Here is a 51,636-nt window from a genome sequence, read left to right on the forward strand (position 1 = left end):
CCACGCCGACGAGGTGATCTTCCTCGCGGACGGCCGGCTCGTCGACCGGATGACGGCCCCCACGGCCGACCGCGTCCTCGACCGCATGAAGGCGTTCGAGACGGCGACCGGAACCGGGGCCCGAACGGGTGACGGGCACCCGGCCGACACCCACGACCCGCGGTCGGCCGACGGTCACCCGACCGCCCTCACCCCCGGGGGCGTGTCCCCGTGAGAACTCCCTCCGCCCCCGCCTCGCTCCGCCTCGCCCGCTCCTCCCTCGGCGCCCACCGGCGCCGGTTCCTCGGCACCTTCGTCGCCGTCCTCCTCGGCGTCGCCTTCCTCACCGGCACCCTCGTCATGGGCGACACCCTGCGCGCGAGTTTCGACTCGATGTTCACCGGCGCGAGCCGTGGCACCGACGCCGTCGTCCGCAGCGCCGTCACGGTCATCGCCCCGGGCGACGCCCAGGGCACCCGCGGCCCCGTCGACGCGGACCTCGCCGAGCGCCTCGCGCGCGTGCCCGGGGTCGCCGCCGCCGCGCCCCGGATCGAGGGCGCCGGCCAGCTCCTCGCCGCCGACGGCACCCCCGTCGGCGGCAAGGGCCCGCCCACCCTCGCCGGGAACTGGATCGACGACCCGGCCCTCAACCCGTACAGGCTCGCGGAAGGCCGTGCGCCGAGCGCCCCCGGAGAGGCCGTCGTCAACCGGGGTGCCGCGAAGGCCGCGGGTCTCGCCCTGGGCGACACGACGGTCCTTCGCACCCCCGACCCGGTACGCGTCACCGTCGTCGGTCTCGCCACCTTCGGCGGCGCGGACGGCATGGGCCAGGTCACCTGGGCCGGTCTCACCCGCGCCGACGCCGAGCGGTATCTGACGGCACACCCCGGCGAGGCGACGAGCATCGCCGTACGGGCCGGGCCCGGCGTCTCCCAGGAGGAACTGGTCGCCGCCCTCGCCCCCGCCCTCCCGGACGACGTCGAGGCGATCACCGGGCAGCGCGCCGCCGAGGAGAACACCGAGATGGTCTCCGGCCGCTTCCTCAGCCTCTTCACGACCTTCCTGCTGGTCTTCAGCGGCGTCGCGGTGCTCGTCTCCGCCTTCAGCATCCACAACACGTTCGCCGTGCTCGTCGCCCAGCGGACCCGCGAGAACGCCCTGCTCCGCGCGATCGGCGCCGCCCGGCGACAGGTCGTCGTCGGCACCCTGGCCGAGGCGCTGACCGTCGGTCTGCTCGCCTCCCTCGCCGGACTGCTCGCCGGCATCGGCGTGGCGGCCGGCCTCCAGGCCCTCTTCCCCGCGATCGGCTTCCCCTTCCCCGAGGGCGACCTGGTCGTGACCGGCACCTCCCTGGTGCTGCCGCTCGCCGTGGGCCTCGCGGTCTGCGCGGGCTCGGCGCTCCTGCCCGCCGTACGGGCCGGGCGCACGGCCCCGCTCGCCGCGCTCCGCGAGACGCAGGTGGACGCCTCGGGCACGTCACGCGCGCGCGTGGTGACCGGCGGCGTCCTGCTCGCCGTCGCGGTCGGCACGGTCCTCGCCGGTGTGCTCGGCACCCCCTCGCTGTGGCTCGCCGCGACCGGCGCGGCGCTCGCCGTCGCCGCCTTCGTGGTCCTCGGCCCGGTGGCCGCGTCGGTCGCCGTACGGGTCCTCGGCCGGCCCCTGCGCGGCGCCAACCGCGGGCTCGCGCGCCGCAACGCCCTGCGCAGCCCGGGGCGTACGGCAGCGACCGCGACCGCCCTGATGATCGGCGTCGCGGTGGTCACCCTCTTCACGGTCTTCGGCGCCTCCCTCAAGGCGACCATGGACCGCACGGTAGACCGCTCCTTCGCGGGCGACGTGGCCATCAGCGGCGCCACGTTCGGCGCCGGCGGCGCGGGCCTCAGCCCGCGCCTCGCACCGGCCGTCGGCGCGCTGCCCGAGGTCGACACCGCCGTGGGCCTGGGGCGCGGGGTGGCGGAGGTGGACGGCGAGGGCCGCGCCCTGACCGTCACCGACCCGGCCGCGCTCTCCCGGACCCTCGACCTGGGCGAGGTACGGGGGTCCCTGACCGGCCTCGGCACGGACGGGCTCGCCGTCGCCGCCGACGAGGCGGCCTCCGCGGGCCTGGCCCCCGGGCGGACGACCGAGCTCACGTTCACGGACGGCACCCGGCACACCTTCACCGTCCGGGCGGTCTACGAACGCTCCGACCTGGCCGGCGACTACCTCGTCACCCGCGAGGCCTGGGCCCCGCACCGTACCCAGGACTCCGACACCCTGGTCGCCGTCTCCTTCGCGGACGGGGTCGGCACCGAGGAGGGCAGGACGGCCGTGACCGAGGTCGCGGAGCGCTACGGGCAGCCCGAGGTGCAGACCCGGGAGGAGTACGCGGAGTCCTCGGCGGGAGGCATCGACATGATGCTCACCCTCGTGTACGCGCTCCTCGCCCTCGCCGTCCTGATCGCGCTGCTCGGCATCACGAACACGCTGACCCTGTCCGTCCACGAACGGACGCGTGAGCTGGGCCTGTTGCGGGCCGTCGGTCAGACGCGGGCGCAGCTGCGGGCCATGGTCCGCTGGGAATCGGTCCTGGTGGCGGCGTTCGGCACGCTCGGCGGACTCGTCCTCGGCGGCTTCCTCGGCTGGGTGCTGGTCCGTGCCTCGGAGGGCTCGGGCGACAGCGCGTTCGCCTTCGCCGTACCGGGGGTGCAACTGGCGACGGTGGCCCTGGTGGGTCTGTTCGCCGGCGCTGTGGCGGCGCTGCGCCCGGCGCGCCGGGCGGCCCGTCTGGAGATCCTCCGGGCGATCGCCACGGAGTGAGGGAGGGCCGGGGCAGGCCCTCTCGGGCCGCCCCGTCAGCCCGTGCGGCCCGCCGGCACCCGGCGAGCCGCGGCCACGGGCACGGCGGGGGCCGGCGCGAGCACGGGTGCGAGGGCCGGGGCGGGGGCGGGGGCAGGCTCGGCCGGGGCGCTGAGCGGTACGCCGGGGAACGGCGCGTACTCGCGGAACGGGCCCTCGGCCGCCGTGCCCAGCACGGCGTAGGAACGCGTCTCGACCGGGACGGCGGGCGTCGGCGCGGCGAGCGTGAACCACACCACCTTCCCGTCGGCCCCGCACGGGCGGACGCCCCAACTCTCGCTGACCGCTCCGACGATGGCGAGGCCGCGACCGGACGTGGCCAGCTCGTCGCCCCCGTCGCCCCCGTCGAGCGGGTCCGGGCAGCCGACGGCCTCCGGTATGCGGGGGTCGTGGTCCCGGACGGAGACCGTGAGACGGTCGAGCAGCAGCTCGATCTCGACGGTGCACCGCTTGTCCGGCTGGGCATGCCGGTGGACGTTCGTCAGAAGCTCGGTGACACCGAGCACGGCATGGTCGATCAAAGCGTCGAGCTGCCAATGACGGAGATGCGCGGAAACAATCCTGCGGACCTGTCCGATCCGCGACGGCAGGGCGTGTAGCTCCACCGCGTAATACCTGCTCGGCTCGCTGATCACGGCTGCGACTCCCCGAAGTAGTCCGGAAGAAGACGAAGATTCGGATCTCACATGCGGTACAGCAGGGTGGCGACCTGAGCGCACTGTCACCACCGGTCAACCCTCGGTGAGGTGGTTCCAGGGTGAGCCAGTGGTGAGCGTCCCGCAACTCACGGCGACCCGCGACTCGCCGAGCCGTCGCTTCAGCGCCGTCCCGCCGCCCGCTTCAGCGCCGCCAGGAACCGCCCCGACTCCTCCGACGCCCCGCGGCCTTCGTCCCCGGTGGCGCCGCCCTTGTCGAGGGTCAGCCGGTAGCGCGTGCCGTTCACGGTGGCCACCGCCTCGTCGGGCTTCGCGAACCACGGGCGCCCCGCCCGGACCGCCGTCACGGGCGCGCTGTCGATCTCGCTGCCGTAACTCGTGAGGAGGGCGAGCCGCCCGTCCTCGATCCGCACCTCGCCGGCGCGTGTCAGTGAACGCGGCCAGCGGGCGATCCGTACGCCCCTGGCACTGAACTCGGGTTCCGACATGCCGATCCGCCCCTTTCATCCGGTTGCCCTCCCAGTGTGCCGGGCCGCCGCGGCCCGCACCAGGGGCCCTTCCGTACGGCGTCCGCAAGTCATCCCTATGGAGAGTCAAAGGAAACGTTTGCCCAGGTGAGAGGGGTATTGTCGGCGGCGGGGGAGTACCGGGGAAGTGATCGAGGAGAGGCGCGGATGAGCACCACCGAGAACAGTGTGGAGAGCGGTGCCACCGCCGCGGCGGTGACTGTCGACGTCGACCGCACCGATCCGGCGTACCGGTCCTGGCTCAAGGAGGCCGTCCGCAAGGTCCAGGCGGACTCCAACCGCTCGGCCGACACGCATCTGCTGCGCTTCCCGCTCCCCGAGAAGTGGGGCATCGACCTCTACCTCAAGGACGAGTCCACCCACCCCACCGGCAGCCTCAAGCACCGCCTCGCCCGCTCCCTCTTCCTGTACGGCCTCTGCAACGGCTGGATCCGGCCCGGCAAGCCCGTCATCGAGGCCTCCAGCGGCTCGACCGCCGTCTCCGAGGCGTACTTCGCGAAGCTCATCGGCGTCCCCTTCATCTCCGTGATGCCCCGCACGACCAGCCCCGAGAAGTGCCGCCTGATCGAATTCCACGGCGGGCAGTGCCACTTCGTCGACGACTCGCGCACGATGTACGAGGAAGCCGCCGCGCTCGCCGAGCGCACGGGCGGTCACTACATGGACCAGTTCACCTACGCGGAGCGGGCCACCGACTGGCGCGGCAACAACAACATCGCCGAATCGATGTACCAGCAGCTGAGGCTGGAGCGCTATCCGGAGCCCGCCTGGATCGTGGCCACCGCGGGGACCGGCGGCACATCGGCGACCATCGCCCGCTACGTCCACTACATGCAGCACGACACCCGCATCTGTGTCGCCGACCCCGAGAACTCCTGTTTCTTCGACGGCTGGACGCATCACGACCCGCACGCCACCGCCGACTGCGGTTCGCGGATCGAGGGCATCGGCCGCCCCCGGATGGAGCCGAGCTTCGTGCCCGGCGCCATCGACCGCATGATGAAGGTCCCCGACGCGGCGAGCGTCGCCGCCGTCCGCGCCCTGGAGGCGGCGATCGGCCGCAAGGCGGGCGGCTCCACCGGCACCGGCCTGTGGAGCGCCTTCAAGATCATCGCCGAGATGGTCGCCCACGAGCGGACCGGCAGCGTCGTCACCCTGATCTGCGACGGGGGAGAGCGCTACCTGGACAAGTACTACTCCGACGAATGGCTGGCCGCCCAGGGCCTGGACATCGGCCCGTACAGCGCCGCTATCGAACGGTTCCTGGCGACGGGGGCCTGGCCGGAGTGAGCCGCCGGTCGAGCCGGCGCGCGGCGTCCCGGAAGGACAGCCCCACACCCGGCCCCGCCAGGCGCAGCGCCAGCCGGAACGGCGCGGCGCCGTCGGCGGCCATCGTCCACCGCAGCCGGGTGCCCCTGCCGACGGGGGAGAGGGTCCACTCCTCCGCGAGGGCCGCCATGCCGGGGGCGTTGGTCGTGTCGACCCGGTAGGCGTACCGGGCGTCGGGCTCGGCGGCGAGGATCGTCTCCTCGAAGACGATCCCGCCCCGGAGGCGGACGGTCCGGCCCGCCCCGTCGCCCGACGGGACGGCGGAGGTGACCGCGGTGAACCAGGCGGGCAGGCTCCCCACCTCCACGGCGAGGGACCGGTAGACGGTCGGGGGCGGGGCGGCGAGCGTCGCCGTGAAGACCAGACGGACGGGCGCGGACGCGGTGAAGTCGAGCTCCACCGGCCTCAGTCGGCGTGCCATGGACCAACCCTCCCCAAGGTGGAACAGGACGGAAGCGGAAGTGCACCCTAGCTGACGGAATGTCAACAGCACAGGGGGTGCGGACGGTGGCCCCGCTCACTCCGCCGCACCGCGCTCGGGCCCGGTGCCGGTCCGCCCGCCGGCCCGCGGGTCGGTCCGGCCGCTGAAGCCGTCACGGCCCGCGCACCTGTCAGGCCACCGAGCTCGCCACCGCCCTCGCACCCCTCCGGCCACCTCGGGCCACCGAGGTCGTGTCGGCCCGCGGGCCCGACCACGGTCCGGCCTCGGCCGTCGGCCACAGGTTCTCTCTCCCCCCCCGCAGCAGCCCGTCCACCGCCCTCGCACCCCTCCGGCCACCTCGGGCCACCGAGGTCGTGTCGGCCCGCGGGCCCGACCACGGTCCGGCCTCCGAAGGCCCGCGGCAGGCCTCGTACGGACAGTTCCTCCGTCCACACCACCCGGCTTCCGCCGTCCGGCATCTCCGTCACCTCGACGAGCGCCCAACCCCGGACGACCCGCCCGGACTTCTCCAGGCGGCAGACGCCCGACCGGTCCGACCCCGCCCCCGGCGGTTCCCAGACCACGACCTCCATCGGGTCGTCGAAGGACAGCGGGCCGATGCCGGTACGGGCCGTGAAGCGGGTCCCGGCCCGGTTCGAGCCCGGTGTCAGCACTCTCGTCCGGGTCAGCGGCACCTGGCGGCCGTGGGCCGGCCAGTCCGTGAGCCGCCGCCACACCTCGTCCGGGGCCGGCGACACGGTCCGCTCGACCCGGAAGAGGGTCACGCCCGGTCCCCGGGGAGGAGGCTCACGCCTGCTCCTCGCCCGCCACGACGAGCCCCGGCAGGTGCTCCGCCACCTCGGCCCGTACGTCCTCGGGCAGGCCCCGGTCCGTCACCCAGGTGTCCACCTCGTCCAGACCGGCGAACGAACTCAGGCCCACCGTCCCCCACTTGGTGTGGTCGGCCACCGCGACGACCCGGCGCGCCGACCGCATCAGGCACCCGTTCGTCTCGGCCTCCGCCAGATTCGGCGTCGACAGACCCGCCTCCACCGAGATGCCGTGCACGCCGAGGAACAGCAGGTCGAAGTGGAGCGAGCGGACCGCCCGGTCCGCCACCGGCCCCACCAGGGCGTCGGACGGTGTGCGCACCCCTCCCGTCAGGACGACCGTGGCCGCCCCGCGCCGCGACTCCGCGCCGCCGCCCGCCAGTTGCGCCTCGTGGAACACGTCCGCGACCCGGACCGAGTTCGTCACCACGGTCAGGTCCGGCACGTCGAGCAGGTGCCGGGCCAGGGCGTAGGTCGTCGTGCCGCCGGACAGGGCGATCGCGCTGCCCGGCGCGACCATCGCGGCCGCCGTCCGGGCGATCTCGTCCTTGGCACTCGGTTCGAGCACCGACTTGGCCTCGAAACCCGGCTCGTGGGTACTCGCCTCGACCACCGGAACGGCCCCGCCGTGCACCTTCGCGAGCATGCCCTGCCGGGCCAGCGCGTCCAGGTCGCGACGGATCGTCATGTCCGAGACGCTGAGGCGCCGGGTCAGCTCGTTGACCCGTACACCGCCGCGCCGCCGTACCTCGTCGAGGATCAGGGCACGCCGCTGCTCCGCGAGGAGGTTCTGGTTGTCAGTCACCGCCGGGGCCGGTCCTTCCGCAGGAGACAAGGGGATGGGTGTCGGATTCGGTGAGGAACGGTGCGCGGGCGCACCACTGTCCGCGATCCTGGTGCCGACGTCGCATCTTCCCACCCTGAGAGGAAGTCCCCTCAGTGTCCCCTGCCACACCCGCTCCGGAGAGCGGGGGCGCGGCGCTCGAACTCCTCGTCCACGGAGTCGGCGGAGCCACCCCCCAGGACATGCTCGACGACCCGAGGACCGTACGGATCACCGGCGACCGGACCGCGGCCATGCACCGGCGCGCCGAGGACGTCGACGCCGAGGACCACCCGGAGCGGTACGCGGCCCGCCCGGTCCCGGAGGCGTACGTCTGGTCCAATCTGACCTCGGGCGACGGCGCCCGTGCCCTGTGGCTGCTGCTCCTGCCCTTCATGGTCGCCAATCTCGCGCACTGGATGCGCCCGCCCGCCCCGGGCAGGCCGGGGCTCGTCCGGACCTACGGGGTCCTCGTCCGGCTGGTGGCCCTCACCCTCACCGTGCTGCTGACCGCCGCGGCCTGCGAGGTCGCCCTCGACCTGACGGCCTGGCAGTGCGCCGCGAGCGCCGCCTGCACCGACGCGTACTCCTGGCTCGGTTTCCTCTCCGAGGCGCGGGGCGGCTGGTGGTCGGCGCCCGGCCGTCGCCTCGCCGTCGCCGCCCTGGTGCCGACCCTGCTCGTCGGCCTCCTCTGGTACCTGTCGAACCGGACGTGGAGCGCGTACGAGGCCCAGCGCCCCCCGACCGGATACGACGACCCCGTGGCCGAACCACCGGCCGCCACGGGGTTCGCCCCGGTCCCGGAGGAGTCCGCCGACACGGAGAGCGCCGACCGGGGGGACGACGGTCCCGGCCCCGTCGAGCTGCGGCCCGCCCTCGGCCGCCCCGGCTTCTGGTACGGCCGCCGGCTCGTCGCCCGCCTCAGGGCCGCCCACACCGCCGCCGGATTCCTCACCGTCGCCGCCGCCCTCGCCACGGCCACCGCCCGGCACGACGTCACCACCCCGGGCGCCGGCGCCTTCCTCGGCCGGGCCCTCCAGGCCGCCGTCGCCGCCCTCGCGGTGCTCGTCCTCTGGGTCGTCTGCCGCCGCGGCCGCAGCGAGCGCCGCCTCGACCTGCGCGTCGAACGCGCCCTCGTCTCCTGGCTGCCCGGCGTCTCGCTCGCCGTGCTCGCGCTCACCGCCCTCTACGCCGGCTGGTCACGCCCCGGCTGGACCTCCGACGGAGCCCTGCCCGGCAACGTCGCCTTCGGCGGACTCACCCTCGTCCAGGGCGGCCTCGTCGTCGCCCTCGGCGTCGTCGCCGTACTCCTCCGGCGGCGGCCCCGCAGGGACACCCGTACCGCGCTGCGCGGACTCGGCGGACCCGCCGTCGCGATGCTCGCCTGCGCCCTGGCCGGAGTGATGTCCGGTGGTGTCGCCCAGCGGGTCGCCGACTGGCTCGACGGGCCCGCCACCCCCGGCATGGGCGACGGCGGCCCCCGGATCAGTCCGCCCGTGCTGCTCAGCTGGCAGGCGTCCGTCATCCCCGTGCTGCTCCTGCTGCTGCTCGCGCCCGCCGCGCTCCTCGCCGCCCGGACCGTGCTCGCCGGACGCCGGCTGCGCTCCCAGGTCGAGGCCGACTACGACGCCGCCGACGAACGCGACCCCGTCCGCACCGGCCGGATCGCGGCCGGCCGGGCCCGCGCGTCGCTCACCGACTCCGCGCCCGTCCTCGTCGGCGTCATCTCCGGAGCCACCCTGCTCCTCGGGGCGGGTTCCGTCGCCGGCGCCTGGGCCAGCGGAAACGTCCCCGGCCGGGCCTTCGACGGAGCCCACCCGGCGATCGCCTCCCTGGCCACCGTCACCCAGGCCATCGGCTCCTGGATGATCGGCTTCGGCTTCCTGCTCTTCGTCACCTGGGGCCGCCGCGCCTACCGTGACGCCTCCGCCCGCCGCACCATCGGCATCCTCTGGGACGTCGGCACGTTCTGGCCGCGCGCCGCCCACCCGTTCGCCCCGCCCTGCTACGCCGAACGGGCGGTCCCCGACCTGACCTGGCGGATGAGCTCCTGGACCCGGAGCACCGGCGGCCGGCTCGTCATCTCGGGACACTCGCAGGGCAGCGTGCTCGCCGCGGCCGCCGTCTGGCAGCTGCCGCCCGCCACCCGCGGCCGGGTCGCGCTCCTCACGTACGGGTCACCCCTGGAGCGGCTCTACGGACGCTGGTTCCCGGCCTACTTCGGCCCGGAGGCGCTGCGCGCCCTGAACCGTACGGTCCACTGCTGGAGCAATCTGTACCGCGCCACCGACCCCATCGGCGGCCCCGTCCGGGTCCCCGCCGACGGTGACAGGCCCGCCGTCGACGCGGCGGCCCTGCTCGACCCGGTCGCCTACGGCCGCACCCGCGCGCACCCGCTGCCCGAACCGATCCTGGGCCACTCCGACTACCAGGCCGACCCGGCGTTCGCCCACCGGCGCGGTGCCCTCCTGGACCGGCTCCCGCCCGCCGTACCCCACCCCCGCACGCCGAACGCTACGGCGGATCAGGGGAGTTCGGGCAGATCCTCCGGGTAGAGCAGGGTCAGGTCGTCCGTGCTCGCCTCGGCGAGCTCGGCGACCCGGCCCGCGTGCCGCTCCACCATCGACTCGAACGTCTGCCGCGCCGTACGCCCGTTGCCGAAGGCCGGGCCCTTGGGCAGCTTCGCGAAGTACACGAGCAGTGCCTCGTCCGTGCCGGGGGCGAGCCGGTACTCGTGCTCGTCCGCCTGCTGCCCCACGATCCGGAGCAGCTCGTCCGGGTCGTAGTCGCCGAAGGTGATGGTCCGTGAGAATCGGGACGCCACACCGGGGTTGACCGTGAGGAAGCGCTCCATCTCCGCCGTGTAGCCGGCGACGATGACGACCACCGCGTCCCGGTGGTCCTCCATCAGCTTCACCAGCGTGTCGATGGCCTCCCGGCCGAAGTCCCGGCCGGAGTCCTCCGGCGACAGGGCGTACGCCTCGTCGACGAACAGCACCCCGCCGCGTGCCCGGTCGAAGGCCTCCTGGGTACGGATCGCCGTCGAGCCGATGTGCTCGCCGACGAGGTCCACGCGGGAGACCTCGACCAGATGCCCGCGCTCCAGGACACCGAGCGAGGCCAGGATCTCTCCGTACAGGCGGGCCACTGTCGTCTTGCCCGTTCCCGGGTTGCCCGTGAAGACCAGATGGCGACGGACCGAGGCGGCCTTGAGGCCCGCCTCCTGACGCCTGCGCCCCACCTCGATCATGTTGGTGAGGGTCCGCACCTCCAGTTTGACGCTCTCCAGACCCACCAGGGCGTCCAGCTCACCGAGCACGTCCTGCGAGGAACGGGCGTCCACCGCCGGGACGTCCGGCACCGGTACGGGGGCCGGGACACGGGGCGCGGGCACCGTCCCGAGCAGTCCCCCCGACTGGGTGGCCGTCAGCACCGTCCCGCCCTCGGGCACGGAGGAGCGGACCGCGCTCTCGTCGCTGGTGCAGTCCTCGGCGCTCGCGCCCTCCTCCGGGAACTCGTATCCGCCGCGCGCGCACCGCTCCGTACGGCACTTGCGCAGGCTGGTCCGGCAGCCGTCGGTGACATGGAACCCGTACCCGCCGCTGCCCGTGACCCGGCAGCCGGTGAAGGAGCCGCGGCCCTCCGCCGACACGTAGAATCCGGCCTCGGCGGGAGAGGTGACCGTGCACCGGTCGATCGTGGGATCGGCGCCCTTGGTGACGATGACCCCGGTCTGTACGGAGTCGATCGTGCAGCCGCCGAGGGTGCCGCCGCTGCCGTGGTCCCGGAACCAGGCGCCCGTCGACGCCTCCCGGATCCGGCAGTCGTCGAGCTGAGCCGTCGCCCCGTCGCTCACCGACACCGCCGTGTTCCGCACCTGCGACAGGTCGCTGTCGACGACGTCCACGCGCGAACCCCGGTCGAGGACGAACAACGCGTCCGGTACGTCGTGCACCCGGCAGGCGTCGAGGACCGCGGTCGCCCCGTCGCTCACCCAGACCGCCGGGTAGTCGCCCGTACTGTCGTGGATCTCGCACTGGTTGGCGTCCACCCGGGTCCCCGGGTCCCACACCGAGAGGCCGTTGCGGCCGAAGCGGCGGACGGTCGACCGGGTCAGCGTGAGGACCGAGCGCGAGCGCAGGTCGACGGCGTTCTCCGGGACGTCGTGGATGTCGCAGTCGGAGAGCGTGAGCACCGCGTCGGTGTCGAGCGTGATGCCGTCGCCCGAGGTGCGGTGCACCGAGGAGTCGGTGAGATGGGCGGTCGCACGGGCCGCGATCTGGAGACCCGCGCCCTTGATCTCGTACACCTCGCAGCCGATGCCTTCGAGTCCGCTGCCCTCGCCGGTCACGGCGATCCCGGCGCCGGAGGCGTGGTGCACCCGGCAGCGTTCGAGCCGCGGATGCGCGCCGCCCCGCACCGAGATGCCCGCCTGCCCGGCGGAGACCACCTCGCACTCCTCGAACACCCCGCCCGCGCCGTCGACCACGGCGATGCCGACCCCGGCGGGATTGTCGACGGTGCAGCGGCGGACCGTCGGCCTGGCCGCGCCCCGCACCTCTATCCCGGCCGCCGAGCGGGTCATGATCCGCAGGTCGAGCAGCTCGGGGGTGCCGTCCTCGACGAGCAGCGCCGGTGCGGCGACGTCCTGCCCCTCGATGTGGAGGTCCTGGACGGTGACGGAGGCGCGCAGCGTCAGCGGCACCCCGTCCGGCGGGGCGATCCGCACCGAGCCGATGGAGCCCTCGGGGCCGCGCAGGGTGACGGCCCGCCGCACCACGAGGTTCTCCCGGTAGGTGCCGGGAGCGATGGTGAGCACGTCCCCGTCCCCGGCCGCCTCGAGTGCGGCGGCGAGCGAGGGGTACTCACCCGTGCGGCGCCGCCACCGCGATGTGCCGGTGTGCGTCACCTGGACCGTGCCCTGTGCCATGGGTGTGTCCTGCCCCCGCCTCATGCCTCGCCGCTGATCCGATGCCCCACCGTAGCGCGCGCGAGGGCACGGGGTTGACGGGTCGCGGACCCGCACGTGTGCCCGCGGCGGGGTGGGCGCCGGGCGCATGTCACGCCCGGTCAGGGGACGGTCGCCGATGGTCGAGGTCGGTCGGGCTCGGTCGCGCAGCGGTGCTGCCGGAGGTCGGTCGGACGCCGGATCCCGCCCCGGTTCGACCGGGGTCCGGCCGTGGGTCAGCTGCCGGTTCCGGTGCGGCCCCAGTCCGGTCCGGTCGCCGCCCACGCGCGGTCGAGGCGTGCGTACCGCATCAGCACCAGGCGGCGTACGGCGAGGCGGCGGACGATCTCGACCATGAGTCCCGCGAGCAGAGCGGCCGTCAGACCGGCGACGATCGCGTGGGCGCGGGCGGTGTCCGGGTGCATCGGCGGAGCCACGGGATGTCCGTACCGGTCGGTCCAGAGGGGGAAGGTGGCGCCCGGTGCGGAGGTCCGCCGGGCCGTCGTCACCGTTCCCGTACGGGCCGAGCCGTCGGGTGCGGTCCACTCGGCGACGACGGAGCGGCGCAGACGCTCCTCGCCGGTCGCCTCGGCGGTCCTGGGGCCGCCCGCGGGCCGGTCGGCCGGCCTGAGCACCCGGGCCGTCGTCGGCACCCGCTGTTCCTGCTGGGTGCGGACCGCGCGCTGGAGCGAGCCGTGGGCGGATGTGCCGGCCGCCCAGCCGGTCAGGGGCACGATCAGACAGAGCAGCGCGACCGCCGTGAAGGCGACCCAGGCCTCGACGAGATCGGTGGTCCGGCGCAGGGGATTGTGCCGCCAGCGCCAGAGTCCGATGGCAGCGCGCACGTCGGAACCCCCTCGTTGTTCACAGCTCCTCCAACGAGTGTGACCCGGAGGCGGGTTCCCCGCCTGTCGGTCGGCGAAGTGTGACGGGGGCCCCGGGGGATCTCGTGGCACGGTCCCGCGGGGAGGAGGGGACGGGGAGCGGCTCAGTCCAGGATCTTCACCTCGTCGCCGACCCGGACGGTGCCGGTGTGCTCGGGGACGAGGTTCTGGCCGAAGATGACCCGGCCGTCGCTCTTGCGGTGCCGGGCCAGGGTCCGCAGCGGCTCCTTGCCGCGCTCGGCCGTCAACTGGTTCGTCGTGGTGACGACACAGCGTCCGCACGGCCGCGCCACCCGGAAGGTGACCTCCCCGACGGCGAGCCGCGTCCACCCGTCCTCCGCCCAGGGAGCGGCGCCCTCGATCACCAGGTTCGGCCGGAACCGGTTCATCGGCAGCGGGCCCTCATGGGCATGGTCCCCCTGCGCGATGAGGGAGTTGAGCGCGTCGAGCGACGACGTGGTGGCGACGAGCAGCGGATAGCCGTCCGCGAAGCTCACCGTCTCCCCGGGCAGTGCGAAGTCCGGGTCGACCGGACGCCGGTGCTCGGGCGCGTCCATGTGGACGAGCCGGAACTCGCCCTCCAGATACGCGGAGAGCCAGCCGGCCGCCCCGGGGCCGGCCGGCACCGCCTCCACCGGCTTGTCGAAGATCTCCACCGTGACCGTGGACGAGGGGTGCGGTACCTCGACCGTCAGCGGCGGGTGACCGGACGCGGACAGGACGACCCCGCCGCCCGGCAGCGGCTCCGCCGTGGCCAACGCCATCCGGGGGTGACGGCGTTGGGTCACGACCTTGCCAGCCGCGTCGACGACGGCCCAGCGACGGTCTCCGGCCAGCCCCCAGGGCTGGACCTCGGCCTCCGCGGGGGCCAGTGCGCGCATGGCCTTCACCGGATGGACGTGGACGGAGCGGAGCGAAGGAGTCGGCATGCGGTCATCCTGCCAGCCGCTCCGGACCCGACGTCGTCCGCAGGGTGAAAGCCGGTCAGTAGCCTCCGCCCTGGTAGGGGCGGTTGTACGGGTCCTCGTACTGCATCGGCGCGGGGGCGGGCCGGGGTGCCGCCGGGCGCATCGCCTCGTACCCCGCGGGGGCGGGGCGGGGCGGCTGCGCGTACTGGCCGCCCTGGTAGCCGCGCGGGGCCACCTGCTGCTGCGGGATGTACGGGGCGGGGGCGTGCTGCAGGGGCACGGGGGCCATCTGCTGTGCGGGCTGCGGGTATCCGTAGCCGTTGCCGTAGGAGGGCTGCGGGCTGGGCGCCGCCGGGAGGGCGGGCAGTGCCGCGGGGAGCGCCGGCAGGTAGGAACCGCTGGAGGGGAAACTGCTGCCGGTGGCCTGGAAGCTGCTGCCGGTGTCGTAGGCGGCGGGCACTCGGATCGGGGCGATCTGAGGCGTGCCCCGCTCCGCGACCAGGGAGTCGTAGATCGGGGTGTCCGGGAAGGACGGCGCGGTGTGGTAACCGCCTCCATAGGTGGAGCGGGGGGAGGTCATGGCACATAAGTTAAGCCCACGATGTGCTGGTTGGGGAGCCTGATTAGAGGGTTGTTTGACGGGCTTCGTGAAGAAGTGGATCCCCAATCCGAGCGAACGTGCCAAAAACGGGCGGCGGAACGTGCCAAGATCATGTAAAAGCCGAGTTCGGAGGGGGTTACCGGCGGGTCGGGGGCCATGGACCGGCCGGCTGCCCCCGGGCATGAAGAACACATAAAGAAAAGGTGCCGGGAACGCGTGCGGGGAGTGATCATGGGCATGCTTAAGCGTCAATCCGCGGATCTCCGGGGCGATGTGTACACGCCGAATTGACGGCGCTACTCCCCGTGTCGGGAAAACTGTTTTTTCCGTGAAGAGGCGGCCTGCTCACCTGAAGCGACGTCACGGTCACGCGGCCGGAACGGCGTCGCGGTCACTCGCCCGGTGCGACGTCACGGCACCGGTCCGGTGCCGCCTCCGGTCGCGCGTACGTCCGGCCCTTCCACGCCGCACCGACACCCCGGTAATGCCGGACCGCCGAGTCCACCGTCATCAGGAGATACAGAAACGCGGTGAAGGGCAGCAGCGGAGCGAGCCACAGCGGCTGCCGGTAGTAACGGAGCATCGGCACGTACGTCCCCGCCATCACCGCCCACGCCGCACCACCCGCCCAGGCCGCCGCCCCGTCCCCGCGCACCGCACCCGCCGACAGGGCCACCGGCGGCACCAGATAGACGAGGACGAGCCCGGCCACGGTCCCCAGGAGCAGCAGCGGGCTGTGCCGCAGTTGCGCGTACGCGCTGCGGGCGACCATCCGCCACAGATCGCCGAGTCCCGGATAGGGGCGCACGCTGTCGACCCGCTCCGCGAGCCCCAGCCAGATCCGGCCACCGGCCCGCCGCACGGCCCGCGCCAGTGACACGTCGTCGATCACCGCCTGCCGGATCACCTCGGGCACGTCCGCCGCCACCACCGTCTCCGTCCGCAGCAGCACACAGCCACCCGCGGCGGCCGTCGCCAGCGGGCGCGGCCTGTTGATCCAGCGGAAGGGATAGAGCTGCGCGAAGAAGTAGACGAACGCCGGCACGACGAGACGCTCCCAGAGGCTCGCCACCCGGAGCCGGGCCATCTGGGACACCAGGTCCAGCCCGTTCGCCTCCGCCGCCGACACCAGGAGACGCAGACTGTCCGGCTCATGGGCGATGTCCGCGTCGGTCAGCAGCAGAAACCCGGGTCCCCGCGTGCGTGCGAGCGCCATGCCGTGCCGCAGCGCCCAGAGCTTCCCGGTCCAGCCCGGCTCCGGCTCACCCGGCGACACCACGGTGAGCGCCAGACCTCCATGACGGGTGGCGAGCTCGACGGCCAGCCGCCCCGTGCCGTCCGTACTCCCGTCGTCCACCAGGATCACCTCGGCGACGCCCGGATAGTCCTGCGCGAGCAGAGACGGCAGGCTCAGCGGCAGCACCTCGGCCTCGTCCCGCGCCGGAACGACCACGGCCACGCGAGGCCACCGATCCGCCTCCCGGCGCGTGCGCCGCTCCTCGTGCCGGGAGGCCGACGGCAGCCGCTGATCCGTGCGCCAGAAGAACCCCTGGCCGAGCAGCAGCCAGACCCAGACGACCAGGGAGAGGAGCGCGAACCAGGCGAGGGTGCTCATTCGCGGCAGTCTGCCCCAGATTCGGGGCCCCAGAACGCTCATCGGCTAGGGTGACCGGGTGAAGATCGCGCTCATGGACTCCGGAATCGGCCTCCTCCCGGCAGCGGCCGCGGTGCGGCGACTCCGGCCGGACGCCGACCTCCTCCTCTCGAACGACCCCGACGGGATGCCCTGGGGACCGCGTACCCCCGAGGACCTCACGGGGCGCGCACTCGCCGTCGCCCTCGCCGCGGCCGAGCACCGCCCGCAGGCGCTGATCGTGGCCTGCAACACCGCCACCGTGCACGCCCTGCCCGCCATCCGCGCCGCCCTCGAACCGGACATCGCCGTCATCGGCACCGTGCCCGCGATCAAGCCCGCCGCCGCCGGCGGCGGCAAGGTCGCCATCTGGGCCACCCCGGCCACCACCGGCAGCGCCTACCAGCGCGGACTCATCCGCGACTTCGCCGACGGCGCCGAGGTCACCGAGGTGCCCTGTCCCGGACTCGCCGACGCCGTGGAGCACGCCGACCCCGAGGCCGTCGACCGCGCGGTCGCCGCCGCCGCGGCGCTCACGCCCCGCGACGTCCACACCGTCGTCCTCGGCTGCACCCACTACGAACTGGTCGAGGAGCGCATCCTCGCCGCCCTCGAGGCGCGCGGCCGCGCCGGACTGCCCCCGCTCGTCTTCCACGGCTCCGCCGACGCCGTCGCCGCGCAGGCGCTGCGCCGCGTCGGCGCCGAACCCGCCCCCGCCGCGGACCCCACCGGCAGCCTGTCCGTGCTGCTCAGCGGTCGCCCCGGCTCGCTCCCCGCCACCGCCCTCGGCTACGCCCAGGGCCGGCTCCTCGCGGCGGTCGCACCCGCGCACTGAGCGGGGGACCCCACCGGCCACCGAGCGGAGGAGATCCAGACCGCCCCCACCGGGGTCGATCACCGAGCGTGTGCGTACGACCTCGTTCCATCGCGCTGTTCCGGGTGATCCTGGGTACGCTTCCCGATATGAGGGACCATGCCCGGAACCAGTACGCCGACGAGCGGACACCCGCCGTCTGGACCGGCCGCGCCACCAACCGCTTCCAGTGGGTCGCGGCGGCCGCCGGTGCCGCCTGCCTGGCCCTCGGCATCACCCTCGCCGTCGCGTCGGCCTGGACCTCGGGCATCGCACCCCTGCTGATGGCCGTGATCGGCTGCGTCGCCGCCGGACTGCTCGTCCTCTTCGGCACGCTCGCCTTCGTCCATGTGTATGTGAAGGTCGACGCCAGCGCCATGGAGGTCCGCTGCGGCCACATCGGCGTGCCGCGCCGCCGCATCCTCCTCTCCCATGTCGTCGGCGCCGACTTCGAGCCGAGCGTCGACCCGCGCCACTGGGGCGGCTGGGGTTACCGCTGGCGCCCCGAGAAGGGCACGGCCGTGGTCGTCCGGCGGGGCGAGGGCCTGATCCTGCGCCTCGGCGACGGACGGACGTTCACCGTCACCGTCGATGACGCCGAGTCCGCCGTCCGCGTCATCCGCGACCGCCTCCGCGACATGGCCCCGCCCGCGCCGCCCGCGCCGACCGGCCGACCCGTGTGACCGTATGGCACGAGCAGCACGAGCAGGAGCCGGACGAGCTTGAGGAGCCGGCGTGACCTCGTGAGTCGAGGCGGCTCGCCGGGCCCCACGCCCGGCGCGCCCGCCCTCCGCCCTCGACAGGAACGCCCCGTAGACTCCGCAAGGTGAGCGCCACCATCACCCCCGTCGACGCGTCCGCAGCCGACACCGCCCCCACACCGGCTCCCCGGCTGCGGCGGTTCGTACGGCCCGGGGCGGCTCTGCTGTCCGGGCTGCTGCTCTACCTGAGCTTCCCGCCGCGCCCCCTGTGGTGGCTCGCGCTGCCCGCTTTCGCCCTGCTCGGCTGGAGCCTGCGGGGCCGCCGGCTCCGCGCCGGGTTCGGCCTCGGATACCTCGCGGGGCTCGGCTTCCTGCTGCCGCTCCTCATCTGGACGGGCGAGGAGGTCGGCCCGGGGCCGTGGCTCGCCCTGGCCGCCATCGAGGCGCTGTTCGTGGCCCTCGCCGGCCTCGGGATCGCGGCGGTCTCCCGGCTCCCGTGGTGGCCGTTCTTCGCCGCCGCGGTGTGGATCCTCGCGGAGGCGGCACGCGCGCGCGTGCCCTTCGGCGGCTTCCCGTGGGGCAAGATCGCCTTCGGGCAGGCGGACGGGATCTTCCTGCCGCTGGCCGCCGTGGGCGGCACGCCGGTGCTCGGCTTCGCCGTCGCCCTCTGCGGCTTCGGCCTGTACGAGACGTACCGCCAGATCCAGACCCGCCGGGCCGCGGGCGCGGCGACCGGCACGGTCCACGACGAGGACACCGACGCCGACGCCGACGCCGACGCCTTCACCGAGGCCGGCGGTGCCGGCTCGGACCGAGCACTCGCCACGCGCGCCGGCACCGGGCTCGAAGCGGCCGCCGGCGGCCGTTCCCGCACCCTCCCGCGCGGTCCGCTCGTGGCCGCCGCGCTCGCCGTGCTCGTCCCGGTCACCGGCGCGCTCGCGGCGCTGCCGCTCGTCGACGACTCGGCCGAGGACGGCACGGCCACCGTCGCCGCCGTCCAGGGCAACGTGCCCCGCTTGGGCCTCGACTTCAACTCCCAGCGCCGGGCGGTCCTCGACAATCACGTCGCCCGCACCCGTGAACTCGCCGCGGACGTCAAGGCCGGCCGCGCGCCGCAGCCCGACTTCGTGCTGTGGCCAGAGAACTCCTCGGACATCGACCCGTACGCGAACGCCGACGCGGCCGACGTCATCGACGGCGCCGTCCGCGCGATCGGCGTGCCGACCGTCATCGGCGCGGTCATCGCCCCCGAGACCGGCAAGCTCCGCAACACGCTCATCGAGTGGGACCCGGACCGCGGCCCGGTCGCCACCTACGACAAGCGGCACGTCCAGCCCTTCGGCGAGTACATCCCGATGCGGTCCTTCGTCCGCATCTTCAACAGCAACGTCGACCGGGTGAGCCGCGACTTCGGCGCCGGCACGAAGGTCGGGGTCTTCGACCTGGCCGGTACGAAGGTCGGCCTCGCCACCTGTTACGAGGCGGCCTTCGACTGGGCCGTGCGCGACACGGTCACCCATGGCGCCCAGCTGATCAGCGTCCCCAGCAACAACGCCACCTTCGGCCGCAGCGAGATGACCTACCAGCAGCTCGCGATGTCGCGGGTGCGGGCCGTCGAGCACAGCCGGTCGGTGGTCGTGCCCGTCACCAGCGGGGTCAGCGCGGTCATCCGCCCTGACGGCGAGATCGTCGCGGAGACGAAGATGTTCACCCCGGACGTCCTGGTGGAGAAGGTGCCGCTGCGCTCCTCGCTGACCCCGGCGACCCGGATGGGCACCCTGCCGGAGGCGCTCCTCGTGGCGCTGGCGGCCGCCGGTCTCGGCTGGTCGGCCTTCCGTTCGGTACGGGCCCGGCGCACCGCGGCGGAGTAGAGCGGGGCCGGCGCCCGAGCGGGGCGGATCCGCGGATGATCTAGGGTCGGTGCATGGTTACCCCTGACTTCATCCGGACCCTGCGCGAGACAGCCGGTCACCAGCTCCTCTTCCTGCCCGGAGTGAGCGCCGTCGTCTTCGACGACCGGGGCAGGGTGCTGCTCGGCCGGCGCGCCGACAACGGACGCTGGGCGGTCATCGGGGGCATCGTCGAGCCCGGGGAGCAGCCCGCCGACTGCGCGGTGCGCGAGGTCTTCGAGGAGACGGCCGTGCACTGCGAGGTCGAGCGGATCGTGCTCGTCGAGACCCTTCGTAAGCCCGTCGTCTACCCCAACGGCGACCAGTGCCAGTTCCTGGACGTCTCCTTCCGCTGCCGTGCGGTGGGCGGCGAGGCGCGGGTCAACGACGACGAGTCCACCGAGGTCGGCTGGTTCGACGTGAACGACCTTCCGGAGATGAAGCGCTTCTCGCTGCTGCGGATCGAGAAGGCGCTGGCCGACGCACCCACATGGTTCCGCACCACAGCAACCGGCTGAACTATGGGTCCGAAGCACATCGGTGGGGGAGTGGACCCTTCATAGGGTGCGGAGCATGAGCGCCCCCATCACCGCCCCTCTCGGAGCCGTATCGGACCCCGATGCGCCCGCCGTCGCACCCCGGCCCCGTGCCGTCGCCCTCGACCTGACCGGCCGCACCGCGCTCGTCACCGGCGCGGCCGGCGGCATCGGGCGCGCCTGCGCGCTGCGGCTCGCCGCCTCGGGGGCCCGGGTCAGAGCCGTCGACCGGGCGGCCGAAGGCCTGGAGACCCTCGCCGAGGAGGCCGCGGAACTCCCCGGGGGCCTCGAACCCCGGCTGCTCGACCTCACCGACCTGGACGCCGCCGAGGCGGCCGCCGACGGCGCCGACATCCTCGTCAACAACGCCGGACTCCAGCTCGTCCGGCCCATCGAGGAGTTCCCGCCGGACGTCTTCCACACCGTGCTCACGGTCATGCTGGAAGCGCCCTTCCGGCTGATCCGGGGCGCCCTGCCGCACATGTACAGCCAGGGCTGGGGCCGGATCGTCAACATCTCCTCCGTCCACGGGCTGCGTGCCTCCGCCTTCAAGTCCGCGTATGTGGCCGCCAAACACGGTCTGGAGGGCCTCTCCAAGACCGCCGCCCTCGAAGGTGCCCCGCACGGCGTCACCTCCAACTGCGTCAACCCCGGCTATGTACGCACCCCGCTCGTCGAGCGGCAGATCGCCGACCAGGCCGCCGCCCACGGCATTCCGCCGGAGCGCGTCCTGTCCGAGGTCCTGCTGAAGGACTCGGCGCTCAAGCGGCTCATCGAGCCGGAGGAGGTCGCCGAGGCCGTGCTCTACCTCTGCACGTCCCAGGCCTCGTTCATCACCGGCAGCTCCCTCACGCTCGACGGAGGCTGGACCGCCCACTGAGGGACGCCCCCGGGGCTCCAGCTCCTGGAGACTCGGGGGCCCGCCCTCCCCGTGGCGCCCCGGGCCCGACCCCTGGGCGGCGCCTCCGGGGCCCGCCCCCTCTGGGCGTCTTCAGGGCCCCTGCCCTGGGCGCCCCTGGTGTCCCTGCTTCCCCGTGAAGGTCGTCCACAGGGGTGGTGCGACCACACGTTCGGCAGGTATCCCTGTGTCCATGTCCCACGAACACGTCTCCTACCTCGAACTCCTCGCCCGGGGAGCCGCCACGGAGGCCTACGACCGGCCCGTGCTGCTCGCCCGTGCGAGCGGCGCGGGCCCCGAGGCGCTGGCCGAGCTCGAAGAGGCCAAACAGCTGGCCCTGCGGGTCCGGGCCGAGCTGGAGGGGCGGCGGCGGCGCGAGGCGGAACTGTCCGCGCTCTTCGCCACCGCCCACGACCTCGCGGGACTCCGTGACCTCGACGCGGTGCTGCGCGCCATCGTCCAGCGCGCCCGCTCGCTCCTCGGCACGGAGTGCGCCTATCTGAGCCTCAACGACCCGGCTGCCGGCGACACGTACATGCGGGTCACCGAGGGCTCGGTCTCCGCCCGCTTCCAGCAGCTCAGACTGGGCATGGGGGAGGGGCTCGGCGGCCTCGTCGCCCAGACGGCCCGCCCCTACGTCACCGACGACTACTTCGACGACGCGCGCTTCCAGCACACCCGGACCATCGACACGGCCGTACGCGACGAGGGCCTCGTCGCCATCCTGGGCGTCCCGCTCAGCCTCGGCAGCCAGGTCATCGGCGTCCTCTTCGCCGCCGACCGACGGGCCAGGGTCTTCGAACGCGAACAGGTCGCGCTGCTCGGCTCCTTCGCCGCGCACGCCGCCGTCGCCATCGACACCGCCAACCTGCTCGCGGAGACCCGCTCGGCCCTCGCCGAGCTGGAGCGCGCCAACGACATCATCCGCGAGCACAGCGGCGTCATCGAGCGCGCGTCGGAGGTCCACGACCGGCTCTCGGAACTCGTCCTGCACGGTGGCGGCGTCCACGACGTGGCTCACGCCGTCTCCGAGGTCCTCGGCGGAACCGTCGAGTTCACCGAGGAGGGCGCCGGAACCGCCCGCCGCGCCGGGGGCCACGCCGTCCGCGAGGGCGACGACTGGGTCGCCGCCGTCTCCGCCGGCGGCGAGACCCTGGGCGCCCTCGTCCTGCACGGCCAGCCGGACCTCGACCCGGTCGACCAGCGCACCCTGGAACGCGCCGCGCTCGTCACCTCCCTCCTCCTCCTCGCCCGCCGTTCCGCCGGCGAGGCCGAGCAGCGCGTACGGGGCGAACTCCTCGACGACCTCCTCGACGCCCCCGACCGCGACCGGCGGCTGCTCAAGGAGCGCGCCGCCCGGCTCCGTACCGACAGCGAAGCCCCGCACGTGGTGCTCGCCGCGCGGATCGACAGGGCCGGCGGCGCGGCCGATCCGGATGCCGGCGGCCGCGAGGGCGCCGACCGCCAACGCCTCTGGTCGGCGGCCACCCACCTGGCCGCCACCCGCCACGGACTCGCCTCGGCCCGTGACGGCGGAACGGTCCTGCTGCTGCCCCTCGGTCCCGGCGAGAGCGCCGCCGACCTCGCCCGGCAGACCGCGCGCAGCCTCGGCGGCACCCTGCGCGAACCCGTCACCGTGGGCGCCTCCGCTCCCGTACGGGCGCCCCTGGACCACCCGGGCCAGGTGGCCGTCGCGTACGAGGAGGCCCGCCGCTGCCTCGACGCGCTCCGGCTCCTGCACCGCTCCGGCCAGGGCGCCGCGGCCGAGGACCTCGGTTTCCTCGGCCTGCTGCTCGCCGACAGCCGGGACATCGACGGCTTCGTCGACCGGACGGTGGGTCAGGTCGTCGCGTACGACCGGCGTCGGGGCACGGACCTGATCCGCACCATGGACGCCTACTTCGCGAGCGGCATGAGCCCGGCCCGGACCAAGGACGAACTCCACGTCCACGTCAACACGGTGGCCCAGCGCCTGGAACGGGTCGGCCGCCTCCTCGGACCGGACTGGCAGTCCCCGGCACGCGCCCTGGAGATCCAGCTGGCGCTGCGGCTGCACGCCCTGGCGGACGCGGTCACGAGCACATGAGAGAGGCCCGGTGCCCCGCTCGTCACGAGCGGGGCACCGGGCCTTTCACGGGTGTCCTGGAACGGGGTGTCCCGAGCCTCAGGCGTCGGCGCCGACCTTGGTGTCGGCGGCGGTCCGCTCCTCGATCTCCCCGAGGTCACGGTCGCGGGTCTCCTTGGCGCAGGCGATGGCGACCACGGTGAGCAGCGCGGCGGCGATCACGTACAGGGCGATCGGAGTCGAGTCGCCGTAGTCGGCGAGGAGCGCCGTCGCGATGAGCGGGGCGGGCGCGCCGGCGGCCACGGAGGAGAACTGGGCACCGATGGAGGCACCGGAGTACCGCATCCGGGTCGCGAACATCTCGGAGAAGAAGGCGGCCTGCGGCGCGTACATCGCCCCGTGGAGGACCAGGCCGACGGTCACGGCGAGCAGCAGGGAGCCGAAGGTGCCGCGGTCGATGAGCGTGAAGAACGGGAACATCCAGGCACCGACACCGATCGCGCCGATCAGGTACACGGGACGGCGGCCGATGCGGTCGGAGAGCGCGCCCCACAGCGGTATCACGGCGAAGTGGACGGCGGAGCCGATGAGAACGGCGTTCAGCGCGGTCTGCTTGGAGAGCCCGACCTCGGTGGTCGCGTAGACCAGGATGAACGCGGTGATCACGTAGTAGGAGATGTTCTCCGCCATGCGGGCGCCCATCGCGATCAGCACGTCCCGCCAGTGGTGCCGCAGGACGGCGACCAGCGGCATCTTCTCGACCTGACCGGCGACCGCCTTGCGCTCCTCGGCGGCGGTGAGGGCCGCCTTGAAGACGGGCGACTCGTCGACGGAGAGCCGGATCCAGAGGCCGACGAGCACGAGCACACCGGAGAGCAGGAAGGGGATGCGCCAGCCCCACGAGGCGAAGGCGGCGTCGGAGAGCAGCGCGGTCAGCGCGGACAGCACACCCGTCGCGAGCAGCTGGCCGGCCGGCGCACCGGTCTGCGGCCACGAGGCCCAGAACCCGCGCCGCTTGGCGTCCCCGTGCTCGGACACCAGCAGGACGGCCCCGCCCCACTCACCACCGAGCGCGAACCCCTGCACGAGCCGCAGCACGGTCAGCAGCACCGGGGCGGCGGACCCGACGGTCGCGTGCGTCGGCAGCAGTCCGATGGCGAAGGTGGCCCCACCCATCAGCAGCAGGCTGAGCACCAGCAGCTTCTTCCGCCCGAGCCGGTCGCCGTAGTGCCCGAACACCAGCGCCCCGAGGGGCCGGGCGGCGAACCCGACCGCGTACGTCAGGAAGGACAGCAGGGTCCCGACGAGCGGATCGGACTCGGGGAAGAACAGCTTGTTGAACACGAGCGCGGCGGCGGACCCGTACAGGAAGAAGTCGTACCACTCGATGGTGGTGCCGATGAGACTGGCGGCGACGATTCTCTTGAGGGATCCGGGTGGCGTCGGGGAGGGTGTTGCGGCGGCCATGTGCACCACTTCCAGGCAAGCGCCTGCGAGGGGCCGAGAGAGAGGCTGTCCGGGTTGCAATGATCGGGCACGTTTTGGTGGTGCGGTGCTGACGCCCGTGCTGGTTTGGTGCTGACTGAAGTCCCATGTCAGCACCCCTGCCGACCTCTCCCGTGCTGACTTGGTGCTGACTACGCAGCGTTGAACTCCGACATCTGCGACAGACCGGTTCCGATGGATGCGCCAAGGTCGGTCGTGGGTTGCGATCCTCCATGTGTGGCCCTGCTGGCCCCGTGGGTCGGATGGCCGTTCGTGGAGGCTGGTTCGAGTCGTACGATTTCCCGAATAGCCGCGCACAACTGGGGAGTGTGGCGCGGGGGATGCGCCTGCGCCCCCCGTCTGGGGCGCCGACCCTTCGGCGGGGGTGCCGTGTATCTGGCCACACTGACGGCTGAGAACTTCCGTGTCTTCGGTGCCCGGAGATCACCCGAGGAAACGGGAGATGCGCTCGAACTGGAGCTGACGCCCGGTGTATCCGTTCTCCTGGGCGAGAACGACGCCGGGAAGACGGCCGTCGTCGACGCCATTCGGCTGTGCCTCCTGACGACAGCTGCCCCGCCGCCTGGACGAGATCTCCCGCGACCGGCCCCTGGTCCTGCACTGCGCGGGCGGCCACCGCTCGTCGATCGCCGCGAGCCTGCTGCGCCACCACGGCTTCACCGACGTCTCCGACATCCTCGGCGGGTACGCCGCCTGGGCGCTACTGAACACCCCCGCGACCCTGTGACCGGCTGCCGCCCCCGCATGCCGGCCCTTCCCGGCCGCGACGAACCGTCGGCGCCCCTGCGGGGTGACCCTCCGCCCTGACGGGCCCTCCTTGCGCGGGCACCGGCCCCCGACCCTGACCTCAGATATACCCCGCCCCGTATTCGCGTACGGAATCATCTCGCCACGACGGGTGGTCGGCCAGCCAGCCGGCCACGCGTGCGGCCTCGCGGCCGGGCAGCACGTCGATCGGTCGGCGGGCCTCAAGGTCGACCAGCAGCGTCGCGTAGGTGTGGCCCTTGAGCAGGGCGAAGTCGTCGGTGCCCAGGACCCGGACAGGTCCCGTGCTGGTCAGCTCGGTGGTCCGCAGCAGCCGCAGCAGGGTGTCCTTCGCCGCGGTCATGCCCAGCCTTCGGGGGAGCCGGGCACCGGGCCGTCCGGCCAGCGCCTGAGCGACCAGGCCGAGCAGGTCCCGCAGGACGGGCGTATGCCGGGCGTGCGGCCGGTCAGTCCCGGAATCCGCTCGGCGAAGGTGACTGCCGGGCACTCGGCCGCCAGGCACTCGAACCGCCGTATCAGCACCACGATCACGACCGGCAGCCCACCCAACGGCGCGTCCGCGAGACGCCGTTCATACCGGCCGTGTATTCGACCCGAGAGCCTTCCGCACCCCGGGTACCGCGCCGAGCACGTACGGGATCGTGCACGCAGCACAACGTCGCCCGTATCCCGGTGCACCGACTCGATCACCACATCCGCCAGATGCGGCAGAACCTCCCGCAAACCCCCTGAACCGCACACTCATCCGAAACGATCGAACGGCTCCAACGTCACAAGATCAGCGACAGAGCCGATGGACGTGCAGAGCAAGGAGACCCGTGAAGCGCGAACGTCGCGGTTCGAGATGATGGAGCGTTGTTTTTTCGCTATTTCAATCAGACCGGCTGGACTGCGATCTTCAACGGCACCGACACCGAGATCGGCCGCATAGTGCGTATGGAGGGCTGGGACCGGGCGACCGGGACGGCCCTGGTCGTCGATCCCAAGCGTGGTGGCACCTGCACCTGGTGAGTCAGGAACCGAGTGTTGGCCTGCCCGCCGCCTGTCGTCGGAGGGCCCGGAACTTCCACACGATCCCGTTCAGGACCCGGCGGTCCTCCAGATCGAAGACACCGCCTACCGTGTACGAGCTCGTGAGGGGCCTCGTGCTGCCGAGGCGCCTATGGGCGCAGGAGGAATGGTGGCCGCCTCCCATCTCCCCAGAGGTGCTGTCCATCGAGGGAGGACGGGAGACGGCCACCGGTCGGCGGCCCACCCACGGCGGAGGTCGGCGTCTACCGCTCCGCGTGGAGGTCGCCGAGGAGTTTGGCCTGGTCCGCCAGGACGCCGGACAGGATCTCGCGGGCCACCCGGAGCAGCTCCGCCACGCGCGGGCTGGCCAGCGAATAGTGGACGTTTACACCCTCTCTTCGGGTGACCACCAGGTTGGCGCGGCGCAGCACTGCGAGCTGCTGCGACAGATGCGCCGGTTCGATGCCGACCTTGGGCAGCATCTCGGACACCGCATGCTCCCGCTCGCTCAGGAGCTCCAGCACGCGGATGCGCGCCGGGTGGCCCAGCGTTTTGAAGAACTCTGCTTTGAGCTGGTACAACGGCGCGCTCACCGAACCGGCCCCCTCCACATCGACGGCCCGTCGGCCGTGAAGATCTTTGGACACGGGCCATCCTCGCTCAGCCCCGCCCATTCGCGAACCTTCCTCATTACGCACATTGGCAATTGCGAAGGTCCGCGTGATCCCGGACGTGCGCGGACCGTTCTGATGGAGCAGGGCCGGTGGGGCGCGACGCATCAGCGCAATCAGTGAGCCCTGTCAGGTCACGCCTTCTTGACCACGCTGGACTTGAGCTGCATGGGGCCGAAGCCGTCGACCTTGCAGTCGATGTCGTGGCCGTCGACGCCGTCCACGAGTCGGATGTTGCGGACCTTCGTGCCCGCCTTGATGCCGGTCGGGCTGCCCTTGACCTTCAGTGTCTTGACGACCGTCACCGTGTCGCCGTCGGCGAGTACGTTGCCGACCGAGTCCTTGACCACTTTGTCGCCGGAGTGGGGCGCGGTGTCATCGGCGGCCGGGGACCACTCATGCCCGCATTCCGGGCACACCAGCAGCGCGCCCATCTCGTAGGTATAGGCGCTGGAGCACTGGGGGCACAGGGGGAGGGTCTCGGACACGGTCACATCCATCTCGTACGGGGGAATCGGTCGGTTGCGGGGTCTTCCCGGCACTCGCGTCCCGAGCGCGGTGACGGTGACTCGGGGCGACATCGCGGAATCAATAATTGCATAATTTCGCAGTTCGTTAGATGCTCTATTGGCTGTGCCTGCAGATAGCCGTGGGTACAGCGCCAAGCACACCCCGATGGCGAGGAGCGTTCGCGACCGTGCCGGTTCCGCTGTATCAGGCCAAGGCCGAGTTCTTCCGCATGCTTGGGCACCCGGTCCGCATCCGCGTTCTGGAGCTGTTGCAGGGCGGGCCGATGCCGGTGCGTGATCTGCTGGCGGCGATCGACGTGGAGGGGCCTGCGCTGTCACAGCAGCTCGCGGTCCTGCGCCGGTCCGGGATCGTGACCTCCAGCCGGGAGGGCTCGAGCGTGATCTACACCCTGGCGGGCGGGGACGTCGCTGATCTCATGCAGGCCGCGCGCCGGATCCTCACCGAGGTGCTGGCCGGGCAGAACGAGCTTTTGGCCGAACTGCGGGAAGACGAGGGCGTTGCCGGATGAACACCCTGTGGATGCGGCTGCGTGCGTTGCTGCCCGCGCGTGCCGATGTCGCGGTGATGGGGAGCACGCCTCGTCGGGACCTGCTGGCCGGCCTCACGGTCGCGATCGTCGCCCTGCCATTGGCACTCGGCTTCGGGGTTTCCTCGGGGCTCGGCGCCGAGGCCGGGCTCGCCACCGCCGTCGTCGCGGGCGCGCTCGCCGCTCTCTTCGGCGGGTCGAACCTCCAGGTCTCCGGTCCGACCGGGGCGATGACCGTCGTCCTGGTCCCGATCGTCACGCAGTACGGTCCGAGCGGCGTGCTGACCGTCGGCCTGCTCGCCGGGCTGATCTGCGTGGCCCTCGCCGTGGCCCGGGCCGGCCGGTACATGGCGTACATCCCGGCCTCGGTGGTCGAGGGCTTCACGCTGGGCATTGCCCTGGTGATCGGTCTTCAGCAGATTCCGAACGCGCTGGGCGTGGCCAAGCCTGAGGGTGATCGCGTCCTGGTGGTGACCTGGCGGGCTGTGCAGGAGTTCGCCCAGGCCCCGAACTGGACGGCCATCGGGCTGGCCCTCTCCGTTGCCGCCGTGATGCTGGGCGGTGCTCGCCTCAGGCCCACGGTCCCGTTCTCGATCGTCGCGGTGATCGCGGCAACGGTGGCGGCACAGGTCTTTCAGCTCGACGCCGCCGCGCCGATCGGCGACCTGCCGTCCGGGCTGCCCGCACCGTCCCTTGCCTTCCTCGACCTCTCCGCCCTGGGCTCACTGATGGCCCCGGCCGCGGCGGTGGCCGCGCTCGCGGCTCTGGAGTCGTTGCTGTCGGCGCAGGTCGCCGACGGTATGACGGTCGGCCAGAAGCACGATCCGGACCGGGAGCTGTTCGGGCAGGGCCTGGCGAACCTTGCCGCGCCAATGTTCGGCGGTGTCCCGGCGACCGGCGCCATCGCCCGTACCGCGGTCAACGTCCGCAGCGGCGCCTCCTCCCGGCTGGCCGCCCTCACCCATGCGGTGGTCCTCGCGGTGATCGTCTTCGCCGCGGCGCCACTCGTGTCGAAGATCCCCCTCGCGGCCCTGGCCGGTGTGCTGCTGGCCACCGCGGTCCGGATGGTCGAGGTCGGATCGCTGCGCGCGATGGCCCGGGCCACCCGATCCGACGCCGTGGTGCTGGTTCTGACCGCCGTTGCCACCCTCGCCCTGGACCTCGTGTACGCGGTGATCATCGGCCTTGTCGTCGCCGGCGCGCTGGCCCTGCGGGCCGTTGCCAAGCAGGTGCGCATGGACCAGGTGGACTTCCGGCACGACCTGCCAGGCGGGCACAGCGAGGAAGAGCACGCCCTGCTGGCCGAGCACATCGTCGCGTACCGCATCGACGGCCCGCTCTTTTTCGCCGCCGCGCACCGATTTCTCCTGGAACTGTCCGAGGTCGCCGACGTCCGGGTCGTCATCCTGCGGATGTCGCGGGTGACGACGATGGACGCCACCGGTGCCCTGGTCCTCAAGGACGCGGTGGAGAAGCTGAACCGGCGCGGCATCGTGGTCATGGCCTCGGGGGTACGGCCCGGTCAGCAGCAGGTCCTCGACTCCGTCGGAGCCCTCGACCTCCTGCGGTACGAGGGCCGGGAGTACGCCACGACCCCCGAGGCCATCGCCGGAGCCCGCACCCACCTCCAGCGCGCCGGCCTTCTTCCCGCCGTCTCCGACCAGCACGCCCGCACCACCCCCCAGGAGCCCGCGAGATGACCGCCCCCACCCTGCGCCGCATGGCCGACGTCACCGGAACCGAGGCACTCTGGCTGCTCGAAGGCGCCGCGCAAGGCCGTCTCGTATACCTGCGGCGCGAGCAGCCGGTCGTCCGTCCCGCTCTCCACGTCCTGGAGTACGGACGGCTGATCGTCCGTGCTCCCGTCCAGGCGGACGTCGTGAGCGACCGGGACATGCTGACCTATCAGGCGGACGAGATCCGGCTGCCCGCCGGCAGCGGCTGGAGCGTGACGGTCAGTGGACCGGCCGAGCTCGTCGACAACCCCGTCGAGGCCGCGCACTACCGCCGCACACTGCCCGGCTGGGCCTACGGACCGCACGACACCCTGCTGCGCATCACCCCCCAGACGGTCGGCGGCCACCGCCTCGGCACGATGGAACAGCGATGACCACTGCGCAGACGCTCCCGCACCGCCACGTACTGACCGCCCCCACGGTGCCGGCCTCGGTCCGGCTGGCCCGTGAGACCGCGGAGATGACGTACGCCTCCTGGGGAATCGACGCCACGCATCCCACCATGGGGCCGGCCCTTCTGATCCTCAGCGAGCTGGTTGTCAACAGTGTCCGGCACGCCGCCGTCACCTCCGCGAGTCTGACGGTCACCTTCGCGGCCGGCGAGTACACCCTCGCCTTCGCGGTCCACGACCGCATCCCCACCATCCCGGTGCCGTCCCTGACCCGGGGCAGACGGGCGGCCTTGCCACCGTCGCCGAGGTGGCGGCGCAGCACGGCGGCACCTGCGTACTCAGACGGGACGCGGACGGAGGTGGCAAGAGTGTGTGGATCACCCTCCCCCTGTGAATCCCCTGTGAGAGCGAAGGCGAGTTCATGACCATCGAGTGGCGTTACACCGTCCAGAAGGAGCTTGGCGTCCTGTCCCTGGCCGGATTCCTGGGGGCCGAGGCCGTCGACCGTTTCACCGGTGCGGTTGGCTGGGCACTCGCCCGTGGTACGGGCCCGGTCATCCTGGATCTCACGAGTCTGCGCGGCTGGTCGGTCGGCGGGCAGCTCGCCGTCGCCGCCGCCGCCCGACGACTCGCGGCCGAGGGCCGCAGCCTCGAACTCGCCGCGATCCCCGCCGACGGCTCTCTCGTCCCCGACGGCAGCCAACCGCCCCTCCTCACCCACTGCGACCTGCCGACCGCACTCGCCGCCCATCACGCGGAGGTCGACGGCCGGCGCGAATGGTGCAGCGACGACTGGCCGGGCACCCGGGGATCCGCAGGCCTCCCGCTCGCGTAGCGGCCCGCGCGGGGACACTCCTGGCCCTACCCCCTGGGGGTAGGGCCAGGCCGTCTTCGGGAAGGTGCTGTAACTCCACTTGCGGGGTGATGAGTTGACCGCCCACGTGGACGGCGGGCCGGAGCCGGCGTGCTCAGCTGTGGCGCGGCCCCACAACCTGCTGCGGAAGGAGCTGATCGCCGGACGCGGGACCTGATCCTGCTCGTGGCTCTGCTGGCCCTCGGTAGCGTGGCCCTCGCGCCAGCCGGATGGATACCGGAACCACGCCTTTTCGATGGCATGGTGTCGTCCCATGGGCGCCCTCGCGGACTTCGCCACCCACGAACACCGCCTGACCGAACCGGCCCGCGCCGACCCCAAACCGTCGACGGCCCCTGTAACTGTTCAGCCGTCGACACCAACGTGACTGCCACGGCGCGGCAGAGGCCCGATGAGGGCCCGCGATGTGTCGAGTTCGTCTGCCGTGGCGTCGCGGGCGCTGGACGGCGTGCCGTCCCAGACCGCCAGCACTCGGCTGCAGCTCCTGATCAGGCTCTCGTCCGCGCTTGCACACGATCTTTGGCTCGACGGGTCGTAGTCCAGCAGCCGCACTCGCTGCGAGAGCATCAGCAGCTCACCGGCTGCTCGGTGGTTCCACTCACGCAGCAATGCGGGCAGCCCGGCCATCGCCGGAAGGGCGGTCACCAGTGCCACCCCGCAGCCCGTGCGGCCCGGCCGACCGCGACCGACAGTCCTTGACCGGCTCGCACGAGACCCACCCCGCTCGTCGTCGTGAACACTGCGAGCCGGGAACGCAGCTCAACTTCCAGCAATGCCAATGTCGGCGCGGTGAGGTCACCGTGGCCTACGACAGCGATCACCTTGCGCATCCCCTCTGATAGTCGGGCCCGCTGCTACTTCTGCGCATGTTGGCCCACGTAGAACAAGAGCCAGACGAAGCCGGCGAAGGCATGGGTCGCGAAGATGTACACAAAGACGCGCAGCATCACGCCGCGCTCCTTCCATCTCTCCTCGTCGTTCCCAGCCGCTGACTTCTCGCCGGTCACGTCATTACTCATCGTCATCTCTCTCAAAGCCGTTACGAAGGGATCTGGAAGCGCGCCATCACGGTCTTCCCGCCTCGATCGGCGGCGGGCTCCGCAAGCACCTGGCCCTGGTACTCGTCCGCCAGCTCTGACACCATCCACAGCCCCGGTCCCATTCCTGCCGCGTCCAGACACGGAAGACGGTCGTCGTCATCGGCGACGGACACCGCGAGCTGTCCGCCGGCAACGGTGATCCCCACATAGGCGACCGGGGTATTCGCCGCATGCCGCACGACATTGGTGACCAGCTCACCGACCACCAGCAGCACCGCGTCGGCGAACGCCGTCGTGGGCGCGATCCCCGCCTCCGTCAGACTCTCGGACACCGTCCGGGTAGCCACCCGCACCGCGCCCGGACCCACATGAACGGACACGATATGCCGCTGGACACGGGGCAACGCGTGCTCGACAGCCACCGGCGGCAGGTACTTGCGCCACGGCCGGAACCTGTCCATCCCCATTACCGAGCCGCCTGGCCGTCGGCTTCACGCAGCTCAGCCAGCAGCTCTTGCTGCCCGGCGAGCAGAACGGACAGGATGCGTCGCGCGGCGGCGAGTAGCTCCGCCACGTCCCCACCGGCCAGCTCGTACACCACCGTGGAGCCTTCTCTCATCGCCGTGACGATTCCCGACCGCCGGAGCACGGCCAGCTGCTGCGAGAGGTTCGACGGCTCGATCTCGATCGCCGCGAGAAGATCACGGACCGGCATCGGCCCGTCCTGCAGGAGCTCCAGGACCCGAATCCGCACCGGGTGCCCCAGCATCCGGAAGAACTCCGCCTTCACCTGGTAGAGCGGAACCGGAACAGCCTTCATCCGTCCGTCACCTCCTCCTCCGTACAGATGCCGTGCTTGCGAGCCAACCGCAACGCGTCCTCCAGCTCATCCTCGGCCAAGCGCCGTCTCGAAGGCGTCCTCTGCCGCATGCGCGGCCTCCAGCCGGACTCTCGCCGCACGGACACGCTCCAGCACCGCTTCGGCAAACGTGCTCACACCCACCCCCGTCCCAATCTCACTTGCGCAAGTCAGTAACTAGCGACTTGAAGAATTCTTCAAGTTTACTCCTCCGGGCTGGGCCGCACTGCTCCTCTCTCCGATGGGTGGGTGAGTCCAGTGGTGACACAGCTCGCCTGGGGCTTGGGTGCTGGTCCTGGGGGCGGCCGACGCCGTGGGACACGTTGCGATGCCGGTCGCCAAGCTGAAGGTGGAGTCGTCTGCCAGCGGCTCGGGCAGGTGCTCGCGTCACCATTGCCGGCCCCGGGTGGCCGGGGCGTCGTAGGTGAACCCGACGGGTGCGCCGCCGTCGTGGTCGATGGCGCAGGAGAACGCGAGGCTGGACCCGGCAGTCGACGGGCAAGGGGAAGGGCTGGACGTATCCGTCGTTCATCTCGTCGGCAGTAGGCGTCCGCGTGCACGTCGAAGAGGGGCTGTCGGATGGTCGGCAGGTCCTCATGGGTGAAGCGGCGGAGGCCGACGGCGGTCATGAGTTCTCAGTGGCAGCGATGGCCGGCTGCGGGACCGAGTGGAGTTGCTCAGTCATGAGTGGGCCGTCTGGGATCTCACTGATCAGACGGTCGACTCAGTGATTCGGTCCTGGCCTGGTCGAGTGAACAGGCTGATGACGTGGCCTCGTTCCCGTACAGCTACGGCGAGGTGGCGTGTGGCTACTGTGACGGTCAGGACTTCCCGTCGAAAGCCGAGCTGCCCGCAGCCTCCGTGGCGGTCCCTCAATACTCGTCCTCCGGCATCTGTGGGCAGGGTCGATCAACCGGTCTGAGGTGTCAGACGTTCCCGGTAGGGTCCCCGCGATGCTGTGAGCCTGTGTTGGAGGGAGGACCATGGCGAGACGAATGCGTGACGAGGCGTTCCGGATAGAGCAGGAGAAGGGGCGCTACGGACCCCGCGTGCGTGCCATCAACGAGATGATGGACGCCTTGCGGGACCGGGACGGGCACGGCTGGATGCCGCACGTCGCCCCCTGGCACGGGGGAGTGGAGGCCCGTGTCTTGTCCATTCTGCGGGACCCGGGCCCAAAGACGCAGGACGGCGTCGGCTCCGGATTCCTGTGCGTCGAGAACGACGATCCGACAGCGGAGCTTCAGGCGCAGATCGAGGGGGCGGGGATCGCGCCGCGAGACGTCACTCCCTGGAACGCCTACCCCTGGTACATCAACCGCTCGCCGAAGGGGCCGAGCTCCAGGCCGGCGTCTCCTGGGCTTCGTTTCCCTGGAGAAGCACGACCTCGGCCTGCGGCATCAACCGAGCAGATGGTTCAGGCCGCTGTAGGAGGTCCTTGTCGTCAGGGGCTCCAGTGTCGGTGGCGAGGCCAGAGGCGTCGAGGGCAACGTGCCCCGGACGCCGTCACCGGGACTGGAAAACGGTTCAGCAGGGTGCGGTGGCGTCTGGTTCGGCATGGATCGATGTCCGATCGGATGTGCCTCAACCATGGTGGCTTCGTAGGTATCGGAGGTGCTGCCGAGCAGGTGGACGCACAGTGTCCAGCGAGTGTTGTCCGTTCCGTCGGACCGCAGGAGGATCACGATGAGCCCCAACTGTCTGGCGGTGCCGGTGCCGGAGGGGTGCGAGGTCATTTCTGGTGATGTCCATGCCAGCTGTCTCGGGATCGGGTCCGGCAGGTATGACTCGGGTGAGGCTGACGGTGTAGTCGCCGACCGTGTAGGTGCGTTCCAGGGCCCGGCGCTGAGCCTCTGTGCGAGCAGCACTGACAGTGGCCGCAGCGGACCGGGATGCCTCTGCTCGCGGGGAAGCGGCTGACTTCGCTTCGTCGGGCGTGGGTTCCGGCTGGGCCGTGGTTACCGCATCGGCCAGCTGACCCGAGGGGTCGGGGCAGGTTCGGGGCTTCCGTCATTGGTTGTCAGGTCACGGACGGTTGACGACCGTTTCCGGCAGGGCGCCTCCCGCTCGGAAGCGTTCATGATCTTGCCGTCACTGCCTGCTGGTCCCGAGATCCGGACGAGAATCGGAGCCCAGGAACACTGACGAAGGGGGATGGCCGTGAGGCACACACTGAACTTGTGGCGTCAAGTGCTCGGAGAGGTGCCCGAGTCGGTTTGGCGACAGACCGAGCTCCGCGTACTGATCCTCGCGGACAACGGACTTACGGCCATCCCGCCAGCCATCGGGCGGCTTCACCAGCTGAACACCCTGGACCTGGGCCACAACGCGCTGTCATCGGTGCCCGAAGAACTCGGCAAGTTGACCGAGCTCAGCGACTGTCTCTACCTCCACGACAACCAGCTGACACGGCTTCCGGACTCTCTGGGAAACCTGACCCGGTTGCGCTATCTCAATGTTGGTGAGAACTCCCTCACCACTCTGCCGGAGATGATCGGTGGGATGAGCGGACTCATCGAGCTCAGGGCGCAGCGCAATCGTCTCATCACCTTGCCCGATGCCCTCGGTCAGCTCCGCAACCTGCGTGAGCTATGGCTCAGGGGGAACGCGATCGAGCACTTGCCGAGTTCGGCAGCCGGCCTGCGTGAACTACGCCACCTGGACCTACGCGAGAACTCTCTGAACGGGCTGCCGGAGTCTCTGGCGGGCCTCCCGCTCCTGCGTCAGATCGACCTGCGGAGCAACCGCCTTGGCCAGCTGCCCGACTGGCTCGCCCTGATGCCATCGCTGGAGAAGCTGGATCTGCGGTGGAACGAGGTCGATCCCTCGCTACCGCTCCTCAGCGAGCTGGAGCGGCGGGGGTGCGTCGTCCTGACGTGACAGACACGACACCACCTCGCGCCACAGTGCCGCAGGGCAACAGCTCACGAAGCAGAAGAGGAAATGCCACGGTCACGCTCTCGATACAAGACGGAGGAAGGCGCCGGGGCAGGTGTGCGTCGGGGAGATCGTCGCTACCCGGGCGGTCGATACGATACTTCCGCATGGCTCCGCCTGATGGTCGCCCGCTCACCCTTCCCTGGAAGAGAAGCGGGCCACGAGGAGCACCCAGGGCAGGTGGGCCGGGCCGGAGATCGTCCAGCTCACGGCAGAGAGCACCGAGGCCGTCCCCAGGAAGGTGACCAGCCCTCGCCGCTCCCGCAGGGACTGCCATTCGTGGCGGGCGCTGCCCGCTTCCTTCATCTCGCACCGGGCGGTGCGGATGACCAGGAGGGCGAGTACGACGGCCGCGCCGAGAAACGCCGGGGCCACGCCCTGTTCGTTCACGCCGTGCTGCCGGACCGCGTGCCGGACCGGTAGATGTCGGGGATTCCGTCGGCGTCGTCGTCGCGCTCTTCCTCTTCCCACAGCTGCTTGTAGATGCGGTTGCGGCGGCGCAGGAGTATGGCTGCGAGGGCGGCGGCGGTGAGGGAGCCGACGAGGACGGCGGCCTTGATGTGTTCGGCTTCGGCGCCTGTCGGGAAGGCGAGTTCGCCGATGAGGAGGGCGACCGTGAAGCCGATCCCGCCCAGAGCGGCCAGGCCCAGGACGTCGGCCCAGGCGAGGTCGGAGTTGAGCTCGGCGCGGGTGAAGCGTGCGGCCAGGTAGGTGCCTAGGAAGATGCCGAGGATCTTGCCCGCGACGAGGCCGATGACGACTCCGAGGGGTTCGGGGTCGGTGAAGACGTGGAGGAGGGCGCCGCCCGAGATGCCGACACCTGCCGCGAACAGGGCGAAGAGGGGGACCGCGACGCCGGCGGAGAAGGGATGTGCGAGGTGGGAGACACGGGCCGCCGGGGACCGTGCCTCGCCCTTGTCACGGGTGGTGCGCAGGATGAGGCCCATGGCGACACCGGCGACGGTGGCGTGGACGCCGGAGTTGTACATCAGCGCCCAGACTGCGATGCCCAGGGGCACGTACCACCACCAGCCGCGCACCCGGAGGCGCTGGAGCACGTAGAAGACGACGAGTCCGGCGAAGGCCGCGCCCAGCGCCCAGAAGTTGAGGTCGGAGGTGAAGAAGACGGCGATGATGAGAATGGCGCCGAGGTCGTCGACGACGGCCAGGGTGAGCAGGAACGCGCGCAGCGCGGAGGGCAGGTGGGTGCTGATGACGGCGAGGACCGCGAGCGCGAAGGCGATGTCGGTGGCCATCGGTACGGCCCAGCCCTCAAGGCTCCCGCCGCCGATGGTGACGGTGAGCACGTAGAGGGCGGCGGGCACGGCCATGCCGCAGACGGCGGCGACGACGGGCAGGGCGGCGGTGGCGGGGGTGCGCAGCTCGCCGACGACGAACTCGCGTTTCAGCTCGATGCCGGCGACCAGGAAGAACACCGCGAGCAGGCCGTCGGCCGTCCAGTGGGCGACGGAGAGGTCCAGGCCGAGGGTGGGGATGCCGAAGTGGAAGTCGCGTATCTCCTCGTACGCCTCGCTCCACGGGCTGTTCGCCCACGCGAGCGCGACGACTGCGGCGGCGAGCAGGACCAGCCCTCCGACGGTCTCGGTGCGCAGGGCCTCGGTGACGGCCTGGCGTTCGGGCCACGGCAGCAGGCCGAGGATCACCTTGCGCGGGCGTGACTGCGTCATGAGGGGAAGGCCTCCGGGATGGGTTGACGGGCGGGCACGAGGCCCCTCGACGCCGACCAGACTTCCCGGCACACCAGCGCATCGCATTGACGCGTTCCTTACACCCTATCGAGCGCCGGGGGACCTCGCCAGGGCGTCTCTCAGCTGCCGAGACGGGTTGAAGGGCCCTGCTTCTCACCAAGGCGCGAGGTGAGGGCACGACCCTTCGGGAGCCGGGCCGCCGGGGGCGGTCAGACGGTGGTCTTCACCGGCTCCTGGTCAGTGTCCTCGTCCGTGTCGAGGCCTGCGTCGCGCTTCTTCGCGAAGGCGAGGAAGGTGTTCAGCTCCCGCTTGACGACCGGGGCGAGGAGGTAGAGGCCGATGATGTTGATGACGGCGAGCATGAAGAGCACCGCGTCGGCCATGTCGATCGGGGTCTGCAGGGTGAGCAGGGAGCCCGCGACGGCGAAGAGGGTGTAGAGGACCGTGAAGGTCAGCTCGCTGGCCCTGCTACGGCCGAAGAGGTGGGTCCAGGCCTTCATGCAGTAGTAGCCCCAGGTCAGTACCGTGGAGATCGCGAACAGCATCACCGCGACGGTGAGGATGTACGGGAACCAGGGCATGACCGTGTCGAAGGCGTCGGAGGTGATGGTGACGCCGCCGATGGACTCACCGCCGTTACGGAGCTCGACGTAGCTGGCGGGGTTGGCGATGACGATGGTCAGCGCGGTCATGGTGCAGATGACGACCGTGTCGATGAAGGGCTCAAGCAGGGCGACCAGGTGCTTGGTCTTCACCGCGGAGTGGGCGATCGGGGCCGAGCCCAGGCCGCCTCGTTGGAGAACGCGGCCCGCTTGAAGCCGATGATCAGCGCACCGAGGACACCACCGGCGACACCCTCGGGGTTGAACGCACCCTCGATGATCGTGGAGACCGCGGAGGGCACGGCGCTCGCGTTGACAGCGATGCGACGAGGCAGGCGGCGATGTAGATGCCGGCCATCGCGGGGACCAGCTTGCTGGTGACGGAGGCGATGGAGCGGATGCCGCCGAGGAGCACGATGCCGACGAGGGCCGCGATCAGGATGCCGAAGAACAGCGCACCGGCCGAGGAACCAAGGGCTCCGACCTCGCCGCCTGTGACGGAGACGAGCTGCGCGTAGGACTGGTTGACCTGGAAGAGGTTGCCGCCGAAGAGGCCGAAGAACAGGATCATGAACGAGGCGAGGACGGCGAGGACCTTGCCGAGGGTCTTGCCGTTCTTGCCGAAGCGTTCGGCCAGGTCCTTGGGCAGGTAGTGCATGGGGCCGCCGGAGACGGTGCCGCCGAACCAGCCGGTGAAGACCAGACCGGCGACGACGAGCCACGCCACGATCATCGGAAGCTCCGTACCTCCGACGGGCACGGAGTAGAAGACGATTTCGCCGAGCCAGGTGGCTATCGGCTCGAAGAAGCCACTGACCGCCCTGTCGACGGACTGGGTGAGGGAATCGAGAGACACGGTGGGGACCTCGGAAGCGCAGGACCGGCGCGTGGGAGGCAGCGCCAGTGGGGGTGCGGTCTTTGAGCGAACGCCGTTGTCCGGTCGGCGACCCGAGTGATCGACGCCCATGGACGCAGAGCGTGATCATCTCGGTCGTACTGCCGGTACGTGCCCGGCATCCCACAGGACAGACGGGGGGCGGTGCCACCTGCGGAGTTGCGCATTCCTGCCACGACAGGGCGCCTCCGCCTGCCACCCGGCGGGACGCGTCGGCGACGGCAGGAGTTTGACCGGCCGCCCCTTACCTGCCCTCTGGTGCCTGCGGCTTCTGACGGCCGGCGGTGAAGGGATACGTGTCGGCATCGGCCTCGGCCGCGTCAGCAAGTGCCTCGGCGGCGGCTTGCGCCGCCTTCGCCGCGTCGTCGGCCGCCTGGGTGGCGGCCTCGTCCTCCGCGGACGTCTCCCGGGTGGCCGGAGACGGGGGCAGCGCCTCGTTGAGGGCGCGGGACACCCCTTGAAGCGCCGAGGTGACCTCACTGGGGATTACCCAGAAGGTGCTGCCCGCACCCTGGGCGAGCTGGGGCAGCACCTGCATGTACTGGTAGGCGAGGAGCTTGGGGTCGGGGTCGTTGCGGTGGACGGCCTGAAAGACCTCGTCGATGGCCCGGGACTGCCCCTCGGCCTTGAGGATCTCGGCGGTGCGGTTGCCTTCCGCCCGGAGCACGGCGGCCTGCTTGTCCCCTTCGGCGGTAAGGATCTGCGACTGGCGCTGCCCCTCCGCCCCCAGGATCGCCGCCCGCTTGTCGCGCTCGGCGCGCATCTGCTTCTCCATGGCGTCCTTGATGGACTGCGGAGGGTCGATGGCCTTGATCTCCACGCGGTTGACCCTCAGCCCCCACTTGCCCGTAGCCTCGTCGAGCACGCCACGGAGCTGGTTGTTGATGGTGTCCCGGGAGGTCAGGGTCTTCTCCAGGTCCATCGAGCCGACGACGTTGCGCAGGGTGGTGACGGTGAGCTGTTCGACGCCCTGCAGGAAGTCGGCGATCTCGTAGGCGGCCGCTCGTGGATCGGTGACCTGGAAGTACAGCACGGTGTCGATCTCGACGACCAGGTTGTCCTCGGTGATGACCGGTTGCGGCCGGAACGAGACCACCTGTTCCCTCAAGTCGATCACCGGATAGACGCGGTCTACATAGGGGATGACGAGGTTGAGGCCCGGCCTCAGGGTGCGCCGGTAGCGGCCGAGGCGTTCGACGTTGCGGGCCCGCGCCTGCGGCACGATGCGCACCGCCCGCACCACGGTGAACACCGCGAGGGCCGCGAGAATAAGACCGGCTATGAGTAGTCCCGGCACGTCCATGACTCACTCCCGGGGATAGACGACGGCGGTGGCGCCATCGATCTCCATGACGTCGACGGTCGCCCCCGGAGGTATCACCAGCGTCTCGTCGTAGGCGCGGGCCGTCCACTCCTCGCCACCGATGCGGACCCTGCCGCCCAGCCCCGTCACTTCCGACACGACACGGGCGGAGCGGCCCACCAGCGCGTCCGTGCCGAAGCGCTCGGTCTGCGGCTTGAGCAGATGGCGCGCGGCGACGGGGCGCACGAACAACAGGCTGGTCGCGGCCAGAGCGGTGAAAACCGCGAGCTGCAAGGGCGGTGAGAGTCCCAGGGCGGCGGTTCCCGCGGTGACCGCCGCGGCGACGCCGAGGATCCCGAGCGCGGCCGTGAGGGTGAAGATCTCCGCCGCCACCAGCACCCCTGCGGCGATCAACCAGACCAGCCATGGGTCCATGGCACTCTCCCGGTAGGTGCGACTCCGCGAAGGCCCGAAAAAGCGCACCTTTCGGATTTCTTACCCCTTTTTGCGGGGTGGCACGCTCGGGCAGGCTTGTCGGCCTGCTCCAAGCGCGGTCGGGCAGGCCGACAAATGTGGTTTCTCCTCTTCCTGTGTCAGTTCTGAAGGTGTTCGGGAGCCGTCAGCGCGGTGTATCGCGTGCCGCCCGGCGGGGCGGGCGAGGAGGTGGCGCGGGTCCGTCGCGCGGGTGATCGCGGTCTCGACTGCGGTGATGCGGTCGGCGAGCAGGCCCAGGGCGGCGACCGCCCGGGCGAAGGGGTCGTCCCCGGAGCCGCCGAGTGCCCGGGCGCGCGCGTGGGCGGCGGTGATCTCGCTCCAGCGGGCGGCCTGTGCCGGGGTGAGGACGCCGCGGAGTTCGGCGAGCTTGAGGAGGTTGGCCTCGGCTTCGGTGGTGAGGGTCTGGGCCTCGGCGGTGTAGTGGTCGTCGATCACGGCGGCGAGCTCGGCGTCGTTCATGGCGGGTGAGATGCGGGCCGTGATCTTGTTCATGGTGCGGTACGAGCCCTGGAGCCGGAACGGCGGTTCGGTGCGGGCCGCGTCGGCGGTGGCGGCGGAGGAGATGTACTCCTCGTTGACGGCGAGGACCGTCTGGCGGGCGGCGAGGAGGTGGCGGAGGACGGCGAGGATCCGGTCGAGTTCGGCCGGGGCGTAGGGGTGGGTGAGCCGGTCGCGGCGGGCCGTCGGGTCGCCGGCCGCCAGCCTGGTCAGGAGCTCCAGGTCGGTGCGGTCGCGTCCGGCGAGGGGGGCGAGGACGGGGTGGGAGGCGAGGGCGTTCTCGACGAAGCTGAACGCGAAGGCATCCTCTTTGCCCGTCAGTACGTCGCCGAGGTTCCACACGTCGGCCCGGTTGGCGAGCATGTCCGGTACGCGGAAGGCCTGTCCCGACTCGGTGTACGGGTTTCCCGCCATGCAGACGGCGAAGCGCTTGCCGCGCAGGTCGTGGCCGTTCAGGGTCCGGGTGGCGTCGCAGAGCGGGATGAACTTCTGCAGGAACTCCGGCGAGGTGTGCTGGATGTCGTCGACATACAGCAGGACGTTGCCGGCCGCGGTCAGCGCGAAGTCGATCTTCTCCAGTTCCCGGCGGGCGGTGGCGTCGGGTGCCTCATCGGGGTCGAGGGAGACGGTCCGCTGCCCGAGAGCGGGCCCGTCGACCTTGACCAGGAGCAGGCCGAGGCGGTCGGCGACGTATTCGATCAGCGTGGTCTTGCCGTAGCCGGGCGGGGAGAGGAGCAGCAGCAGGCCCTGGGAGTCGCTCCGCTTGGCGTCTCCGGCCGCGCCGAGCTGTTTGGCGAGGTTGTCGCCGATGAGGGGGAGGTAGACCTCGTCGACGAGCCGGTTGCGGACGAAGGACGACATGACCCGGGGCCGGCATTCGTCAAGGCGGAGCCGTTCGCGCTCGGTGGCGACGAGCCGAGCCCTGTGTTCCTGGTACGCACGGAAGGCCGGCACGTCGGTGGCGGCGAACTCCCGCGTCCTGGCCAGGAACTCGTCGAGGCGCAGCTCCAGCGCGCGTCCCTCCACGCGGGGGTGGCTGCCCAGGAGTCCGGTGACCGTCTCCGTGGTGGGGGCGGCGATCTCGTAGCGGTCGAGGTCCGGGCAGAGCTCGACCGCGACGGCCTCGGCTAGCACGCCTTCGTCGAACCGTTCCCCGGACGCCGACGCGTAGGAGGTGAGCCATGCCTCGACGAGCTGGCGCCGCGCGCGCGGCGCTGTGAGGGAGGCGAGGGCGTCGTCGTAGGCGGAGGTGCCGACTGCGCGGCGGAACTTGTCGAGCAGGGCCCGTGCGGCGTCCGAGACGGCGAAGCCCGCCGGCGCGGTGGCGAGTTCCTCTATCAGGTACGCGGCGGCCGTCGGGTCGCCGATCTCCCCGGCCAACTCGTTCCGCAGGCCGTCGAGGGCCGACTCCGCGCCGAAGAGGTCACGGGCCCGTGCCAGGGCGTCGGCCCGGCAGGTCCACTGCTCGCGGGCGTCGGCGGTGGCGGCGTGGGCCCAGAAGAGCTGGGCGGTCGCTCGCGCAGGGGCCGGGTACCTGAGCAGTCCGATCCGTTCGTGCAGACGGAGGACGGCCCCCAGGATCGCCGCCGTGTCGTGAGCGTGGACGCCGCGCTCGTACCCCTCGTCGTACGCGGCCTCGGCGGCACGTCGCGCGAGCGCGTACAGGTCCTCGCCCGCCAGGCTGCCGGGGCCGTGCTCGGCCAGGAGGCGTGCGGCCAGATATTCGGACCGGTAGACCTCCGGCGATTCGGAGCGCAGGGTCCGGTCCCAGAAGGGGCGGGTCGCGGCGAACGCCGGATCGGTGACCGGCACGCGGTAGTCGGTTCCGGTCAAGGTGAGGGCGAGGGCGTCCTCATGTGGGACGAGGGTCAGTTCGGGGGTCTGCCGGTTGACGGCGAAGCGGTGCCGGCCGAGCCGGATCGTGGCGCCGCCGTCGGAGAACAGGTCGCTACGGTCCCGCAGCGCCCGTCCGGCCTCCTGGCGGGCGGCGCCGAGTCGGCCCTCCAGTTCCTCCGCCCGTGTCTCGTCGCCGAGTTCCCTCAGCTCGGCGCCGGTGCGCCGGACCTTGGCGACCATGGGGTCGGAGGCGAAGTACGTGTTCACCTCGTCCCGGTCGGCCAGGGTCGCGGCGCGCCGGGCGATCGCTTCCAGAACGCGGCCGGCCGATGCCGCGAGGCGCTCCGCGCGGCGGGCACGGGTGTCCACGAGGGACTGCCTGCGCGCGGTGAAGGCGTCGTACATCTCGGCGCGCTTGTCGGCGATCTCGCCGAGGAAGCCGTCGTGCTCGGCGAACCGCGACTCCAGGTTCTCCAGTTGGAGCAGCAGCCGGCCGAGCTGGTCGTCGCAGTGGTCAGGGGTGTCGGCAGCGGCCAGCGCGCTCGTGACGGCCTGGGCGAGCAGGGCGAACTCGGCGACGAACTCCGCCTTCCCCTCCTGGCCCAGGAGTTCGGTGCGGCGGGCTGTGAGCACGGCGCGGGCACGGTTCAGCGCGCCCAGGACGTCGGCGATCCGTTCCAGGATCGAGGTGCGGACGGTGGCGTCGCCGATGTCGAGTCCGGCGATGATCTCGCTGAGGGTCCGCAGGCCGGCGGTGTGCGTATCGAGGCGGTCGGCGACCAGGCCGGTCTCGGCGACGGTGGTGACGGCCCCGGCCTCTGTCGCGAGCCGTTCCGCCTCGGCGTAGTGGGCGGTGAAGGCGTCCTCTCGCTGGAGGAAGGCGGCGGCCCGCTGTGCCGCCCAGGCGATGTCGGCCTCGACGTCCCCGGCGAGGGCGTCGATGCCCTCCGTGTCGGCGTACCGCATGTCCTTGAGGGTCACCAGGTGGCCCTGTGCCCGGCGAAGTTCGGTGATCCGGGAGATCCACTCCTCGGCGGTGGCGGGCGCCTCGCCCCGGATGCGCCGTACCAGTCGGCCGACCTGCTGGGCGGCCTCCGCGAAAGCCTCCGCCGCCTGTCGGGTGAGCGTGGTCACGGTCGCGAACTCGTCGAGGACTTGCACGGCGGTCGCCCGGAGTTCTGTCAGCGGGGTGTGCAGGTCGCCTGTCTCCGGGTCTCCCAACCAGTGGTGGACGTCGCCCGCGCGCACACACGCGGCGACGAGTGCCTCGTATACCTCGCCGGAGGCGGTCAGCTCGGTGGCCTGACGGGCGATCGACAGGCAGTCGGCGACCCCGCGGACGAGATCCGCGTTGCCGATGCGGGCCAGCGGGCCGTCCACCGCAGGGGTCACGTGCGTGTCGGAGACGTACGGGGTCCGCCAGATCTGCACGGGGTGGACCCGGCCGGGCTCGCCGGTCTCGTCGCGCAGCACGACCATCGCCCCGTCGTCGAGCAGCGCGTATCCGCGGCAGGAGACGGGACGGGTGATCTCCTTGCGGATCAGGTTGTACGGCAGGAGAAGACCGCGACGCTCCGGCCGGGTGTGGAAGGCGAAGAGGATGTCCTCGCCGTTGGGCGAACGGATCAGCCGGTCGAAGACCAGTCCCGAGGTGTCGGTATCGAAGGTCTTCACCTCCCCGGAGGCCAGGCAGTAGCCGCCGGGGAACACGACCCCCTCGTTCCCGGGCAATCGCAGACACGCCTGAGCGAGTCCGTCGAGCCTGACCACGCTCCCGGTCAGGGCGTTGAAGACGAGGTGGCGGACGGCCTCCTCCTTGTACGGGCGGACGCGCACCAGGATCAGGGTGCCCACGGCCGCGTGCGCGACCTCGGCGTCGGCCAGCGCCTGGAGCGGCTCGTCGACCGGCTCGGCGTACACGCCCTCGGCCGTCTCGGCGTTGTTCTCCGTCTTGACCGTGAGCGTTCCGCCGACCGTGGAGACGAAGAGGCGGCCGTCGAGCGAGATGTGCGGGTGCCGCCCTTGGACGTGGTCGCCGCGGGTCGTCTCCACCCAGTCCACGTCGTGCGAGGGAGGGACGACGTGGTCGCGTTCTCCCTGGGCGTCGAGGAACCGCGTCTCGCCGGACGGCCCGATCGACCAGCGCAGGACGCGGATGTCGTCGGCCTTCTGCCCGGTCCGGAAGAGGGCGAGGAGCCGGCCCTCCACGCGCCTCAGCCGGAGCAGGCGCGCGCCTCGGAAGTACCGGTGCAGCGCCGAGAACTCCCGTACGAAGCCGGCGTCGTCGAGGAGTCCGGGCACCGCGCCCTCGGGCAGCGGGTTCAGGTCGCGGTCATGCAGGGTGAAGACGTCGGCGACCGACGGCTCGGCGCTCACCGCGGAGGCCGGGTGGCAGCCGAACAACAGGACGTCGTCCCCCACGGCGGCGACGTCCAGCAGTACCCGGGCGCCCTCGGTGCGGACGCTGTCGGTGCCGGTGAGAGACAGACCACCGGCACCGAAGGCGGCGGTACGGGCGGTGTTGAGCGCCTCGGCACGCCTGGCCAGCTCGGCCGCCTGCGCCGAAAGACGGTCGCGCAGCACCGCGTACGTGTCCTGGTCGATTCCGGTGCTCATGTCGATCCGCTCCTTGTCCCGTGATGGATGCGGGTCCGGCGCCGACAACCCCCGTATGCCGGCGCCGGACCCGCTGTGACCGCTCTCCCCCCGGGGCGGTCAGTTCGTGACCGCGCCGTTCAGCGCGGCGCTCTCGGCCGGGGCGGTGGTGGCCTGGCCGGGTGCGTGCGCGTCGAGCACGCCGGACTTCATGACCTTCGCGAGCAGTGCCGAGACGCTCAGGTTCTGCACGTCGCCCGTGGACAGCGAGCCGAGCACCTTGGTCAGGTCCTCGGTGAAGGAGCCCTCACCGTTCAGCCACGGGCCGGCCAGGGCCTGCGCGGTCTGGGAATGGTCCATGAACCCGTCGACGGACTTCCCGAGCGCGATCGACTGCACGAGACGGTCGAGGAAGACGGACTCCCCGCCGACGATGTTGATGTCGGCGTTCTCCAGGCCGGTGGCGAGGACGGTGGCCTGCGCCTCGGCGACCTGCCGCTGCACGTCGAGGCCGGCGAGCCGGATGTCCTTCTCCGCCTCCAGGCGCAGCCGGTACTCCTCATGGGTACGGGAGGCCTCGTCGAGCGCGGCCATCGCCGCAGCCTTCTCGGTCAGACCGGCCGCTTCGGCCTTGAGCTTCTCGCCGATCGCGGTCGCCTCGGCCAGCGCCTTCTCTCGTGTACCGACCGCCTCGGCGCGCAGCCGTGCCTCCGTGGCCTCGGCCTCGGCGCGGCCGGTCTTCTCGATCACGTCGGCCTCCTTCTCCCGGACCTGCACTGCCGCCAGCCCCTCGGCGGCCGCCTCTGCCTGCACTCCCTCGGCGAGGCGGATCTTGGCGCGGGCGTCCATGTCGGCGGCCTTGTTGCGGGCCTCCGCCAGGGTCAGCTCCTCGGCGGCCCGGTGCACGGCGGCCTGCTCGGCCGCCTCGGCCGCCTTGATGTCCTTGACCAGCCTCTCCTGCGCCTCAGCCTCGGCCGCGATGACGACGGCCTGCCGGGTGCGCTCGGCCTCTTCGACCGTACGGAGCCGCTTGATGGACTCCTCCTGCTCGGCGACCGTACGGTCCACCGCGATCCGCTCCCGGATCACCTCGGCGATGTCACGGCGCTCCGACTCCACCTCCTTCTCGGCGGAGATGCGGGTCAGTTCGGTCTCCCGGTCACGGGCGATGACCTCCAGCAGGCGGTCCTTCTCGATCCGCTCGTTCTCGACGGCGATGACCCGCTCGCGGTTCTTCTGCGCGACGGCCACCTCGCGGGCCTGGTTCTCCCGCTGGATGCCGAGCTGCTCCTCCGTCCTCAGGAACGCGCTCTGCGCCCGCAGCCGCTCCTCCTCCACCACCCGCGCCGTCTCGGCCTCCTCACGCGCCCGTACGGTGTCGATCTCCCGCTTCTGCTTGATCTCCGCGTCGGCCTGGCGCCGCTCCAGCTCCAGGATCGCCTCGCGGGCGTCGACGTTCTGCCGGGTGATCTCCTTCTGCTCGTGCTGGCGGAACTCGTTCGTGCGGACGTTCTCGACGGCGGTCAGTTCCGTGATCTTGCGGATGCCCTGGGCGTCGAGGATGTTGCCGGGGTCGAGCTGGGTAAGCGGGGTCTGCTCCAGGTAGTCGATCGCGGCGTCCTCCAGGCTGTAGCCGTTGAGGTCGATGCCGATGATTTCGATGATCCGGAACCGCAGCTCCTCGCGCTTGGTGTACAGATCGGTGAAGTCCAGCTGCTTGCCGACCGTCTTGAGCGCCTCGGAGAACTTGGCGTTGAACAGCTCCTGCAGCGTCTCCTTGTCGCTGGCGCGGGCGGTGCCGATGGCCTGCGCGACCTTGATGACGTCCTCGACCGTCTTGTTGACCCGGACGAAGAACGAGATCCGGATGTCGGCGCGGATGTTGTCGCGGCAGATCAGGCCGTCCCTGCCGGTCCGGGAGATCTCGATCGTCTTCACCGAGATGTCCATGACCTCGGCCTTGTGCAGGACGGGCAGGACCACCTGCCCGGTGAAGGTGACGTCGACCTTCCGCATCTTCGAGACGATCAGCGCCTTGCCCTGTTCCACCTTGCGGAACAGCCGGCTGACCACGAAGAGCAGCGTGAGAACGATGAGCAGGACAGCGGCGACGAGCACGCCGATGCCCACGGTGATGGCATCCATGAGAAACCCCGTGTCGATGGAAGAAGGGGGAGCCGCACGTTCAGGCGGCGTTGTGGAAGAGCGAGCACCGGACGGCGGGCGCTCCCGGAGCGACGGCTACCTGCGTCGGGGTGTGCGCACAGCGGCACGGTGCTGCCCGAAGGCGGCAGCTCGGTCGCGTTCGGGCAGCACCGCCGGACCTGCGGCGTCCTGCCGGGACGGCCCGGGTTCGTCGGGGAACAACTTCGCAAGCGGCCCCACGAGGCGCCGTGTCGCCCACCATGAGGCGACGGGAGCAAGCACCAGCAGGGCGAGCGAGAGCAGAGCGGACAGCGGGCGAGGCACATCGGAAAGGCCGAGGAGTACGGATCCGGTGACGCTCATGGCCCAGCCGGCGACGACGAAAACGGAGGCCGCCACCGAGACGGGCACCCGGCCGAGACGCAGCCTCTCCGCGTCCACGTCGCCGTCGAAGCCCTTCCGTTCCACCGCCCCGAACAGGACGAGCAGCCAGAACACCGCCACGGCGACCAGGGCCGCGCTGAACGACAGCGAGGGGAACCCGAAGGCGGCGCTCAGGAACTCACCCATGGCCCTCTCCCCCTGCACATCACGGTTTCCGTCTTCCGGCATCAGGCCCGTGCCCATGCCTTTCCGTGGAGCCATCCTGCTTCAGAATCGGCGCCTTGGCATTGCCGTAACCATGCAGTCTTTGACGTCTTCCTGATGCCGGTTGCGAACCCCGGCGGGCGGCGTGTCAGTCTTGGTCCCCGCGCGTCAGGAACTCGTATCAGACGCGTCAGGAACGGGGAGGGACCGTGGCGGAGAGGGAACGGGTCGAGGGGTACCTGGAGGGGTACGCCGAGATCCTTACGGGCGTGTGTGAGACCCGCCGCAGGCTCACTCCGGAGGAGCGCGCGGCCCTCCGCTCCCTCGGAGAGCGGGCCGCTGAAGCCGGCATCGGGCTGCGGGACCTCATCCGGGCCCACCTCTCCGCCGCACAGCGGGTACACCCGGGGCTGCCGAGGGCAGCCGCCGACCACCTCCTGTCCGCCGTAGAACAGGCCGTCGACGCCTTCGCCGAGGGACACGAGCGGGCACAGCACCTGGCGATGCGCCAGGAAGAGGCCGCCCGGCGGGAGTTCATCGACGACCTCCTGTACGGCCGGAGCGATCTCGGCAGGCTGGCCGAGCGCGCCGAACGCTTCGGGCTGCTCCTGTCCCACGCCCACGCGGTGGCCGTCGCCCAGGGACGGGAACCGTACAGCGACGGCTACGAGGTCACCCGTGCCGTCGAGTCCTCGCTCACCGCCCGCTTCGGCAACCGCCGCATCCTGCTCACCACCAAGGACGGGCGGCTGATCTGCGTCGCCCCGGCGGACGAACCCGCCGTGCTCGCCCACTTCGCCAAGCAGGCGCACGCCGCCACGGACGGCGGCCAGGTGGCGATCGGCCGCGCCCACCCGGGCGCGGGCGGCGTCGTCCACTCCTACGAGGAAGCCCTCAACGCCCTGGACCTCGCCGCCCGCATGAACCTCGACGAGCCGGTCCTGCACGCCGCCGACCTCCTCGTCTACCCCGTTCTCACCCGCGACCGGCAGGCCATGGCCGACCTGGTCCGCACCGTCCTCGGCCCGCTGCAACAGGCACGAGGAGGCGCGAAGCCCCTCCTGGACACCCTCACGGCGTACTTCGACACCGGCTGCGTCACCGCCCAGGCGGCCCGCCGCCTCAACCTCAGCGTGCGGGCCATGACCTACCGCCTCGACCGCATCCACCGCCTGACCGGCGCCGATCCCGGCGATCCCGTCCAGCGCTACACGCTCCAGACGGCCGTCGTCGGCGCCAGGCTCCTGGACTGGCCCGACCAGCCCCTGTGATCACGAGGCTGAGCGACCAGACTGGGAGGAGGAAGGGGCGCATCAGCTCTGGGCGAGCTGGGTCCTGCTGATCGGCGGTGCGGTGCTGCTCCTGGCGCCGAGTGTCGCCGTTCTCCTGGGCTGGCGGCCGCGCTGCCTTGTACGGCCCGGTGAACCCACCCGCCTGCTGGGTGCCGCGGGCGTCATGCTGTACGGGACGGTGCTGACCAACGAGGTGGCGGGCGATCCGTCTCCTGCGGACCACGGCATACGAGGCCTCCTTCGGTCGACAGCGAGCATGAGCCGCCCTGCCCGCGTAGGGACCCGCGAAGGTGTTTCCCGACCGGTGTGCTGCCGTTCCCGGCTACGGGAGAGCGCGGTCTTCGTAGGCCCCCGAGACCGCCGCAGGTCCCCCGTCCTCTCCCGTCGCCGGGGGCGACCGGCTGTCCAGCATGGCGGTGAGGATCAGCCCCAGCAGCGCGGTGACGGTCAGGACGGCAGCCGCCACGACGCGGGGGTTGCGGCGCGCGGCTCGGACGCCCGCGGGCGCGCCCTCGTGGCCGAGTTCACGGACGCGTGCAGACGGCATTAAGAACGCGTAAAGACTGCCGGAACCAGGCAGTGACCATCTATGCCGTTACGTGGAAACATCCTTGAACAACGGATGAAGCCCCGCATGGGACAGGTGGCGCAGATGGGCTGGTTTCTCGGTCTCGGCATCGCGGGTCTCGTGCTGCTCGTCCTGGCGCTGGTCTTCGACGGGGTGTTGGAGGGGGTCCTCGACTCGATCGGCGCGGGGCTTGACGGGTTTCTGTCGTTGCCGGTGGTCGCCGGGTTCGTGTCCGCGCTCGGATTCACGGGCGCGATCACGATGGGCGCCGTCGGTACGGGGGCGGGGGTCGCCACCGGTGCGGGTGTGGTCGCGGGGGGCGTCGTGGGGTGGGGGACCTGGCGGCTCAGCCGGGCGCTGCTCCGCGACGGCGTCACGCCCGCACCGCGCGGCGAGGACCTGACCGGTACGAGCGGGTCGGTGGTGACGGCGATCCCCGTGGGCGGCTACGGCGAGGTACTGCTGTACCTCGCGGGCCAGCCGGTGAAGTACGCGGCGAAGGCCGCGACTCCCGTCACGCGGGGCACCGAGGTGTGGGTGGAGTCCGTGCTCTCACCGACGTCCGTCTCCGTCCGCCCGGTCGAACGCTGACCCGGCGCCACGTTCTGTCCTTCTCATTCTGATCGAAGGGGGTTTCTTCATGAGCCCTGTCCTGACCGCTGTGGTGGGCATCGTCGTCCTCGTGGTCCTGCTCGGCCTCGTCGTCGTCACGCGTTACAAGGTCGCCGGGCCCAGCGAGGCGTTCATCATCACCGGCCGCCGGGGCAAGCAGGCCACCGACCCGGCCACGGGGCGGGTGTTCACCGACAACAGCGGCCAGAAGGTCGTGGTCGGTGGCGGTGTGTTCGTCGTGCCTTTCGTGCAGCAGAAGTTCACGCTCGACCTGTCCAGCCGGCACATCCCGGTCGCGGTGCGCGGCGCGGTCACCCTGCGCGGTGTGAAG

Annotated in this window: 45 protein-coding genes and 5 pseudogenes (1 of these 50 only partly in view); 22 read left to right on the forward strand and 28 right to left on the reverse strand. The window is 71.6% G+C overall.

Going from position 1 to position 51,636, the window contains the following annotated elements; genetic code table 11:
• Nucleotides 1-214: the 3' portion of an ABC transporter ATP-binding protein gene (locus tag IF00_RS0137480; protein ID WP_245234736.1), read on the forward strand. 650 nt of this gene lie to the left of the window's left edge; the window shows 214 of its 864 coding nt (coding positions 651-864); the start codon falls outside the window, past its left edge; it ends in the stop codon at nt 212-214.
• Complete coding sequence (locus tag IF00_RS0137485) at nt 211-2,778, forward strand: FtsX-like permease family protein (protein WP_030326086.1); 2,568 nt, start codon at nt 211-213, stop codon at nt 2,776-2,778. Before IF00_RS0137480 ends, IF00_RS0137485 begins: the two co-directional genes overlap by 4 nt.
• Before the next feature lie 35 nt (nt 2,779-2,813).
• On the opposite strand, the gene IF00_RS0137490 is transcribed toward IF00_RS0137485, so the two are convergent.
• Both IF00_RS0137490 and IF00_RS0137495 read right to left on the reverse strand, forming a co-directional pair.
• Nucleotides 2,814-3,452 carry an ATP-binding protein gene (locus IF00_RS0137490; RefSeq protein WP_030326088.1) on the reverse strand — a complete coding sequence of 213 codons (639 nt, stop codon included), beginning with the start codon at nt 3,450-3,452 and terminating at the stop codon, nt 2,814-2,816.
• Nucleotides 3,453-3,634: 182 nt separating this feature from the next.
• Nucleotides 3,635-3,961, reverse strand: a complete 327-nt coding sequence (locus IF00_RS0137495; protein WP_030326090.1) for a hypothetical protein — start codon at nt 3,959-3,961, stop codon at nt 3,635-3,637.
• 186 nt (nt 3,962-4,147) lie between these two features.
• Between IF00_RS0137495 and cds1 the strand changes: the two genes are divergently transcribed.
• Nucleotides 4,148-5,290 carry an L-cysteine desulfhydrase Cds1 gene (gene cds1 / locus IF00_RS0137500; RefSeq protein WP_030326092.1) on the forward strand — a complete coding sequence of 381 codons (1,143 nt, stop codon included), beginning with the start codon at nt 4,148-4,150 and terminating at the stop codon, nt 5,288-5,290.
• On the opposite strand, the gene IF00_RS0137505 is transcribed toward cds1, so the two are convergent.
• Together IF00_RS0137505 and IF00_RS0137515 are read right to left on the reverse strand one after the other, a co-directional pair.
• On the reverse strand, nt 5,250-5,750 hold the full coding sequence (locus IF00_RS0137505; protein ID WP_030326094.1) for an SRPBCC family protein: 501 nt from the start codon (nt 5,748-5,750) through the stop codon (nt 5,250-5,252). The two genes, cds1 and IF00_RS0137505, sit on opposite strands and share 41 nt — an antisense overlap.
• 807 nt (nt 5,751-6,557) lie before the next feature.
• On the reverse strand, nt 6,558-7,385 hold the full coding sequence (locus IF00_RS0137515; RefSeq protein WP_030326098.1) for a DeoR/GlpR family DNA-binding transcription regulator: 828 nt from the start codon (nt 7,383-7,385) through the stop codon (nt 6,558-6,560).
• Between the two features lie 134 nt (nt 7,386-7,519).
• On the opposite strand from IF00_RS0137515, the gene IF00_RS0137520 reads away from it, so the two are divergent.
• A complete protein-coding gene (locus tag IF00_RS0137520; protein WP_030326100.1) occupies nt 7,520-9,958 on the forward strand; it encodes a hypothetical protein in 2,439 nt (812 codons plus the stop codon).
• On the opposite strand, the gene IF00_RS0137525 is transcribed toward IF00_RS0137520, so the two are convergent.
• The 5 genes from IF00_RS0137525 to IF00_RS0137545 all read right to left on the reverse strand — a co-directional run bounded on the left by IF00_RS0137525 (nt 9,928) and on the right by IF00_RS0137545 (nt 16,359).
• Complete coding sequence (locus IF00_RS0137525; RefSeq protein WP_030326101.1) at nt 9,928-12,333, reverse strand: right-handed parallel beta-helix repeat-containing protein; 2,406 nt, start codon at nt 12,331-12,333, stop codon at nt 9,928-9,930. The two genes, IF00_RS0137520 and IF00_RS0137525, sit on opposite strands and share 31 nt — an antisense overlap.
• Before the next feature lie 254 nt (nt 12,334-12,587).
• Nucleotides 12,588-13,196: an Rv1733c family protein gene (locus IF00_RS0137530; protein ID WP_030326102.1), complete on the reverse strand. Its 609-nt coding sequence runs from the start codon at nt 13,194-13,196 to the stop codon at nt 12,588-12,590.
• A gap of 143 nt (nt 13,197-13,339) precedes the next feature.
• Complete coding sequence (locus IF00_RS0137535; RefSeq protein ID WP_030326103.1) at nt 13,340-14,164, reverse strand: MOSC domain-containing protein; 825 nt, start codon at nt 14,162-14,164, stop codon at nt 13,340-13,342.
• Between the two features lie 55 nt (nt 14,165-14,219).
• Nucleotides 14,220-14,723, reverse strand: coding sequence for a DUF6643 family protein (locus IF00_RS0137540; protein ID WP_030326104.1), 504 nt, complete (start codon nt 14,721-14,723; stop codon nt 14,220-14,222).
• A gap of 412 nt (nt 14,724-15,135) precedes the next feature.
• Entirely contained in the window at nt 15,136-16,359 is a 1,224-nt protein-coding gene (locus tag IF00_RS0137545; RefSeq protein ID WP_030326105.1) for a glycosyltransferase, read from the reverse strand.
• Nucleotides 16,360-16,417: 58 nt separating this feature from the next.
• Here IF00_RS0137545 and IF00_RS0137550 point away from each other — a divergent pair, with 58 nt between their 5' ends.
• The 6 genes from IF00_RS0137550 (at nt 16,418) to IF00_RS0137575 (ending at nt 23,340) form a co-directional block, all read left to right on the forward strand.
• Nucleotides 16,418-17,212 carry a glutamate racemase gene (locus tag IF00_RS0137550; RefSeq protein WP_030326106.1) on the forward strand — a complete coding sequence of 265 codons (795 nt, stop codon included), beginning with the start codon at nt 16,418-16,420 and terminating at the stop codon, nt 17,210-17,212.
• Between the two features lie 128 nt (nt 17,213-17,340).
• Complete coding sequence (locus IF00_RS0137555) at nt 17,341-17,913, forward strand: hypothetical protein (RefSeq protein WP_030326110.1); 573 nt, start codon at nt 17,341-17,343, stop codon at nt 17,911-17,913.
• A gap of 143 nt (nt 17,914-18,056) precedes the next feature.
• Nucleotides 18,057-19,802 (forward strand): apolipoprotein N-acyltransferase, encoded by a 1,746-nt coding sequence (gene lnt, locus IF00_RS0137560; RefSeq protein WP_037640048.1) that lies wholly within the window; start codon nt 18,057-18,059, stop codon nt 19,800-19,802.
• A gap of 53 nt (nt 19,803-19,855) precedes the next feature.
• Nucleotides 19,856-20,338, forward strand: a complete 483-nt coding sequence (locus IF00_RS0137565) for an NUDIX hydrolase (protein ID WP_030326119.1) — start codon at nt 19,856-19,858, stop codon at nt 20,336-20,338.
• Nucleotides 20,339-20,393: 55 nt separating this feature from the next.
• Nucleotides 20,394-21,236 carry a 3-hydroxybutyrate dehydrogenase gene (locus tag IF00_RS0137570; RefSeq protein ID WP_030326121.1) on the forward strand — a complete coding sequence of 281 codons (843 nt, stop codon included), beginning with the start codon at nt 20,394-20,396 and terminating at the stop codon, nt 21,234-21,236.
• Between the two features lie 211 nt (nt 21,237-21,447).
• On the forward strand, nt 21,448-23,340 hold the full coding sequence (locus IF00_RS0137575) for a helix-turn-helix domain-containing protein (protein ID WP_037640051.1): 1,893 nt from the start codon (nt 21,448-21,450) through the stop codon (nt 23,338-23,340).
• 78 nt (nt 23,341-23,418) lie between these two features.
• On the opposite strand, the gene IF00_RS0137580 is transcribed toward IF00_RS0137575, so the two are convergent.
• Nucleotides 23,419-24,786, reverse strand: coding sequence for an MFS transporter (locus IF00_RS0137580; protein ID WP_030326124.1), 1,368 nt, complete (start codon nt 24,784-24,786; stop codon nt 23,419-23,421).
• Between the two features lie 213 nt (nt 24,787-24,999).
• Between IF00_RS0137580 and IF00_RS47320 the strand changes: the two are divergent.
• Both IF00_RS47320 and IF00_RS44355 read left to right on the forward strand, forming a co-directional pair.
• Nucleotides 25,000-25,311 (forward strand): annotated as a pseudogene (locus IF00_RS47320) (hypothetical protein); the annotation flags it as partial.
• A 61-nt stretch (nt 25,312-25,372) separates the two neighbouring features.
• Nucleotides 25,373-25,552: pseudogene (locus IF00_RS44355) on the forward strand (rhodanese-like domain-containing protein); the annotation flags it as partial.
• A gap of 120 nt (nt 25,553-25,672) precedes the next feature.
• On the opposite strand, the gene IF00_RS42985 reads toward IF00_RS44355, so the two are convergent.
• Nucleotides 25,673-25,933 (reverse strand): transposase, encoded by a 261-nt coding sequence (locus IF00_RS42985; protein ID WP_030326127.1) that lies wholly within the window; start codon nt 25,931-25,933, stop codon nt 25,673-25,675.
• On the reverse strand, nt 25,930-26,331 hold the full coding sequence (locus tag IF00_RS48150) for a transposase family protein (RefSeq protein WP_078945010.1): 402 nt from the start codon (nt 26,329-26,331) through the stop codon (nt 25,930-25,932). Before IF00_RS48150 ends, IF00_RS42985 begins: the two co-directional genes overlap by 4 nt.
• Nucleotides 26,332-26,445: 114 nt before the next feature.
• Between IF00_RS48150 and IF00_RS45885 the strand changes: the two genes are divergently transcribed.
• On the forward strand, nt 26,446-26,601 hold the full coding sequence (locus IF00_RS45885) for a hypothetical protein (RefSeq protein WP_158710566.1): 156 nt from the start codon (nt 26,446-26,448) through the stop codon (nt 26,599-26,601).
• A gap of 263 nt (nt 26,602-26,864) precedes the next feature.
• On the opposite strand, the gene IF00_RS0137605 is transcribed toward IF00_RS45885, so the two are convergent.
• Both IF00_RS0137605 and IF00_RS0137610 read right to left on the reverse strand, forming a co-directional pair.
• The gene (locus tag IF00_RS0137605) at nt 26,865-27,194 is read right to left on the reverse strand and encodes an ArsR/SmtB family transcription factor (RefSeq protein WP_030326131.1); all 330 of its coding nucleotides are present in this window, start codon (nt 27,192-27,194) and stop codon (nt 26,865-26,867) included.
• 212 nt (nt 27,195-27,406) lie between these two features.
• Nucleotides 27,407-27,760: a zinc ribbon domain-containing protein YjdM gene (locus IF00_RS0137610; protein WP_030326133.1), complete on the reverse strand. Its 354-nt coding sequence runs from the start codon at nt 27,758-27,760 to the stop codon at nt 27,407-27,409.
• Between the two features lie 209 nt (nt 27,761-27,969).
• Here IF00_RS0137610 and IF00_RS0137615 point away from each other — a divergent pair, with 209 nt between their 5' ends.
• The 5 genes and pseudogenes from IF00_RS0137615 to IF00_RS0137635 all read left to right on the forward strand — a co-directional run bounded on the left by IF00_RS0137615 (nt 27,970) and on the right by IF00_RS0137635 (nt 31,292).
• A complete protein-coding gene (locus IF00_RS0137615) occupies nt 27,970-28,311 on the forward strand; it encodes an ArsR/SmtB family transcription factor (RefSeq protein ID WP_030326135.1) in 342 nt (113 codons plus the stop codon).
• Nucleotides 28,308-30,029 carry a SulP family inorganic anion transporter gene (locus IF00_RS0137620; RefSeq protein ID WP_030326136.1) on the forward strand — a complete coding sequence of 574 codons (1,722 nt, stop codon included), beginning with the start codon at nt 28,308-28,310 and terminating at the stop codon, nt 30,027-30,029. Before IF00_RS0137615 ends, IF00_RS0137620 begins: the two co-directional genes overlap by 4 nt.
• A complete protein-coding gene (locus tag IF00_RS0137625) occupies nt 30,026-30,439 on the forward strand; it encodes a pyridoxamine 5'-phosphate oxidase family protein (protein ID WP_030326138.1) in 414 nt (137 codons plus the stop codon). The genes IF00_RS0137620 and IF00_RS0137625 overlap by 4 nt, the downstream gene beginning before the upstream one ends.
• A pseudogene (locus tag IF00_RS47325) lies at nt 30,436-30,851 on the forward strand (ATP-binding protein). Before IF00_RS0137625 ends, IF00_RS47325 begins: the two are co-directional and overlap by 4 nt.
• 27 nt (nt 30,852-30,878) lie before the next feature.
• Nucleotides 30,879-31,292 carry a hypothetical protein gene (locus IF00_RS0137635; RefSeq protein WP_030326140.1) on the forward strand — a complete coding sequence of 138 codons (414 nt, stop codon included), beginning with the start codon at nt 30,879-30,881 and terminating at the stop codon, nt 31,290-31,292.
• 384 nt (nt 31,293-31,676) lie between these two features.
• On the opposite strand, the gene IF00_RS45890 is transcribed toward IF00_RS0137635, so the two are convergent.
• The 5 genes from IF00_RS45890 to IF00_RS45895 form a co-directional block, all read right to left on the reverse strand.
• Nucleotides 31,677-31,976, reverse strand: coding sequence for a hypothetical protein (locus IF00_RS45890; RefSeq protein ID WP_158710568.1), 300 nt, complete (start codon nt 31,974-31,976; stop codon nt 31,677-31,679).
• 209 nt (nt 31,977-32,185) lie between these two features.
• Nucleotides 32,186-32,338: a DUF6126 family protein gene (locus tag IF00_RS46310; protein ID WP_167346905.1), complete on the reverse strand. Its 153-nt coding sequence runs from the start codon at nt 32,336-32,338 to the stop codon at nt 32,186-32,188.
• Nucleotides 32,339-32,370: 32 nt separating this feature from the next.
• A complete protein-coding gene (locus IF00_RS0137650; protein ID WP_106975939.1) occupies nt 32,371-32,832 on the reverse strand; it encodes an ATP-binding protein in 462 nt (153 codons plus the stop codon).
• A 5-nt stretch (nt 32,833-32,837) separates the two neighbouring features.
• Entirely contained in the window at nt 32,838-33,191 is a 354-nt protein-coding gene (locus IF00_RS0137655; protein WP_030326144.1) for an ArsR/SmtB family transcription factor, read from the reverse strand.
• A 1,439-nt stretch (nt 33,192-34,630) separates the two neighbouring features.
• Nucleotides 34,631-34,966, reverse strand: coding sequence for a hypothetical protein (locus tag IF00_RS45895; RefSeq protein ID WP_158710569.1), 336 nt, complete (start codon nt 34,964-34,966; stop codon nt 34,631-34,633).
• Nucleotides 34,967-35,384: 418 nt separating this feature from the next.
• On the opposite strand from IF00_RS45895, the gene IF00_RS0137665 reads away from it, so the two are divergent.
• Nucleotides 35,385-36,110, forward strand: coding sequence for a leucine-rich repeat domain-containing protein (locus IF00_RS0137665; RefSeq protein ID WP_030326146.1), 726 nt, complete (start codon nt 35,385-35,387; stop codon nt 36,108-36,110).
• A gap of 189 nt (nt 36,111-36,299) precedes the next feature.
• On the opposite strand, the gene IF00_RS0137670 is transcribed toward IF00_RS0137665, so the two are convergent.
• From IF00_RS0137670 to IF00_RS0137705, 8 genes and pseudogenes are all read right to left on the reverse strand, one after another.
• Nucleotides 36,300-36,557 (reverse strand): hypothetical protein, encoded by a 258-nt coding sequence (locus tag IF00_RS0137670; RefSeq protein WP_158710570.1) that lies wholly within the window; start codon nt 36,555-36,557, stop codon nt 36,300-36,302.
• A complete protein-coding gene (gene nhaA, locus IF00_RS0137675) occupies nt 36,554-37,855 on the reverse strand; it encodes a Na+/H+ antiporter NhaA (RefSeq protein ID WP_030326150.1) in 1,302 nt (433 codons plus the stop codon). Before nhaA ends, IF00_RS0137670 begins: the two co-directional genes overlap by 4 nt.
• Nucleotides 37,856-38,085: 230 nt before the next feature.
• Nucleotides 38,086-39,334: pseudogene (locus IF00_RS41885) on the reverse strand (alanine/glycine:cation symporter family protein).
• Between the two features lie 283 nt (nt 39,335-39,617).
• Entirely contained in the window at nt 39,618-40,676 is a 1,059-nt protein-coding gene (locus IF00_RS0137685) for an SPFH domain-containing protein (protein WP_051820825.1), read from the reverse strand.
• Nucleotides 40,677-40,679: 3 nt separating this feature from the next.
• Nucleotides 40,680-41,111, reverse strand: a complete 432-nt coding sequence (locus IF00_RS0137690) for an NfeD family protein (protein WP_030326154.1) — start codon at nt 41,109-41,111, stop codon at nt 40,680-40,682.
• Nucleotides 41,112-41,171: 60 nt separating this feature from the next.
• The gene (locus tag IF00_RS0137695; protein ID WP_063740720.1) at nt 41,172-46,121 is read right to left on the reverse strand and encodes a DNA repair ATPase; all 4,950 of its coding nucleotides are present in this window, start codon (nt 46,119-46,121) and stop codon (nt 41,172-41,174) included.
• A 99-nt stretch (nt 46,122-46,220) separates the two neighbouring features.
• On the reverse strand, nt 46,221-48,245 hold the full coding sequence (locus tag IF00_RS0137700) for a flotillin family protein (protein ID WP_030326158.1): 2,025 nt from the start codon (nt 48,243-48,245) through the stop codon (nt 46,221-46,223).
• Between the two features lie 96 nt (nt 48,246-48,341).
• Entirely contained in the window at nt 48,342-48,815 is a 474-nt protein-coding gene (locus IF00_RS0137705; RefSeq protein ID WP_158710571.1) for a hypothetical protein, read from the reverse strand.
• 227 nt (nt 48,816-49,042) lie between these two features.
• Here IF00_RS0137705 and IF00_RS0137710 point away from each other — a divergent pair, with 227 nt between their 5' ends.
• On the forward strand, nt 49,043-50,104 hold the full coding sequence (locus IF00_RS0137710; protein ID WP_030326163.1) for a PucR family transcriptional regulator: 1,062 nt from the start codon (nt 49,043-49,045) through the stop codon (nt 50,102-50,104).
• A gap of 343 nt (nt 50,105-50,447) precedes the next feature.
• Here the strand turns inward: IF00_RS0137710 and IF00_RS0137715 are convergent, their stop codons facing one another.
• Nucleotides 50,448-50,672, reverse strand: a complete 225-nt coding sequence (locus tag IF00_RS0137715; protein ID WP_030326167.1) for a hypothetical protein — start codon at nt 50,670-50,672, stop codon at nt 50,448-50,450.
• A gap of 105 nt (nt 50,673-50,777) precedes the next feature.
• Between IF00_RS0137715 and IF00_RS0137720 the strand changes: the two genes are divergently transcribed.
• Nucleotides 50,778-51,284 (forward strand): hypothetical protein, encoded by a 507-nt coding sequence (locus IF00_RS0137720; RefSeq protein ID WP_030326169.1) that lies wholly within the window; start codon nt 50,778-50,780, stop codon nt 51,282-51,284.
• A 49-nt stretch (nt 51,285-51,333) separates the two neighbouring features.
• Nucleotides 51,334-51,636, forward strand: a pseudogene (locus tag IF00_RS0137725) (flotillin family protein); the annotation flags it as partial.

It is taken from the genome of Streptomyces flavochromogenes, assembly GCF_000717595.1.
GTDB classification, from domain to species: Bacteria; Actinomycetota; Actinomycetes; order Streptomycetales; family Streptomycetaceae; genus Streptomyces; species Streptomyces flavochromogenes.

Coding starts and splice junctions, on each gene's coding strand:
- IF00_RS0137715 (WP_030326167.1), bottom strand. CDS start 50,672: ATGCCGTCTGCACGCGTCCGTGAACTCGGCCACGAGGGCGCGCCCGCG.
- IF00_RS45895 (WP_158710569.1), bottom strand. CDS start 34,966: ATGACCTCGCACCCCTCCGGCACCGGCACCGCCAGACAGTTGGGGCTC.
- IF00_RS0137525 (WP_030326101.1), bottom strand. CDS start 12,333: ATGGCACAGGGCACGGTCCAGGTGACGCACACCGGCACATCGCGGTGG.
- IF00_RS0137655 (WP_030326144.1), bottom strand. CDS start 33,191: ATGAAGGCTGTTCCGGTTCCGCTCTACCAGGTGAAGGCGGAGTTCTTC.
- IF00_RS0137635 (WP_030326140.1), top strand. CDS start 30,879: ATGACCATCGAGTGGCGTTACACCGTCCAGAAGGAGCTTGGCGTCCTG.
- cds1 (WP_030326092.1), top strand. CDS start 4,148: ATGAGCACCACCGAGAACAGTGTGGAGAGCGGTGCCACCGCCGCGGCG.
- IF00_RS0137665 (WP_030326146.1), top strand. CDS start 35,385: ATGGCCGTGAGGCACACACTGAACTTGTGGCGTCAAGTGCTCGGAGAG.
- IF00_RS0137545 (WP_030326105.1), bottom strand. CDS start 16,359: ATGAGCACCCTCGCCTGGTTCGCGCTCCTCTCCCTGGTCGTCTGGGTC.
- IF00_RS0137625 (WP_030326138.1), top strand. CDS start 30,026: ATGACCGCCCCCACCCTGCGCCGCATGGCCGACGTCACCGGAACCGAG.
- IF00_RS0137690 (WP_030326154.1), bottom strand. CDS start 41,111: ATGGACCCATGGCTGGTCTGGTTGATCGCCGCAGGGGTGCTGGTGGCG.
- IF00_RS0137685 (WP_051820825.1), bottom strand. CDS start 40,676: ATGGACGTGCCGGGACTACTCATAGCCGGTCTTATTCTCGCGGCCCTC.
- IF00_RS0137575 (WP_037640051.1), top strand. CDS start 21,448: ATGTCCCACGAACACGTCTCCTACCTCGAACTCCTCGCCCGGGGAGCC.
- IF00_RS0137620 (WP_030326136.1), top strand. CDS start 28,308: ATGAACACCCTGTGGATGCGGCTGCGTGCGTTGCTGCCCGCGCGTGCC.
- IF00_RS0137535 (WP_030326103.1), bottom strand. CDS start 14,164: ATGCCGACTCCTTCGCTCCGCTCCGTCCACGTCCATCCGGTGAAGGCC.
- IF00_RS0137705 (WP_158710571.1), bottom strand. CDS start 48,815: ATGGGTGAGTTCCTGAGCGCCGCCTTCGGGTTCCCCTCGCTGTCGTTC.
- IF00_RS0137650 (WP_106975939.1), bottom strand. CDS start 32,832: ATGGACAGGTTCCGGCCGTGGCGCAAGTACCTGCCGCCGGTGGCTGTC.
- IF00_RS0137700 (WP_030326158.1), bottom strand. CDS start 48,245: ATGGATGCCATCACCGTGGGCATCGGCGTGCTCGTCGCCGCTGTCCTG.
- IF00_RS0137495 (WP_030326090.1), bottom strand. CDS start 3,961: ATGTCGGAACCCGAGTTCAGTGCCAGGGGCGTACGGATCGCCCGCTGG.
- IF00_RS0137695 (WP_063740720.1), bottom strand. CDS start 46,121: ATGAGCACCGGAATCGACCAGGACACGTACGCGGTGCTGCGCGACCGT.
- IF00_RS0137570 (WP_030326121.1), top strand. CDS start 20,394: ATGAGCGCCCCCATCACCGCCCCTCTCGGAGCCGTATCGGACCCCGAT.
- IF00_RS0137580 (WP_030326124.1), bottom strand. CDS start 24,786: ATGGCCGCCGCAACACCCTCCCCGACGCCACCCGGATCCCTCAAGAGA.
- IF00_RS0137505 (WP_030326094.1), bottom strand. CDS start 5,750: ATGGCACGCCGACTGAGGCCGGTGGAGCTCGACTTCACCGCGTCCGCG.
- IF00_RS0137555 (WP_030326110.1), top strand. CDS start 17,341: ATGAGGGACCATGCCCGGAACCAGTACGCCGACGAGCGGACACCCGCC.
- nhaA (WP_030326150.1), bottom strand. CDS start 37,855: ATGACGCAGTCACGCCCGCGCAAGGTGATCCTCGGCCTGCTGCCGTGG.
- IF00_RS0137565 (WP_030326119.1), top strand. CDS start 19,856: ATGGTTACCCCTGACTTCATCCGGACCCTGCGCGAGACAGCCGGTCAC.
- IF00_RS0137720 (WP_030326169.1), top strand. CDS start 50,778: ATGGGCTGGTTTCTCGGTCTCGGCATCGCGGGTCTCGTGCTGCTCGTC.
- IF00_RS42985 (WP_030326127.1), bottom strand. CDS start 25,933: ATGACCGCGGCGAAGGACACCCTGCTGCGGCTGCTGCGGACCACCGAG.
- IF00_RS0137540 (WP_030326104.1), bottom strand. CDS start 14,723: ATGACCTCCCCCCGCTCCACCTATGGAGGCGGTTACCACACCGCGCCG.